Annotated in this window: 38 protein-coding genes and 1 tRNA gene (2 of these 39 cut by a window edge); 19 read left to right on the top strand and 20 right to left on the bottom strand. The window is 40.8% G+C overall.

Translation table 11 applies throughout. The annotated features are described in order from the left end of the window. Both cysK and SFRI_RS12675 read left to right on the top strand, forming a co-directional pair. Positions 1 to 572 carry the 3' portion of a cysteine synthase A gene (cysK, locus tag SFRI_RS12670; protein WP_011637922.1) on the top strand. 394 nt of this gene lie to the left of the window's left edge, so only the last 572 of its 966 coding nucleotides appear in the window; the start codon falls outside the window, past its left edge; it ends in the stop codon at positions 570 to 572. Between the two features lie 314 nt (positions 573 to 886). Further along, on the top strand, positions 887 to 1,780 hold the full coding sequence (locus tag SFRI_RS12675; protein WP_011637923.1) for a LysR substrate-binding domain-containing protein: 894 nt from the start codon (positions 887 to 889) through the stop codon (positions 1,778 to 1,780). A 66-nt stretch (positions 1,781 to 1,846) separates the two neighbouring features. Here SFRI_RS12675 and focA read toward each other — a convergent pair whose 3' ends face one another. Beyond that, positions 1,847 to 3,439, bottom strand: coding sequence for a formate transporter FocA (focA, locus tag SFRI_RS12680; protein WP_081430164.1), 1,593 nt, complete (start codon positions 3,437 to 3,439; stop codon positions 1,847 to 1,849). A 1,540-nt stretch (positions 3,440 to 4,979) separates the two neighbouring features. Between focA and SFRI_RS12690 the strand changes: the two genes are divergently transcribed. From SFRI_RS12690 to pflA, 4 genes are all read left to right on the top strand, one after another. Beyond that, positions 4,980 to 7,853, top strand: a complete 2,874-nt coding sequence (locus tag SFRI_RS12690; protein WP_011637925.1) for a TonB-dependent receptor domain-containing protein — start codon at positions 4,980 to 4,982, stop codon at positions 7,851 to 7,853. Between the two features lie 686 nt (positions 7,854 to 8,539). Then, complete coding sequence (locus SFRI_RS12695) at positions 8,540 to 10,072, top strand: DUF3360 family protein (protein ID WP_011637926.1); 1,533 nt, start codon at positions 8,540 to 8,542, stop codon at positions 10,070 to 10,072. A gap of 405 nt (positions 10,073 to 10,477) precedes the next feature. Then, positions 10,478 to 12,760, top strand: coding sequence for a formate C-acetyltransferase (gene pflB / locus SFRI_RS12700; RefSeq protein ID WP_011637927.1), 2,283 nt, complete (start codon positions 10,478 to 10,480; stop codon positions 12,758 to 12,760). 78 nt (positions 12,761 to 12,838) lie between these two features. Beyond that, complete coding sequence (pflA, locus tag SFRI_RS12705; protein ID WP_011637928.1) at positions 12,839 to 13,576, top strand: pyruvate formate lyase 1-activating protein; 738 nt, start codon at positions 12,839 to 12,841, stop codon at positions 13,574 to 13,576. Positions 13,577 to 13,629: 53 nt separating this feature from the next. Here the strand turns inward: pflA and yfbV are convergent, their stop codons facing one another. Then, positions 13,630 to 14,067 carry a terminus macrodomain insulation protein YfbV gene (gene yfbV / locus SFRI_RS12710; protein ID WP_011637929.1) on the bottom strand — a complete coding sequence of 146 codons (438 nt, stop codon included), beginning with the start codon at positions 14,065 to 14,067 and terminating at the stop codon, positions 13,630 to 13,632. 229 nt (positions 14,068 to 14,296) lie between these two features. On the opposite strand from yfbV, the gene ackA reads away from it, so the two are divergent. Next, on the top strand, positions 14,297 to 15,499 hold the full coding sequence (gene ackA / locus SFRI_RS12715; RefSeq protein WP_011637930.1) for an acetate kinase: 1,203 nt from the start codon (positions 14,297 to 14,299) through the stop codon (positions 15,497 to 15,499). A gap of 62 nt (positions 15,500 to 15,561) precedes the next feature. Further along, positions 15,562 to 17,709: a phosphate acetyltransferase gene (gene pta, locus SFRI_RS12720; RefSeq protein ID WP_011637931.1), complete on the top strand. Its 2,148-nt coding sequence runs from the start codon at positions 15,562 to 15,564 to the stop codon at positions 17,707 to 17,709. Positions 17,710 to 17,995: 286 nt separating this feature from the next. On the opposite strand, the gene topA is transcribed toward pta, so the two are convergent. Beyond that, entirely contained in the window at positions 17,996 to 20,635 is a 2,640-nt protein-coding gene (topA, locus tag SFRI_RS12725) for a type I DNA topoisomerase (protein WP_041413613.1), read from the bottom strand. A 391-nt stretch (positions 20,636 to 21,026) separates the two neighbouring features. On the opposite strand from topA, the gene astB reads away from it, so the two are divergent. Further along, the gene (gene astB / locus SFRI_RS12730; RefSeq protein WP_011637933.1) at positions 21,027 to 22,361 is read left to right on the top strand and encodes an N-succinylarginine dihydrolase; all 1,335 of its coding nucleotides are present in this window, start codon (positions 21,027 to 21,029) and stop codon (positions 22,359 to 22,361) included. A gap of 158 nt (positions 22,362 to 22,519) precedes the next feature. On the opposite strand, the gene SFRI_RS12735 is transcribed toward astB, so the two are convergent. Further along, a complete protein-coding gene (locus tag SFRI_RS12735) occupies positions 22,520 to 24,982 on the bottom strand; it encodes a hypothetical protein (RefSeq protein WP_011637934.1) in 2,463 nt (820 codons plus the stop codon). A gap of 223 nt (positions 24,983 to 25,205) precedes the next feature. On the opposite strand from SFRI_RS12735, the gene SFRI_RS12740 reads away from it, so the two are divergent. Continuing rightward, entirely contained in the window at positions 25,206 to 26,516 is a 1,311-nt protein-coding gene (locus SFRI_RS12740; RefSeq protein ID WP_011637935.1) for a dicarboxylate/amino acid:cation symporter, read from the top strand. 187 nt (positions 26,517 to 26,703) lie between these two features. Then, a complete protein-coding gene (locus SFRI_RS12745) occupies positions 26,704 to 27,378 on the top strand; it encodes a LysE family translocator (RefSeq protein WP_011637936.1) in 675 nt (224 codons plus the stop codon). A gap of 112 nt (positions 27,379 to 27,490) precedes the next feature. On the opposite strand, the gene SFRI_RS12750 is transcribed toward SFRI_RS12745, so the two are convergent. Genes SFRI_RS12750 through SFRI_RS12760 form a run of 3 tightly spaced genes read right to left on the bottom strand, consistent with a single transcriptional unit; the run spans position 27,491 to position 30,597 of the window. Further along, the gene (locus tag SFRI_RS12750) at positions 27,491 to 29,008 is read right to left on the bottom strand and encodes a PhnE/PtxC family ABC transporter permease (RefSeq protein WP_011637937.1); all 1,518 of its coding nucleotides are present in this window, start codon (positions 29,006 to 29,008) and stop codon (positions 27,491 to 27,493) included. 57 nt (positions 29,009 to 29,065) lie between these two features. Further along, complete coding sequence (locus SFRI_RS12755; RefSeq protein ID WP_011637938.1) at positions 29,066 to 29,743, bottom strand: ATP-binding cassette domain-containing protein; 678 nt, start codon at positions 29,741 to 29,743, stop codon at positions 29,066 to 29,068. Continuing rightward, on the bottom strand, positions 29,743 to 30,597 hold the full coding sequence (locus SFRI_RS12760; RefSeq protein WP_011637939.1) for a putative selenate ABC transporter substrate-binding protein: 855 nt from the start codon (positions 30,595 to 30,597) through the stop codon (positions 29,743 to 29,745). The genes SFRI_RS12755 and SFRI_RS12760 overlap by 1 nt, the downstream gene beginning before the upstream one ends. A 239-nt stretch (positions 30,598 to 30,836) precedes the next feature. Here SFRI_RS12760 and SFRI_RS12765 point away from each other — a divergent pair, with 239 nt between their 5' ends. Both SFRI_RS12765 and SFRI_RS12770 read left to right on the top strand, forming a co-directional pair. Further along, the gene (locus SFRI_RS12765; RefSeq protein ID WP_011637940.1) at positions 30,837 to 31,511 is read left to right on the top strand and encodes a response regulator; all 675 of its coding nucleotides are present in this window, start codon (positions 30,837 to 30,839) and stop codon (positions 31,509 to 31,511) included. Further along, positions 31,502 to 32,854, top strand: a complete 1,353-nt coding sequence (locus tag SFRI_RS12770; protein ID WP_011637941.1) for an ATP-binding protein — start codon at positions 31,502 to 31,504, stop codon at positions 32,852 to 32,854. The genes SFRI_RS12765 and SFRI_RS12770 overlap by 10 nt, the downstream gene beginning before the upstream one ends. A 70-nt stretch (positions 32,855 to 32,924) precedes the next feature. Here the strand turns inward: SFRI_RS12770 and SFRI_RS12775 are convergent, their stop codons facing one another. After that, entirely contained in the window at positions 32,925 to 33,620 is a 696-nt protein-coding gene (locus tag SFRI_RS12775) for a 2OG-Fe(II) oxygenase (protein WP_011637942.1), read from the bottom strand. A gap of 115 nt (positions 33,621 to 33,735) precedes the next feature. Here SFRI_RS12775 and SFRI_RS12780 point away from each other — a divergent pair, with 115 nt between their 5' ends. After that, a complete protein-coding gene (locus SFRI_RS12780; RefSeq protein WP_011637943.1) occupies positions 33,736 to 34,986 on the top strand; it encodes a cyclic di-GMP phosphodiesterase in 1,251 nt (416 codons plus the stop codon). A 176-nt stretch (positions 34,987 to 35,162) separates the two neighbouring features. On the opposite strand, the gene corA is transcribed toward SFRI_RS12780, so the two are convergent. Together corA and yejK are read right to left on the bottom strand one after the other, a co-directional pair. Next, complete coding sequence (gene corA, locus SFRI_RS12785; protein ID WP_011637944.1) at positions 35,163 to 36,110, bottom strand: magnesium/cobalt transporter CorA; 948 nt, start codon at positions 36,108 to 36,110, stop codon at positions 35,163 to 35,165. Positions 36,111 to 36,561: 451 nt separating this feature from the next. Beyond that, on the bottom strand, positions 36,562 to 37,590 hold the full coding sequence (gene yejK, locus SFRI_RS12790) for a nucleoid-associated protein YejK (RefSeq protein ID WP_011637945.1): 1,029 nt from the start codon (positions 37,588 to 37,590) through the stop codon (positions 36,562 to 36,564). Positions 37,591 to 37,773: 183 nt separating this feature from the next. Here yejK and SFRI_RS12795 point away from each other — a divergent pair, with 183 nt between their 5' ends. From SFRI_RS12795 to SFRI_RS12805, 3 genes are all read left to right on the top strand, one after another. Beyond that, on the top strand, positions 37,774 to 37,986 hold the full coding sequence (locus SFRI_RS12795; RefSeq protein ID WP_011637946.1) for a YejL family protein: 213 nt from the start codon (positions 37,774 to 37,776) through the stop codon (positions 37,984 to 37,986). An 85-nt stretch (positions 37,987 to 38,071) separates the two neighbouring features. Next, on the top strand, positions 38,072 to 39,862 hold the full coding sequence (locus SFRI_RS12800) for a DUF3413 domain-containing protein (protein WP_011637947.1): 1,791 nt from the start codon (positions 38,072 to 38,074) through the stop codon (positions 39,860 to 39,862). A 281-nt stretch (positions 39,863 to 40,143) separates the two neighbouring features. Then, positions 40,144 to 40,220, top strand: a tRNA-Pro gene (locus tag SFRI_RS12805). Positions 40,221 to 40,592: 372 nt separating this feature from the next. Here SFRI_RS12805 and SFRI_RS12810 read toward each other — a convergent pair. The 7 genes from SFRI_RS12810 to SFRI_RS12840 form a co-directional block, all read right to left on the bottom strand. Further along, entirely contained in the window at positions 40,593 to 41,033 is a 441-nt protein-coding gene (locus SFRI_RS12810) for a hypothetical protein (protein WP_011637948.1), read from the bottom strand. Between the two features lie 114 nt (positions 41,034 to 41,147). After that, positions 41,148 to 41,540 carry a hypothetical protein gene (locus tag SFRI_RS12815; RefSeq protein WP_041413073.1) on the bottom strand — a complete coding sequence of 131 codons (393 nt, stop codon included), beginning with the start codon at positions 41,538 to 41,540 and terminating at the stop codon, positions 41,148 to 41,150. A 347-nt stretch (positions 41,541 to 41,887) separates the two neighbouring features. Beyond that, complete coding sequence (locus SFRI_RS12820) at positions 41,888 to 42,595, bottom strand: hypothetical protein (RefSeq protein ID WP_011637949.1); 708 nt, start codon at positions 42,593 to 42,595, stop codon at positions 41,888 to 41,890. 1,394 nt (positions 42,596 to 43,989) lie between these two features. Continuing rightward, entirely contained in the window at positions 43,990 to 44,919 is a 930-nt protein-coding gene (locus SFRI_RS21030; protein WP_011637950.1) for an HNH endonuclease, read from the bottom strand. A 400-nt stretch (positions 44,920 to 45,319) separates the two neighbouring features. After that, complete coding sequence (locus tag SFRI_RS12830; RefSeq protein ID WP_041413075.1) at positions 45,320 to 45,499, bottom strand: hypothetical protein; 180 nt, start codon at positions 45,497 to 45,499, stop codon at positions 45,320 to 45,322. Between the two features lie 79 nt (positions 45,500 to 45,578). Next, positions 45,579 to 47,018: an ankyrin repeat domain-containing protein gene (locus SFRI_RS21035; RefSeq protein WP_011637951.1), complete on the bottom strand. Its 1,440-nt coding sequence runs from the start codon at positions 47,016 to 47,018 to the stop codon at positions 45,579 to 45,581. A gap of 116 nt (positions 47,019 to 47,134) precedes the next feature. Further along, on the bottom strand, positions 47,135 to 49,213 hold the full coding sequence (locus SFRI_RS12840; RefSeq protein WP_011637952.1) for a hypothetical protein: 2,079 nt from the start codon (positions 49,211 to 49,213) through the stop codon (positions 47,135 to 47,137). Between the two features lie 1,155 nt (positions 49,214 to 50,368). Here SFRI_RS12840 and SFRI_RS12850 point away from each other — a divergent pair. Next, complete coding sequence (locus SFRI_RS12850) at positions 50,369 to 51,025, top strand: glutathione S-transferase (RefSeq protein WP_011637953.1); 657 nt, start codon at positions 50,369 to 50,371, stop codon at positions 51,023 to 51,025. A 152-nt stretch (positions 51,026 to 51,177) separates the two neighbouring features. On the opposite strand, the gene SFRI_RS12855 is transcribed toward SFRI_RS12850, so the two are convergent. From SFRI_RS12855 to SFRI_RS12865, 3 genes are all read right to left on the bottom strand, one after another. Beyond that, positions 51,178 to 51,936 carry a spermine/spermidine synthase domain-containing protein gene (locus SFRI_RS12855; protein ID WP_011637954.1) on the bottom strand — a complete coding sequence of 253 codons (759 nt, stop codon included), beginning with the start codon at positions 51,934 to 51,936 and terminating at the stop codon, positions 51,178 to 51,180. Between the two features lie 460 nt (positions 51,937 to 52,396). Then, entirely contained in the window at positions 52,397 to 53,281 is an 885-nt protein-coding gene (locus SFRI_RS12860) for a DMT family transporter (RefSeq protein ID WP_244262827.1), read from the bottom strand. Between the two features lie 345 nt (positions 53,282 to 53,626). Continuing rightward, complete coding sequence (locus SFRI_RS12865; RefSeq protein WP_011637956.1) at positions 53,627 to 55,333, bottom strand: AMP-binding protein; 1,707 nt, start codon at positions 55,331 to 55,333, stop codon at positions 53,627 to 53,629. Positions 55,334 to 55,892: 559 nt separating this feature from the next. Between SFRI_RS12865 and SFRI_RS12870 the strand changes: the two genes are divergently transcribed. Continuing rightward, positions 55,893 to 57,671 carry the 5' portion of an MHYT domain-containing protein gene (locus SFRI_RS12870; RefSeq protein WP_041413616.1) on the top strand. Its footprint extends 1,554 nt past the window's final position, so only the first 1,779 of its 3,333 coding nucleotides appear in the window; its start codon is at positions 55,893 to 55,895; its stop codon lies off the right edge, out of view.

Here is a 57,671-nt window from a genome sequence, read left to right on the forward strand (position 1 = left end):
TGTCAGCGCCTGAAAAATACCTAATACTAGGTCAATTTGATAACCCTGCTAACCCAGAAATTCACGAAAAAACCACAGGTCCAGAAATCTGGAATGATACTGATGGCGAAGTCGATGTATTCGTTGCTGGTGTAGGTACTGGTGGTACGCTAACAGGTGTAAGCCGCTATCTTAAAGCACAAGGTAAAACCATTACCTCTGTTGCTGTTGAACCAGTTGACTCACCAGTTATTGCACAAGCATTAGCAGGCCAACCGATTCAACCTGGTCCACATAAGATTCAAGGTATTGGTGCTGGTTTTATCCCTGGTAACCTAGACTTGTCGATTATTGACCGTGTTGAAGCTGTTACTAACGAAGAGTCTATTGAAATGGCTCGTCGTTTAATGAAAGAAGAAGGTATTTTAGTCGGTATCTCTTCTGGTGCTGCTGTTGTTGCCGCGAACCGTATTGCTGCATTACCCGAATTTGCAGACAAAACCATTGTGGTGATATTACCTTCAGCTGCTGAGCGTTACTTATCTTCAGTATTATTTGCTGGCGAATTTAGCGACAGCGAAAACGTACAGTAATAAATTGCATGAATAGACTCTACATTTGTCTATTATAAAAACCAGCTTCGGCTGGTTTTTTGTTTCATTTTCATCATAAAGCCTAAATATTGGTCAACTAAAAGCATTATGCTCATCATATATATCGCTATCTACCTGTCTAACTTTCGATAAATTATTGTTTATTTGTAATAAAAACTAAACCTCAGTTGCAAAGTTGCTATAAGTCGCTTGCCTATACAACAGCCTTCCGTTTTACTTATTGAAACAAACACTAGTAAACATCAATTTTATTGATACTTAAATGATTCATAAAACGGAGCTATTACGCTGATATGAAATACTCGCTTAAACAAATTACCGTTTTTGATGCTGTGGCCAGTCTTGAAAGTGTGAGCGCAGCTGCTAGAAAGTTATCGATGACCCAATCAGCGGTGAGTATGTCACTTTCTCAGCTAGAGAATTTACTAGACCGTCCGCTGTTTATTAGACAGGGCAACCGACTAACCCTGAGCCATTGGGGTAATTGGTTAAGACCCAAAGCACGCCAATTACTTCAAGATGCACAACAAATTCAATTTGGTTTACATGAACAACACGTAATTAGTGGTCAATTTAAGTTGTGTTCAAGCCAAACTGCGGCCGAATATTTATTGCCGAACTTAATCAGTAAAATTGATAATGATTTTCCAGAGCTAAGGATTGATCTTGAGGTTGAAAACACCGAACACGTTGTTGAAGGCTTAATAAACTACGACTATGACCTTGGTATTATTGAGGGGCGTAACGACGATAGCCGCTTACATCAAGAGAAGTGGATTGACGACCATCTTGTGGTGGTTGCTGCACCACATCACCCTTATGCCAATGCTGAAAAAATTAGTTTAGCGCAATTGGAACAAGCAAAATGGGTACTTAGAGAGCAAGGTGCTGGTACTAGGCGTATTTTTGAGGGCGCTATCCACGGTGTGCTTGAAAAGCTCAATGTGTGGAAAGAATACGAACATGTACTGCTGTTAAAGGCATTAGTCAGAAATGGGGCTTACTTAAGCTGCCTGCCCCATATTACCGTAGAGCAAGATGTTGCTGAAGGTAAGCTGGTTATTATTGATACACCACAGCTTAACCTACAGCGTCAATTGTCTTTTGTATGGCGTAATGATGCGGGTGATAACCCGCTGCGTGATTGCGTCCTAAATGAAGCAAGACGCATGAGTAAAACGCTTTAATGGTATTTGATAACGCCTTTACTTAACCACTAGATTGCTCGTTAAAGGCGTTATCGATTGAGTTAACTATCCCATCACCGAACAAATTTTAGTGGCTATCTGTTCTCGAGTAATAACCCCAAGCAATAACCCTTCATTCACCACAGGAAAACTACTCGGTTTATTCGCAGAAGCATGTCTTAAGCGTTCTTCATAACTCATAAAGCGGCTTCCGGTATACATTCCACTAGCAGTAACAGGAAACAGCTTCTCTCTGTCGACGACCATTAACTCAACAAGATCAGCAATTTTATCGTTGCCAGATACGGTCATCACTTGCGTCTGCATTAAATCAGCAACATGACTGTTAATGTGTTTGTTATATTCTTCAGACCATAAGCATCTTAATAAATCTTGCTGAGATACAAATCCTAATAAACGATTTTGCTTGTCGACAACTGGTGCACCGCGTTCTTGCGCAGCAGTGAGTTGCATCAGTCCTTCATGAATAGAGAGTTCTGGTGACAATGTAAAAGGTGTGGCTTCCATTAATTCACTGACAGTAAGATTAATAATTGATTTAGGCATAGCAGTTCTCCCATTCGTTTTTAGCGAAGGTGTAAGGTTAGATTCATGGTGGATTTGGGTTAATACTGAATGTGATTTGGAAAAGCCTGTGGCCGATTGACTGACCATTGTTCGACTTGATATTGGTACGTTGGGTATTGGCTTATCTGAATTAGACTGGTTAGAAGCTGACTTATTTGAAATAGCCTGATTTGACATAGCCTGGTTTGAAATATGCGCGTCAATCGCCGGAATACATTCAGCTAATGCCAACGTTGCTAACACCATAGGCGCTGTATGATCAGCGTTAGAGTGCTTTAATCGTTCAATCATTAAATAAGCAAGGCCGACAAATAAAGCACCGCCGACGATGTTGCCTAACGTGACAGGAATAAGATTATTAAACAGAAAATGCGTTATGGTAATATCTGCAAACTGGCTTGCGGGTACACCAATAGCATTAAAGAAATCAGCCGATGCAAATTGCTGCAACATGATCCCCAGCGGCACCATGAACAAGTTAGCAATACTGTGTTCAAAACCACTGCTGACAAACATAGCGACGGGCAGCATAAGTAAGAAGGCTTTGGTTAGTACGTCTTTGCTGGAAAACGTCATCCAGACACCAAGGCACACCAAAACATTACATAAAATGCCTAAAATAAATGCTTGGCTCCAATCATGATGTATTTTGTGTTGCGCAATATTTAATGCATTCAAGCCCCATTGACCACCATTGAGCAGGTGCATTTTAGCCCCTAAAATCAACAACAACATCAACATAGCACCAATGAAATTGCCAACATAGACACGAGTCCAACACATCAATAAATCTTTGGTATTTACCCGTTTTTGAGCCCATGCGACACTACTTAATACCGTACTGGTAAAGAGTTCTCCTCCACAAATAACCACTAGAATTAACCCTAGGCTAAACGCTAAGCCGCCAATAAAGCGCACTTGCCCCCAAGGCCCAATTGTTCCGGTCGTTACCGTAATATAAAAAACAAAAGCCAACGCAATGAAAGCACCGGCAAAAATAGCTAAGCCGAATGACTCTAAGTGCGACTTAATGACTTTAGATTGTCCGTATTGTTCAGCTTGCTGGCACATGTTGATAACTGCACTATTCGCAGCGTCTTGTGTGTAAACACTCTGTATCGGCACCGTTGACGTTTTTGTTGTTAAAGCAGTCATAAACTACATTCCAAATACACTAATGGTTATTCTTTGGCTGCAGCATAAATATTAAAGAAATATACAGATACACATCATCGTTATTTCTAATATTCATGGCAGCCTTCTTGTCAAACATAAGACTACCTTTGAAATAATCAGAATAAAATCTGATAATAATGATGGCGACCATCAATATTATTGATTCACGATTCTGTAATATCAGCATCCATAAAATAGAATGATACCGGTGGTAAAGATGATGAAAGAGTTGATGGATTTATAACTGATGCTGGTACTGATATTGATGTGAATGTTGATGTTACTATTGATGTTATTAGTGATGCGCATTAACGGTTATACGTGGTTTTGTCACAGTGCAATGTAAACCATTATGTTTGCGGCTGCTGAGCCAGTTAACTCATCGTTATCGTGCAAACATGAATACGGCAACCTGTACAACTACTTCCGCATTTCCCCGATAGTATTATCGCTAGTTTTGTCGTTGCACTCTTAAATCTTATGATTATTAACCGAGCTAAAACAGTAACCCATGCAAAGTCTACCCCTACAGTTCACTGTTTAATAAAAAAGTAGATATCTTAATGAGTATTTACTTTGCATCCGCTATTACGACAGAAATTCATATGCCTACATTTGCCAATAAAAAATTGGAATCACCTTCATTTATGTGGCAGCGTTCTATCGACATTAGGCTTTATCATCGGTGTTATTTACAGATTGATTTTGTGATTATAAAAACCTACATCAATAAAACAGGATTTTATTACGCATTATCAATCATGGATCGTAGCCATTATTGATAATTCTTATTGATAATTCTTATTGATAAGGTATCTGCAATGCTTATTACTGGCGTTTTTGTTTAAAAAAATTTAACTAAGGCAATCAAGACTATGTTGCTCCGAATGTTAAACAATCGAATAACAAATTACTTAAACACCATAACTATTCAATTAATGAATGATGTTCTAATATAAAAAAGGTCAATACCAAGATTTATTTAGGTAAAAACCATATTAATTATGTGCATGAAACAAATTTATAAACATGTGAAATGTGTAATTTAACTAAAAAAAACGCTACGTTATATTTTTTCACATAAAAATTAAAAATAATTTATATACATAGCATTAACAAGTTAGGCTAAATTAACTATCCACAAAACAATAAAGCAATGATTTACACCCATGTAATTAACAAATAAACCCACTTAAAATTACACTGTAATGATGAGATTTACATTATTATAACTTTATAATGGTTATGATCTCTAAATGTTAATAAAAATGAGTTTAATTGTATGTGTGTTGCAAGTCATCAACATGATGACCTGATATTGTTTTTTTATTTAGGTGTGCTTATATCAATAGCTGTGTAACTTTGTTTCATTTTTATATTAAAAATGATCTCAATGATTACATCATAATAAAAAAATATTTCAGGGAGTTAAAATATGCAAGCTAATTCACATTTAGCCAAAGCTATTCGCTTTGCGCTAATCAGTGGCGTTGCCGTTTCTGCAGCAACCACATTCAATACTGTTGCAGCAGAAGACGCAGCGAATACTGCACCTGCTGTCGAGAGAATCTCGGTAACGGGCTCACGAATTATTCGTGAAGGTGCTGTTGCACCAACGCCAGTTACAGTAATTACTGGCGACGAGTTATTATCAACTGGTGTAACAAATATTGGTGAAGCGCTAAACCAATTACCTGCACTAGGTAACACCTACTCACTTGCCAACTCAGGCCGCTTTATTGGTACTTCGGGTCTTAACTTACTCGATTTAAGAAGCATGGGTACCGCCAGAACACTCGTGTTAGTGGACGGTAAACGCCATGTATCAAGTTCTGCAGGTACTTCTTCAGTCGACGTCAATACCATTCCAAGTGTATGGATCGATAGAGTTGAAGTAATTACCGGCGGTGCATCTGCAATTTACGGTGCCGATGCGGTAACCGGTGTTGTAAACTTCATTTTAAAGAAAGATATTAATGGCTTAGATGTATCTGCAACCAAAGGTTGGGCTGACGATAGTGGTCACAATAAAGACCGTTTCTCATTATCTTATGGTTCTGATTTTGCCCAGGGTGATGGTAACGTTGCCTTTGCGGTTGAGTACAGCGCTCAAGAGCAATTAAGAGCATTTGATCGCGATCAGACTTCAACTGCTTTTTCGAGCCTAGCAAATAAAAACCGCACTGAAGATAATAATGACCCATCAGATCCAGACAAAATATGGACTCCTAATGCAGGTCACTACACAATTAGTAATGCCGGTACCTTCAATTTAGATGGTTGGAAAAGCTTTAACCCTGATGGCTCATTAAGCGATGTTTATAGCGGTCAAAATGTTGATGGTATTCGTTGTGCAAATTGCGATGTCACTAACTTAAACCAGTTTGTAGAATTACAACCTGAATTCGAACGTTACAATATTAACTTTAAAGCAAACTACCAGCTTAACGATAATCATAACGTTTATTTTGAAGCTAAATACGTTAACAGCCAATCAACAGATGAAGGTCAACCAGCATTTTTCTTTGGTAATCCGGTTAACGATATCAAAATTGATAACGCTTTTATCAATCCTGAACTGGTTGCTTTAATGAAAGCAAACAAGGATAGCGACGGTAATTCAGCGCCATTAGATACACTTAATATTCGTCGTTTTATGACGGACTTGGGTGCGCGCATTGAAGATGATACTCGCGAAACTCAACGTTATGTTATCGGTCTTGAAGGTATAGTATTCCAAGATTGGGATTACGATGCCTATGCTATTTATGGTCAAACTGATTTAGAGCGCGTTAATAAAAATAACTTAATCTATGACAATTACACCAACGCCCTTGATTCTGTATTAGAAAACGGGATTGCGGTTTGTCGTGATCAGTCAGCTAGAGATGCAGGCTGTGTGCCAGTCAACATTTTTGGTTTTGGCGCACCAAGTCAAGATGCGATTAATTATATTAATACCGCTTCAACTGGTACATCGATTATTAAGCAAACCGTATTAGGTGGCTCACTAACTAACTCTAGTTTATTTGAATTACCTGCCGGTTATGCAGGCTTCTCTACTGGTGTTGAATACCGTAAAGAAGAAAGTGAGATATTTGAACCTTCAAATGCAGCAGGTACTTTCTTCAATGCATTAGGCGAAGATAAAGGCGATTTTGATGTAAGCGAAATCTTTGCTGAAATCACGCTTCCTTTGTTAGCCGATTTACCAATGGTACGTCAGCTAGACTTAGATCTTGCAATACGCTTTGCTGATTACAGCACCATTGGTAATGCTACAACATGGAAAACGGGTTTAAGCTGGGAAGTTGATGATCAGATCCGCGTTCGTACTACATACTCAGAAGCTATTCGTGCACCTAACATCAGTGAGCTTTATGGTGCTGCAAGCCAAACATTCTTCTCTGTAGATGACTCTTGTCGTGCTAAAAACTTAAATGATCTGGCTGATCCAACTCAACGCCAAGCTAACTGTGCGGCGTTAGGGATCCCTGCTGGTTTTGACGCTGACTACGACGATAAAACGCTTGAAGGATTAAGTGGTGGTAATCGCGAGCTACAAGCAGAAGAATCGAAAAGTTTCACGTTAGGGATTGTTTATCAACCTGATTTTATTGATGGTTTATCGATCACTACCGATTATTGGAATATTGAGATCGAAAATGCCATCAGTGCTGTTGGCGCCCAAGATATTATCGATCGTTGTGTTGATTCTAAATCTGGTGTGAATAATGAATACTGTAGTTTGATTACTCGTGATTCAACTAGCCACGAAATCACTCAAATTAGACAGTTCTCGTTGAACATTGCGTCGCTTGAAGCTGCTGGTATTGACTTTGATATTGGTTATAACTTTGAAGCCTTTAGTGGTGACGTACGCACTAACCTTATTGCGACTCGTCTACTAAAACGTAAAGACTTTTCATTCCAGGATGAACCAGATACCTTTGAAGAACTTGCAGGCACGGCTGGCTATGCTGAATGGCAAGCAAACTGGAGCCTAAGTTACTCAATCGATAGCTGGGATGTTAGCTGGAGAACGCGCTATGTCGAGGGTGTAAGCCTTTATACTGATAAGGAATTAGCCTTAAACGCGAATCCTAATAGCAACATGGAATTTGGCGATTACTTTATCAACGATATGGCAGTTGCATACAACTTCGATTCAGGTATTAGATTGAAGTTTGGTATCGACAACGTGTTTAACCGTGAATTACCTTACGGCTACACAGGTACTGATACTGATAGTTCAGCTTACGATAACGTTGGCCGTTTCTTCCATACTACGGCTACTTACAAGTTCTAAACTATTCGTTATAAGCGATAGGTTTATTTGTAATAACGGCATCTTCGGATGCCGTTTTTTTATGTCTATAAAATTATTTTAAATATCGCCTAGCAATAAAGTTTCCCCCAGTCTCAGTATCAACACCATAGCGAAAAACAACCACAGAGTCATACTCACAGTATTATGAGCGTTACCGCATTAGCTGATTAAGCACATCACTTTAATGTTGATGTCGTCAAACATTACCAGCCAAGTCGCACCTTTAAATAACGTCTGCAAGCCTTAAGTAAAACTTTTAATTTATGATACTCTATATCAATTATATTGATGCTGAGTATTAATTTGTCATCTGCATAACAATCAAACTTCAAATCTAGGCTAATTTACGGATCTGATTTTGCAATCAACTTGTTATCCAGCTCTCACTTCTAGCAAACAAAACATCAACTTTCTTGATACCAAGTGATGCGATCGCATCGCTATGCTAAAATCCACAAGGTAAATTGGTCTTACCAAGAAAGATCATAATAAGGACATCACTGTAATGCTTCCCTAATTAAAGGCATCGCAGCTGAGCAAAGTGATAAGAGCCATTGCGGCTCACCGGCAAGCTGCTCTTATGGACATAGCCATCACTTCAATGGAACACACTTAAACTTCATCATTTGATGGATTAACCTGTTCTTTTCGGAGAATGAGAAATTATGTCAGACACAGTCAGTAATTCAGATACACAAGCTCATGAAGCAAGCTATAGCGAGCTTCACCGCCCTGCTAGCGAGTTTGAAACTCGCGATGCCTATCTAGAAAATGAACTCAAGATAATGAAGCCAAAACGCTGGGGACTCAATCTTCCTGGGCGTGATTTTCGTTTTGAATGGGAAGACTTAGTCCCAGCAATAGCAGGAACCATTGGTATTACTGTTATGTATTCTGCAGTAATGGCTGCTTGGGCTGCAGGCTTAAGTGAAAAATGGGACCACGTCAATCTTGGGGCAGAATTTGCTATCCAAATTGTCCGCGTAGAAATGCTCATCCCTGCTTTACTCTTCTGCATTATTAGCTCCGGTTTTATTAACCCAAGAGCAAACCTTGGTGGCAACCATGGACCAATGATCCCGTTGATTGGTACCATCGCGCTTGCTGGTGCTCATCCGTTAGCGTTAGCAATCCTCATTGGTATATTTGGCTTAATTTTAAGTTATTTCAAAGGGGGATCGAAACTGGTTAACCTCACCAGTAGCGGTGTGGCCGGCGGTTTATTAGTGTTCTTAGGATTTATGGGGGCTAAAAGTCAGATAGGTTCTTTGTTTGACTGGGCTGGAGGACTGCAAGCCAAACATAGTCTTGACTATTCACTCGGTTATGTTGCATTTACCATCTTGTTAATCAATGTCATTATTTATGCTGCATTAGCCAAATATGGCAAGCGTTGGTTGGCTATTCCGCTGTGCTCTATCGCGGCTGTTGCTCTGGCATTTGGTCTTGGCGCAGGTTTGGATCTACAATTTACTACCGCTCCAGGCATCCCAAATCTCAATCCTGTTTATTGGTGGGGTTCAACTGAACATGGTTGGCAGTTAGGCTTACCAAATGCTGCTCATTTTATTGCATCATTACCGTTCGCCATTCTTGCTGTTGCCATGTGGTCACCAGACTTTCTTGGCCATCGTATTTTCCAAGAGTTAAATTATCCAAAAGGTGCTGAAAAAGTACTGATGGATGTTGATGATACGATGACAACCTGTTCAGTAAGGCAGATCGTTGGTACGGCAGTAGGTGGCGGTAATATTACCTCATCATGGGGCACTTACATGATCCCCGCAGCCATTGCCAAACGCCCTATTCCTGCTGGCGCGATCCTACTCGGTAGCTTATGTATTATTGTGGCTATCATTGGTTATCCTATGGATATCACCGTGTGGCGTCCTGTTATGTCGATTGCGCTTTTAGTCGGTGTATTCCTACCGTTATTAGAAGCGGGTTTACAGATGGTTAAAGACACAACTAGCAGCCAGGCCGCAGGTATCTGTATTTTCGCTGCATTCGTTGCTAACCCAGTATTAGCTTGGGCTTTGACCATGTTACTTGATAACAATGGCTTGATTGGTGATAAAGAACGTCCTAAAACCTTGTCGTTTGCAGACCGTATTGTTATCCCAAGCCTAGCCTTTGTGATTTGTTTGGCGGCGATGTTAGCAGTAGGCATGATCGAAGGGATTCCAGCGTTGCTATAATCCAGTTATGCTCGGTAATACCATCAATAAAAAGCGAGATCGGCAACGATCTCGCTTTTTATTTGTCAAAAATTGCCGCGTGCTACTCCAACTTCTAAACAGATTTGTTAGCCAGTTAACACTTTTGATATTCCGTTAGCGAAAGCAGCCGATATCGTCATCGCGCTGTGCTATTATCAAGCCATGGATAATTGGTCTTACCATTTAGTTCATTAACCGAAACAATATCGATTAGCGTCATTACACAAGCCAGGCGGAACATTTCTGCCATCAATGTCGCAGAAGATGTAAACGGCTCAGTCTAGCGAATCAACCTAGACTACAGAATGTAAGTACTCAACGGATAACAACACTTAGTGTTAATTGTGATGATATCCGTAGAAAATCAACCAGAGGGTTAAGTAAATGACAGATAAAACCGAACTATTTGCCAACGCGTGGGAAGGTTTCGTAGCTGGCGATTGGAAAACTGAAGTTAACGTACGTGACTTTATCCAACAAAATTACACACCATATGAGGGTGATGAATCATTCTTAGCAGGTGCAACAGATGCAACATTAACTTTGTGGGACAAAGTAATGGAAGGCATCAAGCAAGAAAACCAAACTCATGCTCCTGTCGATTTCGACACAGAAATGGTTTCTACCATTACCTCTCATGATGCTGGTTATATCAATAAAGACCTTGAAACTATCGTTGGTTTGCAAACTGAAGCGCCATTAAAGCGTGCCATGCTGCCTAATGGTGGTATTCGTATGGTTGAAGGTTCATGCAAAGCTTATGGCCGTGAACTGAACAGCGATGTAAATTACGTTTACTCTGAATTACGTAAAACCCATAACCAAGGCGTGTTTGATGTCTATACTCCTGAAATTATGGCTTGCCGTAAGTCAGGTATATTAACGGGTTTACCTGATGCTTATGGTCGTGGTCGTATTATTGGTGACTACCGTCGTATTGCTTTGTACGGTATTAATTATCTAATGAAAGATAAGTTTGCCCAATTCAGTTCACTGCAAGCGCAGTTTGAAGCAGGCGAAGACTTATCAAGTGTGATCCAATTACGTGAAGAAATTGCTGAGCAACATCGTGCTTTAGGCCAAATGAAAGTGATGGCAGCTAAATACGGTTGTGATATTTCTGTCCCAGCCCAAAATGCTAAAGAAGCCATTCAATGGACCTACTTTGGTTACCTTGCTGCAGTAAAAAGCCAAAATGGCGCAGCAATGTCACTTGGTCGTACTTCAACATTCATTGATGCTTATATTGAACGTGACATTAAAAATGGTGTTCTTACTGAGCAGCAAGCACAAGAAATGGTTGACCATTTCGTAATGAAGTTACGTATGGTTCGTTTCCTTCGCACACCTGAATACGACGAACTATTCTCAGGCGATCCAATTTGGGCAACTGAATCTATCGCAGGTATGGGTCTTGATGGTCGCACATTAGTAACTAAATCAAGCTTCCGTTTCTTACATACCTTGTACAACATGGGTCCAAGCCCAGAGCCAAACATTACTGTATTGTGGTCAACAAAATTGCCACAAGGTTTTAAAAGTTACTGTGCCAAAGTATCAATTGACACTAGTTCAATTCAATACGAAAACGATGACTTAATGCGCCCAGACTTTGAGTCAGACGATTACGCCATTGCTTGTTGTGTTAGCCCAATGATTTTGGGTAAACATATGCAGTTCTTCGGTGCTCGCGCTAACTTAGCCAAAACCATGTTATACGCCATTAACGGTGGTGTTGACGAAAAGCTTAAAACCCAAATTGCACCAAAAGCTGATCCAATCACTGCTGATGTTCTTGAGTTTGATGATGTTATGTCACGTCTTGATGGTTTAATGGACTGGCTTGCAACGCAGTATGTGTCTGCACTTAACGCTATTCACTTTATGCATGACAAATACTCTTACGAGTCTGCGTTAATGGCATTACATGACCGTGATGTCCGCCGTACAATGGCGTGTGGTATTGCTGGTTTATCAATTGCCGCCGATTCATTGTCAGCGATTAAGTTTGCTCAAGTTAAGCCTATTCGTGATGAAAATGGTATTGCGGTTGATTTTGACATTCAAGGTGATTATCCAAAATTTGGTAACAATGATGCTCGCGTCGATGACATTGCTTGCGATTTAGTTGAACGTTTTATGGCGAAAATTCGCACTAAAAAAATGTATCGTAATGCCATTCCAACACAATCAATCTTAACCATCACTTCAAACGTAGTTTATGGTAAGAAAACCGGTAACACTCCTGATGGTCGTCGTTCAGGCGCACCGTTTGCGCCTGGTGCAAACCCAATGCATGGCCGTGATGAAAATGGCGCAATTGCTTCATTAACATCAGTGGCTAAACTACCATTTGCCCACGCACAAGATGGTGTTTCTTATACTTTCTCTATCGTGCCGAATGCATTAGGTAAAGATGATACGGGTCGTCGTACTAACCTAGCGTCACTGATGGATGGCTACTTCTTAAGCAAGCCTAACCGTGAAGGTGGTCAACACTTAAACGTTAACGTGATGAACCGTGAAATGTTAGAGGATGCAATTGTTAATCCGGATAAATATCCACAATTAACTATTCGTGTATCGGGTTATGCCGTTCGCTTTAATGCGCTCACCCCTGAGCAGCAGCAAGACGTGATTACTCGTACATTTACTAAAAGTATGTAGTCTCTGCTAAAATTGGCTGTATCGATGTGTAACATCTTATCGATACAGCCTTTTTTATATTCATTTTAAGGAACAACAATGACGTTAGGTCGCATACATTCAGTGGAATCATTCGGAACCGTTGACGGTCCAGGAATTCGCTACATCGCTTTTATGCAAGGCTGTCTTATGCGCTGCCAATATTGTCATAATCGTGATACATGGGATCTAGATGGCGGCAAGGAAGTTTCTGTTGATGAAATAATGAGCCAAGTCATTTCTTATCAACCCTTTTTAGAAGCCAGCGGTGGTGGTATTACAGCCAGTGGTGGTGAAGCAATTTTACAAGCTCAATTTGTCAGCGAGTTGTTTAAAGCCTGCAAAAGCCAGGGGGTACACACCTGTTTAGACACCAACGGTTTTGTGCGTAAATACGAACCGGTGATAGATGAATTGCTCGACAATACCGACTTAGTGTTACTTGATATCAAACAAATGGACGATGCCAAGCACATCGAACTGACGAAAGTCAGCAACCATCGAACACTACAATTTGCACAATATCTTGCCACACGAAATATAAAAACCTGGATCCGTTATGTGGTTGTCGCAGGATTTACTGAAGATGTCGAATCAGCCATCGCACTCGCTGAGTTCATTAAACCGATGAGCAATGTTGAAAAAGTTGAATTACTGCCTTATCACCCGTTAGGGGAACATAAATGGCAAGCTTTTGGCGAAACGTATACTTTGGCGGATATTTCACCGCCAAGTACAGAGATTATGCAGAGAATTCAGCAAGTGTTTGTCGACCGAGGTATTAACGCTACATTTTAGTCACAAAAACGATAAACAGATGTAAATTAGCACTGACTTATACATAAGATGAATTACAATTCATCCCAGTAACTTTGGTCTAAACGTTCAAAAGCCAGTTTCAAAATGGTAGCCATATCAGAATAACAGGCTCTTGCGCCCAAAGGTTGGCAATGGATACCCATCTTAGTCAATGCAGAGGTGAGTTGGTTGCCCCAATCAAATAATGATAACGGTAACGGATGGCTCGCTCGCCAACCTAGCCATAATAAGCCTTGTAATGGCAGGCTAATAAAAAACAGCAACATAGTTAATGCTTGCGGTAAATAATCCCAGCCAAATACGTATAGCTGGCTAGACGCAACGACTAATGCCAACACAGGCATAGCAATAATCGCTAATTGAGTCGCTTTAACGACGCGGTACTCTGGGAAATAAAACCCAAGTTGCCTAACCATTGGCCAGGTCTTCATATAACGTTGACCATCGCCAAGTAATTTAACCAAATTCATGTTCAATATACGGCTACCTTTACTGCTTAGGACATGAGTATAACGATAACATAATACAGTGTCATGCCCCAAATGCACTGGCTGATTTGCATCTATACTGATTTAACTTTCAGTCGTAAATCACGGTAAGAACAACGAAGTGTGGCGTTTATGAAAGAATCATCATAAACCTTAATCAAAATGGAATTTTACTATTTTATTTAGTTTCATTGACTTAAAAGGCGTTAACATGTCAGACAAATTAGTACTCGTGCTCAACTGCGGTAGCTCATCATTAAAATTTGCCATCATTGATGCTCAATCAGGCGATGATAAAGTTTCTGGATTAGCTGAATGTTTTGGTTTAGAAGATTCGCGCATTAAGTGGAAATTTGATGGCGGCAAGAATGAAGCCAAATTAGGTGCTTTTACTGCGCATCGCGAAGCGGTAGAATTTATCGTTAATAACATCTTGGCAGAACACCCAGAACTTGCGGCACAAATTAAAGCCGTTGGTCATCGTATCGTCCATGGTGGCGAAAAGTTTACTCGCTCGGTTATTGTGACTCCTGAAGTCATTCAGGGTATTGAAGATTGTGCGTCATTAGCACCTCTGCATAATCCTGCGCATTTAATTGGTATTCGTGCCGCACTTGCCTCATTCCCAGCGTTGCCACAAGTTGCAGTATTTGACACCGCATTCCATCAAACCATGCCCGAAAAGGCATATATTTATGCCCTTCCTTACAAATTGTATCGTGAACATAGCATTCGTCGTTATGGCATGCATGGTACTAGCAATATCTATATTTGTCGTGAAGCAGCCAAAGTCTTAGGCAAAGAGACTAAAGACACCAATATTATTTGTGCTCATTTAGGCAATGGCGCATCAGTAACCGCGATTAAAGATGGTAAAAGTGTCGACACTTCAATGGGCTTAACCCCGCTTGAAGGTTTAGTCATGGGTACACGTTGCGGCGATTTAGACCCATCAATTATTTTCCATTTAGTTAAACAACTTGGCTATACCCTTGATGAAGTCAATAACCTATTGAATAAGCAAAGTGGTTTACTGGGCATTTCAGAGCTCACCAACGATTGTCGTGGTATTGAAGAAGGTTATCAAGACGGTCACAAAGGTGCCACATTAGCCTTAGATATCTTCTGCTATCGTTTAGCCAAATATATCGCCTCTTACACTGTGCCATTAGGGCGTTTAGACGCCATTATCTTTACTGGCGGTATTGGCGAAAACTCAGACCTTATTCGTGAGAAAGTGCTTAATTTATTAGCAATATTTAACTTCAAAGTCGATGATAACTTGAATAAAGCGGCTCGCTTTGGCCAGCAAGGCATCATTACTCAAGTAGGTAGCCCAATTGCTATGGTCATACCGACAAATGAAGAGTGGGTTATTGCCGAAGATGCCATTAAGCTAATCACAGCCAAATAAGCAACCTATTCGGTCTTATATTCGGTTAATTAATATGAACAATACGCACACAAGAGGTCGTTATGTCTCGTAATATTATGCTTATTCCAATCGGTATTGGAGTGGGATTAACATCACTAAGCTTAGGTATGGTTCGTGCGCTTGAACGCAAAGGCGTTAAAGTCCAATTTTTTAAACCTATTGCTCAAATTCGATCTGGTGATACTGGTCCAGAACGTTCAACCACTATTTTAAGTACTTCTCCAACCGTCAATCCGTTGGAACCTTATTCAATGGTCCATGCTGAAGCGTTAATCCGTTCAGAGCAAACTGATGTCCTACTGGAACAGATTATTGCCCGCGCAGCAGAATGCGCCAGTAATACTGAAATCCTAGTGGTTGAAGGCTTAGTACCAACACGTAGCCATCCATTTGCTGATGACATTAACTATGAAATTGCCAAAGCATTAGACGCCGATGTTATTTTCATCGCAACCCCTGGTAACGATACGCCTAATGGATTAATGAATCGATTAGAAATCGCCTTTAACTCTTGGGGTGGACAGAAAAACAAACGTTTAATTGGCGCTATCATCAATAAAATTGGTGCTCCAGTTGACAATGAAGGTCGCACTCGTCCTGATTTATCTGAAGTATTTGATGATAAAAATATGAATGCCGTTGATAGCTCGGGAATGTTCCAACTTCCGGGTAAAAGTCCGCTGCGTATATTAGGTAGTGTGCCATACAATTTAGAGCTAATTGCCCCGCGTGCATCTGATTTGGCCAAGCACTTAAATGCCAAAATCATTAATGCCGGTGAAATGCATACTCGTCGTATGCGCCGTGTAACATTTTGTGCTCGTAGCCTGCCTAACATGGTTACTCACATCAAAACAAATTCATTGTTAGTAACTTCTGGCGATCGCTCCGACGTGATAGTGTCTGCATGTTTAGCAGCGATGAACGGCGTTAAAATTGGCGCGTTGTTGCTTACTGGGGGCTACCCGCCTGAACCAGAAATAATGAAATTATGTGAACAAGCTTTTGAAACAGGCTTGCCAGTATTTTTAATTGATTCAAATACATGGCAGACCTCGCTCAATATTCAACGCTTTGATCATGAAGTGCCTGTGGATGATGCGGTGCGCGTTGAAAAAGTGCAAGAATACGTGGCCAGTCATATTGACCAAACCTGGATTGAAAGTGTTACCCAGGATTCTCCACGTGAACACCGTCTATCTCCTCCGGCATTCCGTTACAAGTTAACCGAGCTAGCCCGTGCTGCCCGTAAAACTATCGTGCTTCCTGAAGGTGAAGAGCCAAGAACCGTAAAAGCAGCATCTATCTGTGCTGAACGGGGTATTGCTCGTTGCGTGTTAATCGGTAATCGCGAAGAGATTTTACGCGTTGCATCGCAACAAGATGTTATTTTAGGTGAAGGCATCGAAATCATTGAGCCAGAAAGCGTGCGTGAAAAGTACGTTGAGCCTATGCTCGAATTACGTCGTAGCAAAGGGTTAACAGAAGTTGTTGCCCGTGAGCAACTTGAAGACAACATGGTACTTGGTACCATGATGCTGGCACAAGATGAAGTAGATGGAATTGTATCCGGTGCTATTCATACCACGGCACATACTATTCGCCCACCATTGCAGTTGATCAAAACGGCACCGGGTTCTAGCTTAGTGTCGTCGATTTTCTTCATGCTGATGCCTGATCAAGTCCTAGTGTATGGCGATTGCGCGATTAACCCAGATCCAAATCCTGAGCAGCTAGCCGATATTGCGATTCAGTCAGCTGAATCAGCTAAAGCCTTTGGTATTGAGCCTCGCGTTGCGATGATCAGTTACTCAACGGGTACTTCTGGCACCGGTTCTGATGTTGATAAAGTACGTGAAGCCACACGAATCGCGAAAGAAAAACGTCCGGACTTGATTATCGATGGTCCATTGCAATACGATGCAGCAGTCATGCCTAACGTAGCGCTCTCTAAAGCACCTGACAGCCCTGTCGCAGGTAAAGCAACCGTATTTGTGTTCCCAGATTTAAACACGGGTAACACCACATACAAGGCGGTACAGCGTAGTGCTGATTTAATCAGCATCGGTCCAATGCTTCAAGGTATGCGTAAACCGGTTAACGATTTATCACGCGGCGCATTAGTCGATGATATTGTCTACACCATTGCGTTAACGGCCATTCAAGCTGCTCAAAATAGTGCCAAATAATTTGCTCTATTTCGGCTTAACATCGATGTAGATTGGTAATGTTTTGTCACTAAAAAAGCACTGATAATAATCAGTGCTTTTTTGTATCTGTCATCTTTGTTTTTATATCGAAAGTTCTTATATATCGAGTGTTCTTGCTTATCGAGAGTTAAAACAGGTTTGCTCACTAACCCTATTATCTTTACTAAAACGGATTACGGTCTATACCCATTTGTGACACAAACAAAAACGCTACCCGTATGGGTAGCGTTAATGAACAGGGTTATGTTGCAACCAAAGCTAAAAGTTATTTCTTCGCTTTTTTCTTAGTTGATTCACTAACCCATTTACCGCCGATAAACTTAGAAGACCAACCGGTAGCTTTACCGTCAACTTCAGTAGCAACATACTGCTCTTTCGTTTTACGACTAAATTTAACCGAGGCTTTATTGCCTTCATCATCTTCGACTGGCGCATCAGCAAGATACGCATATTTAGGCCATAACAAATCACGATACTGAACTAACTCTTCCACTAACGGCGCACGTGTTTCACGCGATTTAGGGAAAGTACTGGCAGCTAAAAATATGCCCGCAGCACCATCACGAAGCACAAAGTGAGCATCCGATTTAGTACATTTCAATTCAGGTAAGAAGATAGGATCTTCTTTTGGTGGCGCCGCTTCGCCGCTTCTCAGCAACTTACGGGTGTTTTTACACTCGCTATTGGTGCAACCAAAATACTTACCAAATCTACCATTTTTAAGTTCCATATTATTGCCGCAACGATCGCACTCAATAATTGGACCTTCATAACCTTTAATCTTAAATTGTCCGGCTTCAACTTCGTAACCATCACATGACGGGTTATTACCACAAACATGCAATTTACGCGTCTCGTCAATGAGATAACTATCCATCGCCGTACCACACTTACCACAACGATGTTTAGCACGTAACGCTTCCGTTTCGCCATCTTCATTGTCGCTTACAGCTTCTTCACCTGGGGTTAAGTTAAGCGTGGTCTTACAACGTTCTTTAGGTGGTAACGCATAACCAGAACAACCTAAGAAAACCCCTGTTGAACCAGTGCGAATACCCATTGGACGGCAACAGGTTGGACACTTAATGTCGTCTGTTAATACCATCTCATTAGGGCGCATACCACCTTCATCAGGATCTAACTCGGCCAACAATAACTGCTTGGTAAAGTCGCCATAAAAACCGTCTAATACTTTTTTCCAGTCCAGCTTACCTTGAGCAACATCATCTAATGTTTGCTCCATGCTGGCGGTAAAGTCGTAGCTCATTAATTCTTTAAAACTGCCGACTAAGCGTTCGCTGACAATCTCACCCATTTTTTCAGCAAAGAAACGGCGGTTATCAACTTTAACGTAACCACGATCCTGAATGGTTGAAATAATCGTCGCATACGTTGAAGGACGACCAATACCACGCTTCTCAAGCTCTTTAACTAAAGATGCTTCGCTGTAACGCGGCGCAGGCTTGGTAAAGTGTTGTTTTGGCGACAACGTTTCAAGCACTAATTTGTCGCCTTTTGCAACGACTGGCAGTGTCTTATCTTCTTCGTTTTTCTTACTCACTTGTGGCTGAACACGAGTCCAACCATCAAAACGTAAGGTACGGCCACTGGCTTTTAATTCGTAATCACCCGCGGTTACCGTTAAACGTGTTGCATCATATTGAGCAGGTGTCATTTGACAGGACACAAATTGACGCCAGATAAGCTCATACAAGCGCTGAGCGTCTCTTTCCATATCGGTTAACGAAGCGGACTGCACAGCCACGTTTGACGGTCTAATAGCTTCATGCGCCTCTTGAGCGCCCTCTTTGCTGCCATAACGAATAGGTTCTGCCGGTAAATACTTGTCACCGAACTCGGCAGCAATCATTTCGCGTAAGTTTTCAACCGCTTCTTTACTCAAATTGGTTGAATCGGTACGCATGTACGTAATGTGACCAGCTTCATACAAACGCTGCGCCATCATCATGGTTTTCTTAACACCAAAACTAAGACGAGTACTGGCAGCTTGCTGTAACGTCGACGTAATATAAGGTGCCGAAGGTTTGCTTGAGGTTGCTTTATCTTCACGCGCAGTGACAACATACGTTGCATCACGCAACGCATCGACAGCAACTTTAGCTTGTGCTTCATTAATCGGTTCAAATGCAGCAGATTGATATTTCATCACCTGCATTTTCAAGCTAGCGGCGGTAGGTGTATTTAATTCAGCATGGATATCCCAAAACTCTTCTGGAACAAACGCTTTAATTTCACTTTCACGCTCTACAACTAAGCGAACTGCTACCGACTGAACACGCCCAGCAGATAAACCACGAGCGACTTTTTTCCATAATAATGGTGACACCATAAAGCCAACAACGCGGTCTAAAAAACGACGAGCTTGCTGGGCATTAACCATATTGGTATCAAGTACCGACGGTTTACTAAACGCATCTTGAATCGCAGTTTTAGTAATTTCGTTGAACACAACTCGCTGATACCGTGAAGGATCACCACCAATAATTTCCTGTAAATGCCAGGCAATGGCTTCCCCTTCACGGTCCAAATCCGTTGCGAGATATATTTGGTCAGCAGTTTCTGCTAACGCTTTCAATTCTTTAACAACTTTTTCTTTACCAGGCAGGATTTGATACTTGGCTGCCCAGCCTTTATCTGGGTTAACACCCATACGCGCCACAAGCGCTTGTTTGTCTCTGATTAGCTTGTATTTAGCTTTTTCTTCAGGAGATAATTTCTTAACTTCTGCTGCGGTTTTAGTCACAGTTGTACCGTCAGAAGTAGACGAAGTTGGTAAGTCACGTATATGACCTACACTCGACTTCACAATGAAGTCTTTACCAAGATATTTATTAATTGTCTTGGCTTTGGCCGGCGATTCGACAATAACTAGCGATTTACCCATAGTTTTATTTGCGCCAAAAAGTCTCGAAAAAAAGAAAATTGATTCCATATATAGAGGGTTGAGACAATAGTTTCAAGTTAATCCCTCTTTTACATGGCTAGTAAGTCATTTTTTAATCAGAATTGAATCAAAAATAAAAAATGTAAAAAATAATATGCGTTTTTTAAACGTAATTTTTCACTTAATGATACTTGCGAGCACCTTCAGTGCATTTTTAGTCATTTATAAACATTTGTACAAATTAACCACACCTTGTTAACCCTTATAGCTTCAGTATACTGGGGTTAAATTAGCGTTAACTGACATGAACAATCACGTTCCTTTTTTATAAGTAACACAAATAAGTGCAACTACAATAATAATTATTCACTAAAATTCTCAAGGATCACGAATGAAGCATTTTGAAGCTAACTTTGATGGCTTGGTTGGACCAACCCATAATTATGCCGGATTATCATTTGGTAATGTGGCCTCATTTAGTAATGCGGCCCAAACCTCAAATCCTAAAGCGGCAGCGAAACAAGGTTTGCAAAAAGCCAAGTCATTAGCAGATTTAGGTATGGTACAAGGTGTATTAGCCCCACAAGAGCGCCCAGACCTTTATACATTGCGTCGAATTGGTTTTTCTGGGTCTGACGCTGAGGTTTTACAAAAAGCCGCTCAGCAGGCTCCTGCGTTACTTAATGCTTGTTGCAGCGCATCAAGTATGTGGACAGCTAATGCGGCTACAGTTTCACCCAGTGCTGACACTCGTGACGGAAAAGTTCACTTCACCCCTGCTAATTTAGTTGATAAATTACATCGCAGTATTGAACCTGTCACCACGGGCAATATTTTGCAGGCAACATTTAACAATGATCGCTATTTTAAACATCATCAACATTTACCAGAACACGCAAGCTTTGGTGATGAAGGCGCCGCTAATCACACACGTTTATGTTCTGAATACGGTCATGCTGGCGTTGAGCTATTTGTTTATGGCCAAACAGCCACTAATCCTGACGCCCCTAAACCAACAAAATATCCAGCACGTCAAACTTTGGAAGCATCTCAAGCTGTAGCACGCTTACATCAACTTGAAGATGAAAGCTGCGTGTTTATGCAGCAAAATCCAAATGTAATTGACCAGGGTGTATTCCACAATGACGTCATTTCAGTGGGTAATAAAAATGTGCTGTTTTATCACGAACAAGCGTTTTTAGATACCGAAACAAAGTTTGATGAAATTCGTCGAAAAATGAACTCTGACATGTATTTTGTCAAAGTAACCACAGAGCAAGTATCCATTGATGATGCAGTTCGTAGTTACTTGTTTAATACACAAATTATTACTTTACCTTCTGGTGAAATGGCTATTATTGCGCCCACAAATTGCCAAGAAAACCCTGCAGTATTTGCTTACTTAAATGAACTCGTTACTTTAGGCACACCAATCAAACAAGTGCGTTATTACGATGTTAAGCAAAGTATGCAAAACGGTGGCGGTCCAGCATGTTTACGCTTACGAGTCGCGATGAACGAACAAGAAGTCGCTGCAGTTAATCAAAACACATTAATGGATGACGGTTTATTTACGCGCTTAAATACCTGGGTTGATAGACATTATCGTGATCAACTCACGGTAAGCGATCTAGCCGACCCACAATTAATTATTGAATCACGCACCGCATTAGATGAACTCACACAAATATTAAAATTAGGTAGCGTATATCTGTTCCAAAGATAGTCTGAACTGACCGAATAAATAATTGAGTAACATATTTGTAAAAGCCAACAGTATTAGCTGTTGGCTTTTTTGTTTACATTCTAAAATCGAACCAATAAAAAAGACGCTAAATGCGCCTTTTAATCAATTTAAACTAACAAGCTAGCTACCAACATCAATTATAGAATTGTTACACCAATGGATACCACTGGAGTGACTAAACCATTTGGTGATTCTACTTCTACAAGGAAGACACCAGAGTTCGGCTCATCTTCGCCTTTAATAGTTGTTGTAAACTGACGACCACCATTGTAGTTGGTACTTGGCCATGTATATTCGCTTGAACTCACCACCGAGCCCGCTGACGTGGTAAATCTTACGATCGAACCTGCTGGCATTTGTTGATTATGCAAATCTGAAATCGTAAATGTTGCAGTTGCAGAGCCTTTACCCACAATAACCATACTGCTTGCACCAGAATGAATGCCAGTGCTATCGTCAACTACAATATCAGCGGGAGCAGTAGCATACGCAGTACTTCCAGACATCACTAATGTTAAGCTTCTGCGAACAAATAATGACTTTGAATCACTTACGCCATCAGCACATGCACTGTGCACAGGGTCAGAACAAAGCACACCATTATATTTACCGTCTTTTACATCAAATATACCATTGGAGTTAAAATCGATTAACTCTTCTAATGTGCCACCAGCTTGACCACCGGTTTGTTGCGGATTAAAGAGGCCATCTTCATTATAGTCATTATATGCATCATTTAAATCAAATGACTGACCAGTCACATCTGTCCCCGTAAGAAACGTATTTGCTTCTGATGCATCAAAACGACCATTACCATTTAAATCTGGAAAAGACTCTTCACCAATTGCAGTGGCTGTAACGGTTGCACGTCCACCGTATTTTTGGCCATAGATATTTCCATAAAGATCTAAAGTGGCATCATAAGCTAATGCAGCATTAGGATTACGATACATCTGACCGGCGCCATTCAGAATTATCTGACCTTCTGGTCTTGGTAGTTGACTCGTCCACACTACAGAACATGCACCATTAAGTGTTTGACAGGCATCTTCAATAGACCCCCCCTCAGTGGTAAAAGATACCGTTGTCCCATCGGGTACAGGGTTGTTAAATGCATCAGCCATACGTGCAGTAACCGTCACTTCTGTACCGTCAACATTCCAGCCTTCTGGATTTAATATCGTTGCAGCTAATGAGAAACTATCTTGATCTGGAATACCCGTAGACACAATTAGCTGGCTAGACTGACTCGATATTGTCGGAATTGCACCATTGTCTACCGTTGCAGTCACACGTAAAGAAGTCGCTACTGTACCTGTGGTTACTACCGTTTGCACAATACCACTATTATCTGTAGTAGCTTGCAGGGGATCAATTTTAACCCCACCTACAGTAGTATTTAGTGCAAATTTAACATTTTGGTTAGCTACCACATTGCCATTTTTATCCAAAACTTTAAATTTAACTACAGATGACTCAGTGCCGCCAGTCCCTAAAATACTGATGTTCTCTGGTACTGCTGAAACAAACACAATACTGCCAACGTCAGCCTGAAGTATATTGATGGTACCTACTGCAGATAAACTGATGCCACCAGCATTGGCAGTCACATTAATTTGGTCTTCACCCACACAACCTTCAGCACGATACGTTGAGGTTGCGACACCATTACTTGACGATACTGGTGAGCTTATCACTGCTTGCGCAGGAATTTTAGTAGCACAAGTAGATGAAAAATTTACGTCCACAGGTTGTGTAAAAGCATTACCTAAATCATCTTGAATCGACACGGTTACAGTCGCTGTTCCACCCGCGGATAAATCAGTAGCACTAATAGCAGCGACACCTTCAACAAATGGTGTACCACTGCCCATCACAACGTTGGTAGCTCCGACAACAACAATAGTTGAACCGGTTTCATTGGTTGATAATGTCGCTGTTGCTTCACCGGCACCTAGCGAGCTACCTGCATAAATATCAACGGTAGCTTTACCTTGTGCATTAGTTACTGCAGTTTTAACGGGTAAATCACCGATAGGGCTTTCAAATGTAACAATAGAGGACCTAGTAATACCTGTAACTGTTGCAGTTAATTTACCTGGTGATAAAGTGCTAATCGATTGAATAGCGTTTCCAGCTGCATCAGTTAATACCAATGACACTTGAGCACCACCGCCTGCAACACCGCCATCACCCGTCATAGTGACAAATAATGCTGCACTTTCACCTGACGTGGTAGTCGCGGTTACTGTTGCTCCAGTATTAATTTCTGCGGTATTGAGTTGGATAGTAGCAACACCGCTTGAATTGGTGACAACTTCACCGGTACTTGGTGAAAATGTACCGTAATCATCATTATTAAGCGTAAATGAAACAAGCGTGCTGACAGCTGCACCCGTTGAGTCTTTCACTGTTGCAGTAATAACTGCAGGTTCAGCAACAGAAACTTGATCGTTGTCGATACTTAATGAAATAGATATGGTTGGGTCTGGTGTAGTCCCACCTCCGGTTCCATCATCGGTTATACTGCCACCGCCGCCACATGCGACGAGAAAAAAAGAACATAAAAGCGCGAAATAAACTTTATATGCTGACCTCATTGTCAGGCTCCCTGTTACATTAAAATAAACTTAAGAATTATTATAGTTACTTATACATTAACAATACGCAAACATCTTATAACTTTAGCATAACTCTACTATTTTCTTCGCTATTTATTGGCGAAAACTTTCACTTTTAGGCCATTTCCTAAGTTGTCGATTCCTGCTAGTCTTTAGCGCATTCAATAAAGACATAAAATAATATGATGAGAAGGAACACTCTGTGAGTAAACAACGCAAGCTCGGGCTCACGAGCAAAATTTTAATTGGTATGGCTGCAGGCATAATTTTAGGCCTGTTGTTAAGGAATGTGTTCCCAGACAGTCTATTCATTAAAGAATATATTACTGAAGGTTTCCTTCATGTCATCGGTACTATCTTTATTTCAAGCTTAAAAATGCTCGTTGTACCATTGGTATTCATTTCACTGGTGTGCGACACAAGCTCGTTAAGTGACCCGTCTAAATTAGGTCGCCTAGGTGGTAAAACGATTGCTTTCTATTTATTTACCACTGCAATAGCACTCACTATCGCGATTTTAGCCGCTGTACTTATCCACCCAGGAAATGCCAGCCTTGCAGGCAATGCTTTAGAATATACCGTTAAAGATGCACCAAGTTTGTCCGAGGTTCTTATTAATATAGTACCGACAAATCCGATGCAAGCCATGAGTGAAGGCAATATGCTGCAGATCATTATTTTTGCGGTAATTTTTGGATTTGCCATTTCTCATATTGGTGAACGAGGTACTCGTGTTGCCTCATTCTTTAATGATTTGAATGATGTGATCATGCGAGTGGTGACGTTAATTATGCAACTGGCACCTTATGGTGTGTTCGCATTAATGGCTAAGCTGAGTTTAACGTTGGGATTAGAAACATTTGGTAGTGTCGTCAAATACTTCTTCCTCGTGGTTGCCGTTTTATTTATCCAAGGCTTAGTGGTTTACCCGACTTTATTAAAAATGTTCTCGGGTCTCAGCCCGTTAATGTTTTTACGTAAAATCCGCGACGTACAGCTGTTTGCTTTTAGTACCGCAAGTTCTAATGCAACATTGCCGGTTACCATTGAAACGGCTGAGCACAGAATGGGCGTTGACAACAAAATAGCCTCATTCACCTTACCACTCGGTGCCACACTCAACATGGATGGCACTGCCATTATGCAGGGTGTTGCTACGGTATTTATTGCTCAAGTATTTGGTATTGAACTGAGCATCATGGATTACGCTACTGTTGTGGTAACGGCCACGCTGGCATCTATCGGTACTGCGGGTGTGCCTGGTGTAGGCCTTATTATGCTGGCAATGGTATTAAACCAAGTAGGTTTACCTGTTGAAGGTATTGCCTTGATTATTGGTGTAGACAGAATGCTAGATATGATCCGCACAGCGGTGAACGTCACTGGTGATGCGGTAGCCACAGTGATCATTGCCAAATCTGAAGGCGAATTTAATGAAGAAGTATTCAACGATTCGCAAGCAGGTAAAGCCGCCAAAAGTTTTGAAGAGCAAGTGCTTAATGCCAAAAAATAATAATTAAGCTTAACCTATATAAAAAAGCGCTAATTTAGCGCTTTTTTATTATCTTTTTGCTGCATAAATGTGCCATTATCATCAACTTACATTGAAGTAAGCTCTCATAGACATCAACAAATTGATATGAACAAATAGATATCAACAAAAATCTCACCAGCTTGAATTTATAAAAAACGGAATATATATGGACATGACTTTATTGGCTGGTTTAGCGGTTATTCACATTGTGGCATTAATGAGCCCAGGACCTGACTTTGCCATTATCGTTAAAATGGCCACACAGCAAACACGCTTAACTGCGCTTTATTGTGCCTTAGGCATTGCTGTCGCTATCTTAATTCACACCTTTTTGTCGTTGATGGGCATCAGTGTGATGATCCAACAGTCTCATGTTGCCTTTATGGCCGTGCAACTGATTGGCAGTAGCTATTTAGCATGGATGGGATATGGGGCGCTCAAATCAGCGATCACCAGTATTATCAGCAAACGCCGTAATTCAGACATGCCATCAATGCAGCAGAATGTGGCAAAAGCGGCACTGATATCATCATTAAAGGGATTTAAAATTGGACTATATACCAACCTACTGAATCCTAAAGCATTGATATTTTTTATTACTTTATTTTCTGTATTAATTACACCGCAAGTCAATTACCAAACAAAAATTGCCGCCACGGTATTATTATTTGTGTTGTCATTGGCGTGGTTTAGCTTACTCGCACTGATCCTATCAAAACCTCGAGTACAGCAAAAATTGCTCGCGGCCAATACCATTATAGATCTACTCGTTGGGGTTATTTTTATTGCCGTTGCAGTCACGATTGCTAATAATATAATTCATCAAATTATCTCTCAGTGATAAACATGATTGAATTCGAGTAAATAAAAAGATGAGTAAACTGACTATTTTGCTCAAACAGTTACCTGCTTGTGCAATGACGCTACCTTCTATCGCTCTAAACCAAGATACTTTAGCAAGCCTGTAAACGGTTGCGAGGGTAATGCAATAATCGTCGCGCTAAATAATCCACCACCACATTCAAACCCGCAGTGAACACCAGCAGCAATAATGCCCCACTAAAACGAATTTCAGAAAAATTACTGTCGACATAAAAGCCTAATGTCATTACCCCAAGCATGCCCAAGATGGCCGTTTCACGGATAATCACTTCAAATCGATAAAACAACAGTCCCATAAAATGAGGGTATATAGCTGGCAGCACCAAATAACTGTACTGATCAATCCGCGGTCGATACGTCAGCGGCACGCTAACACTGTCGGCTTGACGTGACATTAAAAAGACCATCAGGCCACTATTGTGCAGCGCTAACGCGATAATCGCTGGCAACATCGATGGCCCTAATAGCATCATAAACACAAAAGCCAATAAATACTCAGGCAATGAACGTAATATTAAATTCACCGCCCTCATGATTAAAATAACCACTTTTGGCATCATCAAACGAGTATTAAAAGGCAATAATACCAGCGTTAGCACATGGGTTAATCCCAAGGCACAAAAAGCCAGAACTAAGGTCGCGACCATCCCGGGAAACACTTGCTGGCTGATTAATGTATAACTCCAGTTAACGATCTGCGACAGTTTATCTGTGTCAAACCAGCTCAAAAATGGTTGTCCTTGAAGCATAGGCGGTAAAACATCGACACTGACAAAGCGCCAAATGAGTTGTGAATCGATAACAGGAATGGGGGGTAAGAAGTACACTGCAAGCGGTAAATACAGCCAAAGCATTATCGGTTTAGCCCAAAAACGTATACTACCAATTAACAACACAAATAAGATTAATAGTGCACCACCTTGCTGATAATGCCCCTGACGAAAAGCGGATTCTAAATAAAACCCTAATGTTGGCATACCAATAAAGCCTAACACTGCACTGCTTCGAAGCGCGCACTCAAAACGGTAACGAATATAATCGACAATCTGCGGATACATGTGCATCCATCGACCATATATAAATGCAGACAGTTTATCGGTGCCTTTAGGCAGTGAAAATAAGGTATGCATTGGTGCCTGCTGTAAAATATCTGCAAACACACGAGCAAAAGTAGCAGCATAAGGAAGCGCTATTGCTAAAATACCGGTAATGGCTGAAAGACCAAATATCTGTAAGAATATCAATGCCCAAAATATCTCATGTATAGCACGGATAAATGCACACATTGCCGCAACCAAAGGATGTTGATACCACAATGCGAGTGGAAAACCCAATAGCAACCCAATCGTAATCCCAAGCAATGCAAAACTAATGGTTTGCCACAGCGCATCAAGTAAATACTCTGTCGCGAAAAAGTCAGGATGCACGAAGCCTTGCCACATGCGGCCAAGCTCAGACCAAGGATCGAGTGCTATCACCTCGGTATCGGCAAAAAACCAACACACGGAGACCATAAGTAAAAGCAACAGAGTGATTTTCTGCCAATGCCCTACAAAATAGTAACGACTGTAAGCAATCATTTTAGGCATTATAAAAACGGGGATAGAATGAAGATAAATAGTTTAGCAGCATCGACATATTCATATTTATGCCACTGCATGCTTTGGTGAATCAGCTAAAGCATAATGCTGTGATAAATGAGCCAGAGATAATTGGCCCGCTTTGTCATCTAGTACTACTTTGCCATCACTAATGACAATAATACGATCAAAGTTTGCTAACGCTAGCTCGGCATCATGTAGCACACAAATAACACTCTGATGCGTTTGCTTAATCAAGTTTAGTAATCGTAAGCCCATTAGCGGATCTAATGCAGAAAAGGGCTCGTCGCCCATAAACACTGATTGCTGTTGAAATAACGCTCTGGCCAATGCCACACGTTGACGCTGACCACCGGACAATTCACTGACTTTCTGTTGCAAAGGCACGGTGAGTTCTAGTTGCTGGCAAATAGCGGCAATTTGTTGTTGCGGCTTATTAAATGGCAACAACAAATTAGCTAAATTATACCAACGGGAATAACGCGCTAACCCACCAATAAACACATTGTGATATATCGACAGGTTATCAACTAACCCTTGTGCTTGAGAGCACAAGCAGGTTTGTTCGGCCAATTGTTGATATAGGTGATGCAACAGCGTAGTTTTACCCACGCCTGAAGGGCCTAAAATAGCCACATGCTCATTTTCCTTAAATGACAAATTCACTTTAGGTAAAATAATTTGCTGGTTATAACCTAAATCAACATCAACCAACGACAACATTAATCGAGCATTCCAATTGTTTTTGCCACGCGCTCAATCGGTTCATAATCGCTATTTTTGGCAGGTACAAACGACTCACGCGGAAAACTGGCTAACAAATCTTTATCCGTCATACCAATTAACGTTTTAGTCAGCTTTTCTTTAAAGCCTGCACCAAATTTTTCATCAACACCAGAATGTACAGTCCATTGATAATCTGGGTAAGTAGGGCTTTCCCAAATCACTTTCACTTTACTGGTATCAACGTCACCGTTTTCAACTGCTGTATCCCATACTTTATAGTTAACTGCGCCGACTTGATAAACACCTGCTTCAATTTGGCTAATAGTACGGCTATGGTCACCAGAAAAACCAATGCGTTTAAAAATTTTTTCAATTGGCTTACCGGTATTTTTTTCAATAAAATACTGTGGCATTAAACGCCCTGAAGTTGAGTCTTTAGAACCAAAGGTAAAGGTATAATCGTTCAATAATGGGAAATTAGTTGAAGCAGCCATTTCAGTAGATTTATGAGCAATCAAATAACTCTTGAAAAACTGATCTTCAAAACCTTGGGCAATAGCATCAGAACCGGGCACTAAACGACGCGCTTGCACACCAGATAAACCACCAAACCAAGCAAGTTGTACTTGGTTATTACGAAATGCTGTTACCGCTGCAGAATATGACTTTACCGGAATATATTTTACTTCCACGCCCAGCTGCTCGGTTAAATAATCAGCCACTTTATCAAAGCGAGTCCGAAGCTGACTTTCATCTTCATCAGGGATAGCCGTAAAGGTAAACGTTGCACTTAATGCAACTGTCGAAAATAAACTTAAAAAGCTAGCCGATAATAAATGTGTTAGTTTCATCTCAATCTTAAAAGTTAGTCGGTCAATGACGCTATTCTAACTTACCTGATACTTGATTACATCGACTAAGCCCTTTCAGGGCAAAAATGTTAGCAAAATAATTATCACTAGCACCATGATGGTATTCAGTTTGAATATGGTTATCATAAAAGTCTGTTTAATATTTAACCTTCTAGATTTGTAAGGTAATATTGGTCAAGCACATTTCACATATAATGACGGCTTAACAAGGATGAATTATGCGCATATTGGTTATTGAAGACGACCCTCTTTTATCACACCATCTACAGGTGCAATTATCTGCTCAAGGTAATCAAGTGCAAGTGGCATTAACCGCAAAAGAAGGGTTTTATCAAGCCACTAATTATCCTATTGATGCTGCCATTATTGACTTGGGTTTGCCCGATCAAGATGGAATAAGTCTCATCAAAATGCTGCGTAATGCAGATGTTAAAGCGCCTATTCTAATTTTAACCGCTCGACTAACGTGGCAAGATAAAGTCGAAGGGCTCAATGCAGGTGCAGACGACTACTTAGTTAAACCATTTCAAAAAGAAGAACTCATCGCCAGACTTGACGCTATAGTGCGCCGCAGCAGTGGTTTTGTTCGCCCAACCATCACCAGCGGTGCACTGCAAATAGATGTTGCAGCAAAACAAGTAACACTAAATCAAACACCATTAGAGATCACTGCCTTTGAATACCTAATTCTGGAATACTTGATGCGTCATTGCCATGAGGTTGTCGCTAAACAGCGTTTACTGGATGTGGTCTATGCCGACAAAGAAGGCGACCCCAACACCATTGAAGTGATGGTCAGCCGATTAAGAAAGAAACTAGCTCAAGGTGGAATAGAACAGTCCATCATTACCCTTCGCGGCCAAGGATATAAATTTAATCACCCATGCGACTAATTTTACAACCTAAAAAACGCCTGCTTACAAGGATGTTCTTAACGTCCTTGAGTATTATCGCGTTAGTGGGATTTGGTCTGGCGTGGTTAATTACCCTACTTCATGCCCAAAACCGCTATAACCAAACCACCAGCGCTTTAATCGCCCAATTACCCATCATTGCCGCAGAGTTTCGCGAAAACAATTTAATCCCTATCACCCAAGCCCGTGAAGGTGATGACGTCGACACGCAATACATTATGGCTACCTGCAATAGTAGCTATAACACCTTATGGCGATCTGACTACGCAATCAGCTTAAACTTGAATAACATCTGTGAACAATATCTTGATATAAAAGATGATTTACCGCCTTTCTACCTCAACTTTAATGGCCAACAAAGCTACTTTGCTTACTTGCTCAGCATTGACGTTGAAACCGAAATGTATCATTTATTGATTTTGAAAGATGCCACTGCACTGAAAGCTGAACTCAATCAATTTAATCGACTTACTTATTTTAGATTGGCAATGGTAATGGCTATTGCACTACTGCTTTTAGTGAGTGCAGCTTACTGGGGAATGCGGCCGTTAACTCAGCTAAAACAAGAGTTATTGCAGCTACAACAAGGACGTAAAAAAAGCCTATCACAAGATTACCCCGTCGAATTACAAGGCATCACCACAGCGTTAAATCAACTTATGGACCAAACAGACCAACGTCAAACTCGCTATCAAAATGCCATGAACGACCTTGCTCACAGCTTAAAAACGCGTCTCGCCGCCAGTATTGCCATCATTGATGATGACTCATTAGATCGTCAGCAACAGCATCAAAAAATACTTGAACAAATAAACGACATGGATCATTTAGTACAATATCAACTTAAACGCGCCATGTTAGGCCAACAAGGTTTACGTCAGCAACAAACTGTTATCGCGCCGATTGCGCAACAACTTGCGCAAATGCTCGATAAAATCTATCGAGACAAACATGTCATATTCACCCTAAACATATCACCTTCATTGCAACTACCACTCAGCAAAGGCGATGTTATGGAGCTATTGGGTAATCTGCTGGAAAATGCATTTCGCTTATGTGGCAATAACGTCATGATCAGCGCCGCTAGCCTCGATAACAATCTCATCCAACTCAGTGTTGAAGATGACGGCCCGGGCGTAGACAACGCCATTAAACAAAATATAATCCAGCGCGGTACGAGAGCCGACACTCAATCATCTGGGCAAGGAATTGGTCTAGCAGTATGCCATGAGCTCGTTAGCAGTTATGGCGGCACAATGACTATTGGTACTAGCGAGCTTGGCGGAGCAGCTTTTGTCATTCAGCTCCCCGCAACGGCATAAGCACGCAGCAACAAAGTCATCAATCAAATAAGCATATAAAGCCACAACTGGTTTTGCTCAACAGTAATCACTAACTTAGTGGCGCATAAAGTTGCTCGGCACGATTAAACATCGCCCAAGAAGTCGCAATATATTTATCGTTACTAATGGGCACATTGCCACGATGGCTATGAGTAAAACCCGCTGGAGCAATCACCATAGTGCCTTTTTTAGGGCTTATTTTACGTTGTTGATAATAAAACTCCGTTTCACCGCCCTCTTCAACGTCATTCAGGTAAAACATGTATAACACCACCCGATGAAGCGCCTCATTATGGCCATTCTGTGGATACTGCTCTGAATGCCAATGCGGATATCCACCCACACCTTGCTGATAATGCTGCACATTAATCGTACCACTGCGGTACAAATACTTGGTTAATGCCGCCGCCCTTGGCCGACCTAACGCATCAAAATTATCAGGCGTTAACGTTTGTGGTTGACCATTTTCATCTGCTACTTGTACAGAAACAGCCCCCATTAACGTTAATGAGTATTGAGTAAAATAATCGCTAATATGGGTAAATGTCGACGCTAAGAGTTCATTTTTTAATTCGGCTAAATCATCAAAAGCATCTAGCATTAAATCACGACTGCGCTTTTTCTCGGTATCTACACCAAAACCCGTATGACCAGGACCCACACTCGGATGCGTTTCAAATGCCGCAATTAAACGATCACATAAGTCATTACTTATCGCATTGGGATATACTTCAATAAAATCCATAGGGAGTAACTATTGTTAATAAATTTATAGTAGTATGCTGCCACGCAATTAAAGTGCCTGTAAAGGGCAATGCATAACATAGCTAATTGTTCTTCAAAGTAACTATCGATTGAATATGAAAAAAAACCAAAAAATCTCTGTAGAACAGTTAGAAGTGGGCACCTTTATCCGCTTGCCAATTTCCTGGAAAGACCACCCTTTCCTGTTTAGCAGTTTTAAAATTAAAGACGCTGCACAAATAGAACTCATCAAAGGCTTAGGCCTAAAAGATGTTTTTTTTGATCCCGAAAAAAGTGATGTTGAACCTGTAACGTCCGAGAATGCCAGCACCCAAAAACCCGACGAGCAGGCCCTCAACGCGCTAAAAGAACAAATGATTAGCCAGAAGTCGGCTAAAATCGATGAGCAACAAAAGCTCAAACGAGATTTAAAGAAAACTGAACAACAATTTAATCGTTCTGTGTCGATGATGCGTTCAATGGTGTCTAAAATCAGTAGCCGACCACTCAATGCGGTCAGTGAAGCGAAAGACCTCATCAGCAACATGACCACCATGTTACTCAATAGTGATAATTTAGCCTTACATTTAATGGGCGATGCTAAAAATGATGAGCATATTTATCACCATTCACTTAACGTCGCTATGTTATGTATGTTAATGGCAAAAGAGCTAGGTTGGAGCCGCGAAGAAGTTGAAACGATTGGTATTGGTGGGTTATTTCACGATATAGGTAAACTCAAAGTTCCAAGCAACATTCTCAACAAGCGAGTGCCGCTTACCACGCCAGAAGAAAACTTTATTAAACAGCACCCATTGATGAGCATTAACTTTCTTAAACTCGCTGACAGCTTTCCAGATGAAGCCAAACCGTTAATTGCTAATCATCACGAATATCTAGATGGCAGTGGCTACCCACAAGGGCTCAAAGCCGACAAATTAGACAAGCTGTCGCAGTTGATTGCCGTGGTTAACGAATACGACAATTTGTGTAATGGCACCAACCAAGCTAAAGGGAAACCACCCAGTATCGCCTTGGGGTTGCTGTATAAAAACTATAAAAACAAACTCAATGTTGAATATATTAGCAAGTTAATCAAAATGTTAGGTATTTATCCGCCTGGCAGTATTATTGAATTATCCAGTGGCCAATTTGCTATGGTTATGTCGGTAAACTTACAGAAGCTATTGTGCCCTAATATTGTGGTTTACGATCAACTGGTACCCAAAGATTTAGCCCCCATCATTAGTTTACAAGATGAAGGCTTGAGCATTGTACGCAGTCTACCCGCCGCAGCATTGCCAGAAAAAATCCATAAATACCTCAATCCTAGAGAACAAATCAGCTTAGGAATTGGTCAAAACTAGTGTTGTGCAGGAGATGAATTAATCAATATTGAATAGTCTATTTCATCCCTTTAAATAGTGGCTTACATAACAGTTTTCAGTCGACTTATTTCCGCCTAACTCAAGTATTTGAGGTATAAAAAAAGCCATCAATCGGCAACAATTGATGGCTTTATTTTGTGTAAAATAAGTTACTGCTATAACCAACCTTTCCGTTTAAAGAAAAAGTAGGTTCCTGCTGCACTGGCTAGCATTAATGCCACTGCCATTGGGTAGCCAAAGCGCCAATCGAGTTCTGGCATAATATGAAAGTTCATCCCATAACTGCTGGCAATTAGCGTAGGGGGTAAAAATACTACCGCCGATACCGAAAATATCTTAATGATTTTGTTTTGTTGCAAGCCACTGAATCCCATCGCCGCATCCAGTAAAAATTGTAACTTGTCGAAAATAAACTGGCTGTGTGGCATCAATGATTCGATATCCGATAACATCTCACGAATATCTTTCAAGTTTTCATCCGACAATCGGTCACGATAATAACGTTGCATATAACGTAATGAACGCTGAGTATCCAATAGACTTAATCGAATTTTACCGTTCGAATCTTCTTGTAAGGTAATCAGTTTAAAAACGCCATCAAGCTCTTCGTCATTAAATACTTGCTCGCCAACATTTTCTAAAATACTATAAATATCTTCAATTAAGTCAGATAGATAATCAACTTTCAAAGTAAAGAGCTCTAACAACAAGCCTTGTGGAGTGGTAATATCCAAGCGCCCTAAACGTAGGTAATTACGCAGTAAACGAATAAGGCCGACATCTTCTTCACGCATTGTTAGCAAAAAACGTTCTCGCAAATTAAACGACACGTTCACTGCGCGTACATCTGAACTCACACGCTGAGGAAACAACGAGTTAATGTGTAACCCGTCTTGGTTTTGATAAAAACGCGCCGAAGCCTCAATTTCTTTAATATCTTCTTCGTCAGGAACTTCTTCAGCAGAGAATAGCCTCAACCATTGACGCTCTGCATCATCGGGTTTTAATAAATCTAACCACAAGGTTGATTCAGGGACTTTATCGCCCACATTCAATTCGGTGGTGATTAATTCTCTATTTTGATAGGCGTATGCAGTGATCATCGCTCCCCCAAAGTCCGTTAGGCTATTACAAGCATAACAAACAAAAACACTCAAAAAGTGGCGCTAGTTTACTCAACTACAAATGAATGAAAAGTAAAATATTCAACTGCGCCAAAAATCGTACCAGTTAGATAATTTGTTCGGTAATTTGCTAAATAAGCCATGAGCTAAGCCGTTAGATAAATCCAAACAAAACGTTGCAAAGTTCACCGCCACTGACAATTTTTAAGCATCAGTATATTGAGATAAAAAATCTGCGTAAGTTAATGTCACTTTGCACGCTATTGAATCCAAAAATCACACGCAATACTAGATGCTACAACATGTTAGCTCGCTTTACTTACTAACTCACCAAAGCATAGCACGCGTTAAACCTAGACTCGCTATTATCTTCGTTCATAAAAAAGCGCCCAAATAGGACGCTGTTGTAACAACACCAATTAAGCTTACGTTATTCGCCTTTTAAGCGACGATCTAATTGGTCTTTCAAATTGGCTGGCACGCCTTTAATCAAAATAGTGTCAGATATCGGATCATAAATAACCCGTTCACCTAAATGGCCGCCATCAAAGCTCAAGGTAACTCCACCGCCGGTACCCGAGAACTTCTTCAAGCTGCGTAAACTGGCTTTATCAGCTGGAAACTCTTCATCTAACTCATAGCTTCCGCCACAAGCAAAATCGTAAAATGAATCCATACCAGAATCCGCTAACTCATCAGCTAAGTCTTTAACCTCAATCACTTCACCCGCGTCAGCGCGCTCAGAACAATATTCAAATACCTTGTTACGGCAATCTTGGCGTTCATCTTTGGTTAATTCACTGCCCGCGACAAAATCTTCAACCGCATGGATCAAGGTTTTGTTTTGCGCCTTAGTGTTCACCCCTTCGACACAACCCATAAAGTCTAAAAAGAAATCGGCAACTTTACGGCCAGCACGGCCACGAATAAACGAAATATACTTACGTGAGCTTTTATCTGCCTGCCACTCGGTTAAATCTATACGCGCCGCTAACTGAATATTATTTAAATCTAAATGGTTGTTTTGCGACAATTCCATGTCATCTAATACTGTCATCGACGACTTAGCGCTTAATAACGCCACAAATAAATAGTCGCTTGTCATGCTGGTGTAGCAAGACATCAACAAAAAACCGCCTTGGCTAAAATCGTACTTGGCAAGTTCTTGTTGCAATAGTTGGCTCGCTTGACCACTAAACTCAACAAAACCTAAATCGCCTTTACGATAACCGGTCAGTGCATCAGAAAATTCACTGTTGGCTTCGCCATCATCGCCATGGGTTCCAAAAAAGCCAAATCCCTTGCCCGCTTTACCCGAATAGGTTTGATGCAACTCTTCTAACATGGTTTCAACGGCGTGAGTATTCAACAACGGTTGCGGACGTAAACGACAACGCATTTGTCCCTGACTGTCTTGAGAAATTTCGTGAATAATTGCTTGCTCAATACTAATGCTCATAAGCCTTGTTAATCCTAGTCTGTCGCAGATGTTATTTTAAAAAAGAATGATATCAGACCAACCGTATAAATCGAACAAGGGTTTACAATATTCCTCACATACAGCGAATAAAACTTGAGGCGAGCGCCGGCTAAATCCGTTATTATGTGCAGCTAATTCATTATTTATTGAAGTTTTCTGACTATGGCAATTCAATCTAAATACACAAACACTCAAGTTGAAGCACTTATCAGCGAGCTGCTTGCTGTACTAGCTAAGCATCAAGCACCTACCGATTTAAGCCTAATGGTATTGGGCAATTGCGTGACCCATTTACTAGACAAAAAAGTCCCAGGTGAATCACGTCAAAAAGTTGCCGAGCAATTTGCTAAAGCCTTAACACAGTCGGTTAAGTAACCGACTAAATAAAATTTATCATCAATGCTAACAATCAGTTACACTGAAAATAGTCTGTGATAATAACGTAGGAATACGAGTTAACATGATCGAGCGCAAAAAGCAGCAAATGACGCGTGATAAAGTGTCACGCTTAGTTAATTGGGGTCACTGGTTTGCCTTCTTTAATGGCATATTAGCGATGTTAATTGGCGCTCGATATATTGGCAGTGTCGGCTACCCAGAAACCATTATTGGTTGGGCTTACCTGTCAATCAGCACCATTGGTCATTTTACCTTTTTGGCCTTTATCGGTTACTTAATTTTTATATTCCCGATTACCTTATTATTACCTTACTCCAAAATTTTACGTGGTTTTGCTGCATTTATCGCCTCTCTTGGTTTATATGCCCTACTGTATGACACCATTATTTATGACGACTACGGTATCCATTTAAGTCCTTTTGCGTTCGACTTAGCCTGGCAAGATCTCAACGCGCTATTACACAGCACTTCATACATAGTGACACCTATCGTCATTGTGATTGTAGAGCTTACCGCGGCCAATTATTTGTGGAAACGCATCGACAAAATTCAGAAAAAACAATGGGGCAACAAAGTAGTGCTGTTTGTCGGTATCTGTTTTGTCAGTAGCCATTTATTTCATATTTGGGCCGACGCGACCAATATGACTGAAGTCACCCGTTTTGACGACGCCTATCCAGTGTCATACCCTGCGACAGCACGCTCGTTTATGGAAAATCACGGCATTGACAGCAGCATGCAGTCAACAGAGTCTCGCAACACTAAATCACGTAAGTTGAGCTATCCCATCAGTCCGATGCAATGTACTGCAGACAGCCAACCCAATGTTATGGTTATCAGCATAGACAGCCTACGCGCAGACATGGTCGACAGTGTCACCATGCCGTTTTTAAGCCAGTATCGTATTCAAAATCAACGTTTTATGAATCACTATAGTGGTGGTACGGACTTTGAAACCAGCATGTTTACCCTCATGTATGGCTTACAAGGCAATTATAGCGATCGCAAAGAGTTTGATAGCACCAGCCCAATATTGACCAACACTCTGTCACAACAAGGCTATCAATTAGCCATGTTTGCGCCTGAAAATGATCAATACGCTGCTAATAGCGCAATGTTCAGCGGTATAAGCATTCATATCAGCGAAGGCGATAATGGCAGCGCAGATGCCGATATCAACACCATTAATGCGGTGAATGCTTGGCAGCCAAAACAAACACAACCGTGGTTTGCCTTAGTGAATCTTACCGCACCAAAAGATTACGATACCCCAGTCGGATTTTTAGGCGTACAAACCATCAAACCGCATATGGCATTAAAGCCTGCGCAAAAGGTGCTGTTTAATCAATATCGTCAATCACTTAACTTTATAGACCAACAACTGGCAAGCTTACTCAATAACGTTAGTGATGATACCATTGTGCTCATCACTGGCACTTACGGCCAGGTCTTTACCAGTAATACCAGCGACGCCCGCAGCGATTTATCGCCAGGTAATGTTAAAGTGCCGCTGATCATCCATTGGCCCGACAGCCATGGTAATAAAGTGAATTACCGCACCAGCCATTACGGCATAGCGCCAACCTTGCTAAGCCATGTGTTAGGCTGCACTAATCCAAGCACCGATTACAGTTCGGGTCGCAGCTTGTTAGAACCTAATAATGAAACCTGGGTTTACATAGGCGACAGCCGCCGCTTTGCCATTTATCAAAAAGCTGAAATAACAGTATTGGATAGTTTCGGTAAATACCGCATTTACGATTTAGACTATAAAAAACGTTTAGATAAGAAAATGAGCGCACCAGAATTGATCCAGGTAATGCGTGAAGGTCGTAGACTTTATAATCAATAAGATATTTTATTACTAATAACATATTTAGATTAAAATATTGTAAAAGAGCGAGCTATTCATCAGCTTAATCATGCTTGCTTATGTATAGGTAAGGTCGAGCGTTTTATTGAATGGATAGTTTATAATCAATCGATAACCGACTGATAACTAACTACTTGCGTAAACAAATCGCAATTGATACAGTAATTACTCACTTAGTAACCCCGAGGCTCACAGCCGTACTAAGTGGTTGACATGTATGATGATATTTTCATTATATCTAAAGTCAAACGAAGTCATTTCGGTATGTAGCGCAGCCCGGTAGCGCACTGTCATGGGGTGTCAGGGGTCGGAGGTTCGAATCCTCTCATACCGACCAAATTAAAAATAAAAAATCCTGTACGCATCAACTGCTTACAGGATTTTTTGTGTCTAAAGATAATACGTGAATTTTATTAATCCGGTCAAACTCCGGTCAAACCCTCTGCTCTACAATTACAACTTACGTTATTTCTGTCATAACTTTTTTTAATGTCTAAATGTAGCGGGTCGCGAGGTTTGAGAAATGAAAACGGGTGGTTTGAGACCGGCAATATCGTATATTTCTCAAACTGAGTGACGTCACTTGGTTTGAGACAAATCAAAAATACATCAATTGAATAACGTTTAAACCTACCTTAAATCGATTGTAACCAACGAAGTTTAACCGTCCCAACACGGCAGGTGTGAACACCAACTTTTTGTTAGGCCGCTATTTAAGAGCAGCTTCGATTTTTTCGGTATCTAAGTACTTCTCAAATACACCCAAACTTTGAGAGACGGATGATTCTGTCATTAACTCTTGCATTGCCACTTTCCCTACAATACTGAATGCAGACTCAAATGCTGCTGAATTTTCTTCCATAGCCTTATTGGATATTTCTTTGCAATCTTTAGTTATTAATCTAGTTATAAGCTCTCCAACATATTTATTCATTTGATCTAAGTTAGCATCTGAGACATTTGAATAAGGTTTTATAGTGCTATGCTGGGACATACCAAAGTAGATCCATTTAGCTAAATTCTTCCTTTCTTTTCCATTCATTGAATCTGTTAAACAGACACCTAACTGCTGCGTTGCAGAGACTGTGCTTGCTGATGTATGCGGGCTCATTACAGCTGCTATTAAAATAATAGTGGAGATTAACTTCATAATGCTTTCCTTATTGATTGCCTAACGCCCCTCTAATAAGTGAACCGAGTGCTGGCGGGCGATTTGCTCAGTAAATGGCATGACACCCTTGGTGAATCTGAATTTAGAAGCTTGTTATACGCAACTTTCAGCTTTAGGTCTAAAGTAGTTTTTTGAGGCTGGTAATATCAAAAAAATCATTGCGAATAAGGGGATGATATGTATTCCCAATACCGGATAAATTCTAAATGCCTCAAACAGAGAAAGATCGTAAAAATACTGGTCATAAGCCTTCCAAAGCCAAAAAAGAGGTAATCCACCAGTCCCTATTAAACCAATAATCAAAGATTTTTCATCTCGCTTTTTCAAAGCAGAAGCAACCAAAAAAAAGGCTGCTCCAGCAATTAACTGTGAAACTGCAGTTGATGGCCTAGCATCTACGACGAACATCATCCATGCAGCAAGAGTAATGCTGACTCCTGAACTCAAGTAAAGCAACATTAAAGTCATTTTGGCGGAAAAAGGCATTTACAAACTCCTTGTGTATAACGCTTTAGTATTTTATCCGTTACGGCGCTGTTTGCATGGCACTAACCGTTTGTTTGACCTGGCTGATGCCGAGTCCAGGTTAATTGGCATGCCTCATGCTATAGGAATGTTGTTTTTTTGATGCTAGCTCTGGGCTACAGAGTAGTTTTGAGTCAATTGACATCGAGTAGTAGGTAAGTTTTTCATTGAAATTCCTTTTCATAGTATCTTTCTATCATACATCTTTAAGCTTGGCTGACAATGAGGTTAATATACTCAATTGAATCAGCACTTGGCTCCTCGCAGCGGCTTTGTTCAACGCCTCTTAATGACTTGTATGGCATTAATTACTCTACTGCCTGACCTTTAATAATTTTAACTGTATTATCTGATTCAGAAAGTGACACAGGAATTTTTTGACCCGTATTTGTCGCTATATATGGTTCTGAGGCAGCCATTAAAACTGGAAATACTCGTCTAAGATCACCACTAGAACCAGTGCTACTAACAGTGGTTGTCCATATTTGAACTTCTTTTTCCGACTGTTTAAATTCGGTGTAATCGTAGCCAGTAATTAATACGTATCTAAAAAATGTAGTTCGAGTTCCTGTATGATTAGTAGAGCCTGTAACTCCGTATGTTGGAGTATAAGTTGTTGTTGTATTAACCGAGGTTGTATTTCCATATGTTGTAGCTGTGCCATATGTATTAGCAGAAGAAACGCCTGTTTTACCCCATGTAGGCAAAGAATATGAATACTGTTGTTTTTGAGGATCTCCGATGCCATAAGATAGAACGATTGCTAAATCAGCATCTTCTTCTGAGCTTGCTGCTATATAACCTCTGCCGTTAAGTACACGCTTGAGGTAGTTTTCATACTCTTGGAACTGTAAATCGTTATGAGAAACACCTTTGTTACCAGGGATTAATAAATATGTTTTTTTAGTTGCCGCAATCGGAGAAGCTAGAGAATCAACGGATACAGAGAAAGATGGTTGCGTAGCTGCACAACCAACTAATAGAGTGATAAAAATAATTACGATGAGATTGCGCATAAACTTTCCTTAGTGCTTTAACGTTTTAGTATTTATGCGCTATTTTCCGCGCATAAACCGCTTGTTGGACTTGGCCGATGCCTAGTCCATATTAATTGGCATGCTTCATGCTATAGGAATTTGCTTTTTTTGTTACTGGCTATGGGCTACAGAGCAGTTTTGAGTCAATTGGTATCGAGTAGTGGGTAAGTTTTTCATTGAAATTCCTTTTCATCGTATCTTTCTATCATACATCTTTAAGCTTGGCTGATTCAATGAGGGTTATACACTCAATTGAAGCCTCTGTTGGCTCCGCGCAGTGGCTTAGTTCAACAGCGTATTAGCGAGAATTCCGATAAACATTCAGAGAATGCCAATCAAAACCCAGCGTCTATATCACTTTAATTATTAATATTTTTAGTAACTTACCAGCTTAAATATCTCGAATCAATCACTCTTTAGTCTAGCCGAAAGCGAGAATGTAGATAACCGCGAAGAACATGGCTCGTTATGTAAATGATTTATCAATAAAATTAATTTTATTCAATTAGATAGAGTTATCCTCGGTCTACAATAGAGACTCTTAAATAGCAGCTTAATATTGCCATTATTTTTGCTTGGCCATTAAAACGCATACGCTTTACTTTAGGCAGCAGAAAACCGTGTGATCAAAGGTTCTAGATTACACAATGTTAGCTTTATAAAATGGCTGAATGGTTATCGATAACTCACTTAACTGATAACTCATAAGTAAAATTGACCGCATTCTAATCGATGCTCCAAGTGAATTTACGTCAGCGCATTTTTGCGCTGACGTGCAAAATCAACAGGTTGGCACGAGTCAACGTGATTTGAAGTGTTAACAACTGACCAAAGACGGTTTTATGTTTCTAGTCATGGGGTTTACGGGTGCCAAAGCTGCCGCACTCAACACCCGTTTGAGCAGCAGCGCATGTTGTTTACATTGGAAGACGGCAAAATAGTGAGCTCTCAACCTATACATGATGACCAGTTTGTCATCAGCCGCGATAAATTAGTGCAGTACATGCGCGAACACGCTTTTTATCACTTGAGCAATTGCTAGAAATTAGTGAGGCAGCAAACCAACAGATTACGACATTAGCAAGATTGGCAGATAAACACGCCCGTTTACGATAAAAACCACAGTGAAACGCCCATAAAAATGGCTACATCAAGTAGCCATTTTCTGTTCGTAGCCAATCATCGTGAGCAATTTTCTGGTTTTTAAAACGTCTTTTTTGAAAATAATCGTGACTGACCATGTTTCGTTAAAAGCACGATGATTTAACAGTTAAATGACAGACGAAGTAGATGAATTTGTTGATTGATTTTAATTGGACTGCACAGTCACATAAGTTAGGCTCGCATATTGACTGGCGGGAGGCTCACATGTGTTAGTGCGATTTTAAGATAACTACTGCGGATTTTAATTTTTTAATATCTTTAGCGTCATTTATGTTATGCATTTTTCTATGACAATTAGGACATAATCCAACAACATTCTCGGGCATATCGAGACCTCCTTTAGAAAGCCAATCTATATGATGAACCTCCAAAAAATTTCTACCTGATTTTGTCGCAAAAGGACCGGCATTATTACAAAGCTGGCATTTTCCATTTGCATGCCTTAATGCATACTCTTTTACAAATTCACTTCTTTCATATCCTACTGTTTCTGTTGTCGTTTTCTTTGGGGATTTTCGTTTAGGGTTTTCAGTACAAATACGCTCCCAAAGTTCATCATCAGAAATAAATGTAGCTTCATTTATTTCTCCAGTTGTAGCTAATTGCTTAAAGTTTGCAATATTAATTAAAAAGTCATGTAACTTAACGGTAAAGTCATCACTTTCAATTAAGCCAACTAGTATGGCGCTTTCTTTTGCACTATTGGTTGATACTGAAGTTAATTCATAGGAAGACCAGCTGAGAAATGCTTGCTTACCTATACCTTTCCGCCCACCACCTAAGCCACCACGGTGAAACAGCCCAATTTCACCACTTTCATTTTTTGCATAAAAACCTGCAACTTTTCTATTAATCCCATTAGTAGGGATATTAATCTCAACAACAATGTTGTTTGATTTATTACTACTAAGTTCTTGTACTAAACCAAAGCCATTCCAGAAACGTGGTGATTTTTCTTCACCACCAATTTCATGATGTAAGAACCAAATGTCCTCATTATATTGGATAGTTTCAGTCCAACTTCCACCTGGAAAACCAATATTAAATTTCCCAGAAAGGTAAAGGTTATTTTTTAAATTTTCGAGTAGTAATGACTGACACTTGTTTATTTCACCTATTTCGATAACCGTTTTAAACATACAAACTCCATTTTGACACTGATAGCATTAACATTTTAGTATTTGTGCGTTGCGAAAATTGCATGGCACAAAAAAGCTTCTTGGACTTGGCCAATGCCGAGTCCAGTTTAATGGGTACGCTTCATGCTAAAGGAATTTGCTTTTTTTGATGCGAGCTCTGGGCTGTAGAGCTATTTTGAACTGATAATATGGCTTGGTTTGTACATCTTTCATTAAATTCCCTTGTCATTCTGGTGTTCCATCACATCTGTTTTAAGTCTAGCTGATTCAATGAGGTTAATACACTCGATTGAATCAGCATTTGGCTCCGCGAAGCGGCTTAGTTCGACGCCTGAATAACAGGCTACAAATTGTGGGCTATAATTGAACGAAGCGAAAAACCCCGCTGTTGATTTGCCTGTCAGGCTGAATGTACCTCATTATTTAGATATTTATCAACTGCCTTATCTAATTCAGATAGCTCAATAGGTTTTATGGTATAACCGATTCTTTCTGCAACTGCCAACATAGATACACCACCTACGATTCCAAGCTTTTTACCTATTTCACTAAGGCTGACTGGTTGGTTTTTATTATTCATTTTCAATCTCCAAAATTAAATTATAGCACTGCCATGGGGGAAAGAGATTCAAACACCAAACTCGATATTATTTTCAATCTCAACATCCATCGGCGTTATATTTAGCTCCCTTTGTGCATAATAACGCTACAACGTTTGCATGCACTTGCTGCTTGGCGCGCATTAAAACGGTTCTGCCTTTATTATCGCGTAAATTGACATCGGCACCTTGGGCTAATAACAACTGCATGATGCCGATGTGTTGCTTGTCGGCAGCGTAGAACAATGGCGCAAAATGCTTATCATCATATCGATTGACCTCAGCACCATTGGAGAGGAGTGTTTGCACTATCTTGAGCTGACCTTGCTCTGCCGCGGCCATTAATGGCGAAAAATCATCACTGTTTGTGCCATTAACATCTGCTCCGTTATCTAATAAAAGGCTAATCGATTCAATATCGTTATGCTCAATGGCCAGTAATAGTGGCGTCATCTTACTTTCAGCGCTTTGTAACTCAGTTTCAGCGCCATGTGAAAGCAATAAACTCACCATTGCCACATTGCTAGTGGCAACCGCATATAACAAAGGAGAGGTGCCGCCATTATCTTTGATATTAATATCAGCGCCATGGTTGAGTAATAACGTGACTATGTTTAGGTGCGATCGATTTGCCGCCCAGTTAAGTGCGGTATGGCCTGTTCTATCTTTTAAATCCACACTGGCACCTTGTTTAAGCAGTGTATTAACCACGTTTTCATGACCACTCAATGCCGCTAGCATTAATGCTGTTCGCCCTATTCTGTCTTTTGCTCTGGCATTTGGGCTTGCTCCTTGCTTGAGTAATGCTTTTACCGCTGGCTCGTCGCCAAATGCGGCTGCATGAAGTATTCCTTTGCGCTGTTGGTTAATGATCGCACGTGTTTTGACGTTATTTACTGGTGCATCAACCGATGGTTCATTACTCTGTACATCACTATTTTGTTCGGTTGGTTTAGTCTGTACTGGTGAAGTATCAGCTGGAGTAGTCTCTATTGATTCAGCCGGAAAGCGTGGCGGATTTTGATACTGTTGATGTTGTGGGTAAGCCGAGTCTCCCTCGCCGCGGTAGCCAGGAAAACCTACATCTGCACCACTTTTGCGCTGGTTATCTATGATTGATGGCTCTTTTGGTTGACTCTCTGGATTGTTGATTATGGGTTGAGCATCAGATACAACCTCCTTCCCACCACGATAATTGGGATCACCTTTGCCAAGCTTGGGCATATTTTTTTGGTAATCGTGACCCATTGCCGGTTTTTTCGCACTTTGTTTAGGCGCTGGCGGGGTTACTGCAGGGTTTGCTATAACTGGCGTTACTGGTGCAGCCGACGTTACTGCCGGAGTTGTGATAGCAGGCGTGACTGGCTCCGGCGTGGTTGCAGTAGCCGGTGGAATGGTAGTTGCTGGTTTGGTTGGATCGCTGTTTTCTTCAGCGAATAACGAGGTAATCGCCGAGGATAAAATAATGGCCGAGACAAAGATTATTCGTATGATGCGCATTTGCTATTCCTATCTTCTAAGTCCGTAAAGACCGTTAATAACAATATCAATTAGGTTAAGTTAAAAGGAGAGAAACAAAAGTTCTCCCCTTTGATTCACCTGCTAATCCTTAATTATCATCTACGGATTTTTGTTGTTGCGGTGCGAGTATCGTTATCACTATTAAGATCGCCTTCAGCTGTCACCGTCGCCGTCCAGCTAACAGCGGACGTTCTGATGATGTTGGCTGTCCAACTTGCATTTAATGAAATCGTATCTCCTTCAGCCAAGTCGCTGAAAGCCATCGGTGGTAGTTCAATAACCACGCCTTGGTTAGTGACTCCAGTAATGGTTACCTCACCACTGACACTGCTGGGTTTAAGATTGCTCACATCAACAACCATTGCAACCGTTTGATTAAAGGACACTGTAGCTGATGCTGCAAAAGCAGTCAGCGCAACATCGACATCAGTATTCACCACAGGAACTTCGCCTTCATATTCGATAATGAGCTGTGCGTTATATAAGGCTGTTGATTTACTATCACCCTTAATGTAAACCGCAAGGTCAAAATCTGACGTCATCGGTAAACCATTGCTGGTAACCGCCGGTTCGCCGTCCTCAGTGACAATTGTGACATACTCATTTGCAGTCACATCAACCCAACCTCTACTGGTTGCCAGCGGAGATATTTCTCCCTCTTCCCAGTCAAGTAAATTGATCACTGTCGTTGTTGGCGTACCTACTTCATACTTAATATTTTCTTTGGCAAAAGGCGGCGCGCTACATTCAATCAACGGGATCTCTAGCCCAGGCAAGTCTTGACCAAACTTATTAGGTTTAAGTCTCCAACGGGGGCCTGAGACAAGCTCACCGAGTGAAGCATTTGGCAGTGCACTACCGATGAAATCCTGAACTTTTGGATCAGGATTGGCATCATAAGACCATTCAAATGGGTCACGATTGATGGTGGTATAGTAAGCATTAGAATAGCCACCAGCGAGATCTGATGAGAAAGCATAAGGGGGCTCTGCAGCGCTTTCACCTGGTGTAGCCAAAGGATCCAGTGCTTTAGGGGTATTTTTTAATATTGTACCGACACCGATAAAGGATGGATCGAAAGCGCCACTTTCAGTATCGATTATATCGCTGTCGCCTTCATAACATGGGACCGTACTTTTCCATACGGCTGCATCACCATCACCTTCAATTCTATAGGAAGGCTTACGCCCTGTTGCAGCTTCGTTTTCCAAGTCTTCTGGACGAAGTTGGTCATTAGGGTTATTGGTGATCCAGTGGTTAACCACAAGCTCAGCACGTGTAACGACAAAGTTTTCTGTGGATGTTTTCCATTCTTCAGGGAGTGCCAACTGGGCATACATGCGGATATCGTTCGGCCGTTTATGTATTCCGCCCCAACCATAAAGTGGCTTACCATCATCTTTAAGCTGCACGGAATAATCACTGCTTAAGGCGATGTTATCAAGCATGTTGGTCTTGTCGTTAGGAAACATTTGGCACCCTTCAGGCTGACCATCTGTTTCACAGGGTATCGCATTGGTTAGGCGATGATTTGGCTGTCCACCCACTAATACCTGGACATTATCATCTAGTGGCGCGTTAGCACAGTCATACGATAGAGTGCCGTCTGGGGTTGATATCGTTGCTTGTGTACCATCTGAGCTGGCAAAAAAGTATGGGATAGTCTCATAACAACTGAGCGCATGCTCCATAACGGTATAATGCTCTGTTTCACATTTTACCGAGGTGCCACCAAGCCCTTGACACCATGTTCCCAATGGTGGTTTTACCTTGTATTTTTCGGTGGCAGCATTCGCAACTTGAATACCAATCACCCCTCCGCCTTCGTCAATATTACCAACGAATCCTTCTAGGTAATCGCCATTACGCGCTTTGGGCTGCGCGCCTAGAAAATCAACCACATAAAAGCCAAACTCGCTATCCACTGGATATAACATCACCCCCGACTTGTCGAGAAGCGCTGGATTATCATCAGGACAACTCACTGGGCCAAGACCACAAATGATCGTTTGATCGTCTGCGAAGGTCACTCCATTCAACCCTCCCAGTACGTCATTAACAGAAAACACATGCACTGGCGATTCATAAGCCACCGCATTTCCTATTGAAGCCAGCAATGCTAAAGAGATAGCAAGGGCAATTGGCCTTTTATTAAAGTATTTAACAAATAACATAACAACCTCCTGTAATTATTGTTGGGGTTAAACTAGTTAGACATAACGACCTCCTGGATTTATTTTTAACCTAAACACGTTAACTCTGCTTCAACACCTACACGCACTGCAAATTGACAACAAATATCGTCACTCAATAAAAAACTGACGGCAAGTAAGCAATAAGTAGTACATTATTTTTGTAACCACACGATGCTATATCTTACTTTTACAGCACTCGAGATATTTACTTTTGCACCTGTTATTAACCATAGAAAAACCATGGTTAAATTCAAGAGGCAAAAAACCATAAAAGTAGCGTTAAACACGTTTTTGGCGAGGGAAATCCTTCAACATCAACCTATTAAAATAATACGGGGTCAGATCAATAAAAAGTCATATTTTCACCTATATTACTCAATAGCTTAGCGTCATCATCCTTTAGAATGACGCCTAAATAAAAATTGAGAAATCAGCCCGAATAGGCTGTATTGGCTAGTAACATAGAAATGAATCAGGCGATGATGTAATGGAGACAAAAACCACGTTTTAGATACTACCAAAAGGTAATATTGATGAAAAAACAGAGTAATTCGAACGAATAAATCAGACTAAATAATTATTCTTTTTTATAATTTATAATAATTTTTACCTACAAAGTGATACTAATGCACCATAAAATATGGCACGCATTGTTAATGCTCAAACACTCACTTTAGATGGCAAAAATCATGACTATTTTGCTGTTTGAAACATTGAACAAAAGAGCAAGCTTAGTCATCTACAATGGTTGATTGGGTAAAAAGATGCCATTAGTACTTCCCCATATAAAATAAATGCATCCAACATTTAAAGCCTAATAGGCCAAGTAAAAGCACACCAGGGAGAAATAAACTGTCAACGATGGCAGTGCATTTAAGATCCAACACTTAATCAGCACAGCAAATTATTCCCTTGCTGATTAACATAAAACGCCTACTACAGATTTATACCGATACTATTGCTGATTCTAATTAGGTAGACCGCTATCTAGTCAGAAATGAGCTTCAAACGATACCGTTGAATCTTCATAAAAGGCTACCGTAATCAATATTTAAAGGGTGATGTAATTAGTGATAAAATGAAGAGAATTATTTTGTTAACTGCATTACTGACTGAGAGATAATAAACAACATCATGGTATTACCTGTACTCTATTCGTTGAGAAATTGTCCTTACGCAATGCGCGCTAGACTGGCCATTTATGCATCTAATCAGCAAATAAACCTGCGCGACTTAGTGCTAAGTAACAAACCTGTCGAAATGCTTACGGTGTCGCCCAAAGGTACAGTGCCCGTTTTAGTCACCGCAGATAATGAAGTCATCGATGAAAGTTTATCAATCATGCTATGGGCTTTTTCACAAACAGACCCTGACGATTACATTAGTCAAGCAACACCAAACGCGTTAGCTGAAATGTTAGCGGTTATTGCAATATTTGATAATGAATTCAAAGGACATTTAGAGAAATATCGCTGCTCCAAACGTTACCATGAACCGTCGCTTGTAGAAGATAGACAACAATGTGAGCGTTATCTTGCGGATCTCGAATCAAGGCTTTGCCAGCACTCATATTTAATGTCTGACCAACCAAGTTTGACTGATTTAGCATTAATGCCGTTTATTCGTCAGTTTGCCAGAGTTGAGCGACAATGGTATTTACAATCCCCCTACCCCAAATTACGACAATGGCTTAATCACTATTTACAGAGCCGAATGTTCAGCAAGGTGATGGTACAAAACCCAATGTGGTTAGACTCAAAACAAGAAGTTGTTTTTGGGGCTAATGTATAAGGCTGGCTTGATGAGCCAGTCATAAAAAATTGCGGCGACAACATTAAAATATTTCGCCTCAGAATATGAACTAACAACCGTCTAAAATAAAAATCATCTAAGTTAAACGTCACCTAAGATAAACGTCATCTAAGATAATAATCGGTGGTCTATTAAGCTTGTGCATCGCAGAGTAAGTTGGCGTAACGTTCCATTGGAATACTCATTTGCGCTTGTAACGCTTTGCCTTTCGCCAGTAGCTCGTGTCTTTTTATCGCAGGAATATCGTTTTTGAATGCAAGCACGATTGTATTGCCGCTTTCGACGTCAAAACTGAGTAATCGATTTTCAAATTCGAGCGCGAGTAATTCATCTAACTCTTGGCGTAATTCAGCTGACGTATGCCAGATATTGAGCACCAAAACCCCTTGCTGATTGAGTGCATTTTTACAATCGTGTAAGTAGGATGATTGTACTTGTTTCGGCTCCATACCTTGTGAGTTGTATAGATCTGAAAAGATAATATCGCTTTTAATGTCGGTGTTTTTTATGTAATTCACCGCATCGTCTATATGAATAGCAAGACGTTCAGTTTCTGGTAAGTAAAAAAACTCTTTCGCAGCCTTCGCGACTGCTTCACGGTATTCAACCGCGTGCACCTTCAAATCGACGAAACTACTGAGTAATATTTTAGCCATTGAACCTGCACCCAGCCCCATGATTGTGGCTGTTGTTACTGCGGGAATAAAAAATAAACCGGCCATCATGGCTTGGGTGTAACCTAGATGTAATCCATTAATATCATTGATTTTCATGCAGCTTTGATAGATTTTTCCATCAAAGCTGAGAATGCGGCTGTTTCTTGTTTGATAAACATAAATGGGGCCGTGCTCATCTGCTGTAGATGAAATGCAGGTTCCTTTGATATCCATGGTATTTTTGATACCTCTTAAATAAGGGTATGTAGCGGGTAAGGCAGTATAACGGAAAATAAGCTCAGGTCTTTGTTATTGATTTTTATCGTTTAATAAATGAAAGTATTTAGTAAGTAGCCACTTTTATTTGCTATCGTTATCACGCAACAAAGTATGACACTTCATGCTACAGAGTATGAGTTTTAGATCAAAAATATCTGGTTTACAAAAATGAATCTTCCACCGTTAATTTAACATTAGTCGCTTTTTATCCGTCATCAAGCTTATGCGAAACATTTTCTCTATCATTAATGTCTATCGCTAATATCTAACCTAGTAATGTCTAACCTAGTAATGTCTAACCTAGTAATGTCTAACCTAGTAATGTCTAACCTAATAACCTCTAACCTAGTAATGTCTAACCTTGCAGTGTTTAACCTTGTTATACCTTACAGCAGGCTGAATCGACTCCCACGGCTCATGCGCGACTCTTTATCAAACTTGCTGTGACTGTTTTACGCGTTTGAATTAAGGTATATCCGCCACTTAATACCACCAACAGGCTTCCAAGAAGAGTCGCTAAATCTGGTGACTCTCCAAATATAAATATCCCCAAACCTAAGGCAAATAATAAACGCGTATAACGAAAAGGAGAAATAACCGATACATCGCCAGCACGCATAGCAATTGTGAGGGCATTATACGCCATCACCCCAAACACAATTGCACCGATAATTTGCACTGCGGCGGTAGAACTAAGTTGTAATGGCTCGTGTTGGTATAACTGTATTGCAATGCCAGCTGGGATTAACACAAAAAATCCATATACCCCAAGTTGCATATTAGACAACACCGTTGAAGCTGCGCGAGTGGCTAAATCGCGGCCCGCAAAACCTAAGGTCGCCACGACGGCAAATAAAGATGTTGCTTCAAAGCCATCAAGGCCGGGGCGAATGATCATCAGCACACCACAAAAACCAACCAATACAGCAATCCAGCGTTTAAAACCCACTTGTTCACCAAACAATAAGGCTGCACCTATCATTGCGATTAATGGCGTGGCTTGCAAAATGGCCGATGCACTCGATAAAGGCGTTAGCGTAATAGCCAATGCAAAACAGAATCGACCCACGACTTCGCAAACTGCACGTATGAGTATTGGCTTGGACATCAGTGCTGGGTGTAAAATTGTTTGCCCTTTACGCCAAGTCAGCAGCATAAAAATCAACATTCCGCCTAATCCAAATAACGCTAAAATCAGACCAATAGAAGTTGTTTCGGCAGCCGATTTAATCAACATGTCTTCAATAGAAAATGCCGCCATAGCAGCAACCATAAAAAGGCTACCTTTAGTATTATTCAAAATAACTCCAACAATGGGTCGATTGTATCCAGCTGAAAAAGCGGAAAAGCTGACGTACTCAGCCGATAAAAATATAAGCCGGCAATGGTATCACTCACCATATGCTATCGAGAAAACATCATTTGTTTACAACTGTGTCTAACTTGAACTTGAACTCAACTTTACACTTGAAGCGCTTGTCGCAAATAAGACTATTTCAACTACGCCAGTACTTATGACTCAGCTATTTATTGATTCACTCGTTGTCGCGTGTTGTCTCTACTTCACTTTTAAGTAGATAGCCCATCAATATTAAAGCCCAGTGCGATAACTCAACACTGGGCTTTAATGATTACACGCAAAATATCAGTTTATGGCTTCATGTAACTCTTGATACATCAACTCACGCATCTTAAATTTTTGAATTTTACCCGTTACTGTCATTGGGTATTGGTCAACAAACTTGATGTAGCGCGGCACTTTAAAATAGGCAAATTTTTCGGTTAAAAAGTGGCGAATATCGTCTTCGGTGATATCGGCATTGGCGCGGACTTTAATCCATGCGCATACCTCCTCGCCGTATTTGTCACTCTGTACTCCAAATACTGCCGCGTCTTGCACGTCTTTGTGGCTATAAAGTTTTTCTTCTATTTCTCGTGGATATATATTTTCACCGCCGCGAATAATCATGTCTTTAATGCGGCCAACAATTTGCACGTAGCCTAACTCGTCCATTTGGCCAATATCGCCCGAATGTAACCAGCCTGCGCTGTCGATGGTTGCAGCTGTTTTGACTGCATCATTCCAATAACTTTGCATGATGCAGTAACCTCGGCTGCACACTTCTCCGGGCTGACCAATAGCAACCACGTCGCCAAACTCATTGATGATTTTCACTTCAGTATGCGGCAATGCTCGACCCACGGTGAGCACTTGTTTTTCGATTGGGGAGTCAATTTCAGTGATGTGATTTAATGGGCTGCACTCGGTTTGTCCGTAACCAATTAGTACTTCTTTCATGTACATTAACTCTTGCACTCGGCGCATCACTTCTTCGGGGCATGTGGCGCCCGCCATAATGCCTGTGCGCAATGAGCTAAGATCAAACTGGTTAAATTGTGGATGTTCTAACTCGGCAATAAACATAGTCGGTACGCCATGTAGAGCAGTACAACGCTCTTGTGCGACCACTTGTAAAGTGGTGAGTGGGTCAAAGGACTCACCAGGATATACCGCCGCCGATGCATGAATAATACTGGATAAACTGCCTAACACCATGCCAAAACAATGGTATAGCGGTACAGGGATGCATAACTTGTCGGCTTGAGTAAAGCCCATAGCATCTGCGACTAAATAAGCATTATTTAAAATATTATGATGCGATAACGTCGCGCCTTTGGGGCTGCCTGTGGTACCTGATGTAAATTGAATATTAATCGAATCATGAGTATCGAGAGAGTCAGCAATGGTGGCCAACACATGTTGAGCTTCGTCGTTAACCTCCAGCAGCAAATCATTAAAATTGAGCATACCGGGAGTACGGTCGGTGCCCATTCGAATAACAAACTCAAGCTGAGGCAGTGCGAGTGTGGTGAGCTTACCTGCTGTGCTGGTGCTTAACTCTGGCAGTAACTCATTTAACATCTGTAAGTAATCACTGGACTTAAATTTATCTGCGCAAATGACTGCTCGGCAGCCCACATTACTTAAGGAGTATTCTAGCTCTTCAGGCCGATAAGCCGGATTAATACACACCATAATGGCGCCAATTTTAGCCGTAGCAAATTGGATTAAGCACCACTCAATATTGTTAGGAGACCAAATTCCGACTCGATCCCCTGGTTGAATACCTAGCGCTAACAAACCAGTGGCAAGCGCATCAACCTTTGCTTGATACTCACGGTAATTCCAACGGATTTGTTGATGATGAACGACTACCGCAAGATTGTCTGGGTAAGCATTGGCAATATCATCAAAATATTGACCAATGGTTTTATCAGTAAGCGTCGTTGAGGTGACACCATGATATTCACTTTGGGTAAGCGGTAGTTGTGCTTGATGTTGTTTGACCATTAAAGCCTCCTTGCATGTGTTTCGTCATGCTCAAGCTAACCAATTAACGGCCTGACTCACAAGTAAAAAAGCACTGCATTAGACTAAAGAGGCATGGTGAGTAATGTTTACAGCAAAGGCTAATATTAACAGTAACGCATTCATTTTTATCAATAACGGTTTAATGATGGCATTTGAGCAATCTTATTAGTGCCAATTTATTAGCGCCAATTTATTAGCGCCGCTAAAAACAATACACAAAAGTGAACAACACGCTGGAGTGATAACCAAAAGAATAATTGGAGCGATAGCCGATATTGTAAAAATTAATCATAGTTAAAACTAAAACACCCAAACACTCAAACACCACAACCGATTAGCATTATTACAACAACACCCTGTAAGTTAACTACAGAATGGGAGTAAAAAACACAAAACCATTAACCATAACTCGCGAAAAATCATTTAAACATTGATCTAGCGCAGTCTTTAGTTAAAAATCGAACAAATACTGATGTTATTTAATTCCAAGCCGATAGCTTCCTTATACTTATCTAAAAGTGACATTCATCTAATTATTATGCTTGATACAATCCGCACACTCTTTACTGTTACAGATGAAAGCCTATTAATCGTTGGTGATTTTCAACTTATAGTTGTTTGCATATCCATAGCTATCGCAATATTTGCCTCGTTTATGGCATTACAAGTCGCATCGCAAGCAGCATTAACACTCAATAAATTTAAACGACACTTACTCACCAGCTGTGGCAGCATCGCGCTTGGTGGCGGTGTGTGGTCAATGCATTTTATTGGCATGTTAGCATTCAGCTTATGTACTCCGGTGAGCTATGATTTCGGCTTAACCGCGTTATCTTTTATTCCCAGCATTGCAGCATCCTGGGTAGCCTTAAATGTCATATCCACAACCAAACCAAAGCTAAGCCAATTTGTGGTGGGTGGTATATTGACTGGCGCAGGTATTGGCACCATGCATTATGTCGGCATGGCCGCCATGGAAATGGCTCCCCTACTTCGTTACAACTTATTCTATTTTGGTTTATCAATAATCATTGCCATTATTTTGGCCATTCTCGCGCTGTGGATACGTTTTAGCTTGAACCATCTAGGTCGTTTTGCATTAAGTGATTTACATAAAAATGCGATTGCAGCGATGGTGATGGGCTGCGCAATTTCCGGTATGCATTACATCGGTATGGCTGCGGCTCGTTTTGTCCGCCCACCCGGATTTGAATTTTCTGCACAAACCAAAATGATGTCACTGTATTTAGGCATTGCAGTTGCCACGATTACTGTGGTGATTATTTTATTGGTATTAGCCGTCAACATGTTGATGAAATACCAAGCCTCGTTACACCTAGCCAAATTAACTGAAGCACGTTATCGCGCGACCATTAGTACCGCCGTTGACGGTATCATTACCTTTAACGCTAAAGGGCGTATTGAAAGCGGCAACCAAGCGGTAGAATTACTTCTTGGCTGGCGACTTGAAGATGTATGTCATCAAAATATTCGTGACTTTATCCCGAGTCCATTTATCGATGAGTTTAACGCCCGTTTAGACAGTTTTAGCAACAACATAGGGCAACAAAAAAGTACTGGCCGCGATGTAGAAGCGCTACATGTTAACGGTACGACCATTCCAGTTAGAGTGTCAATTGGCCATGCGTGTATTGAAGGTAAAAGCCTGTTTGTGATGTACATAAGTGACTTACGTCACCGTATTGAAATGCAGCGCGCGTTGATTAAAAGCGAAGCTCAGTTTCGCTCACTTATCACCAATATTCCCGGTATCGCTTATCGCTGTTTAAATGTTGAAAACTGGCCGATGGTATTCATTAGCGATGCGGTTGAAAATATTACCGGTTATCCAGCAAGTGACTATATAGGCGCAACACCAAAACGTCATTTTTACCAACACGTACATCCAGATGACCTTGAGCAAATAGGCAATCAAGTCGTCACAGACCAAGTGTTTAAGCTGGAATACCGTATCTATAATGCCAACGGTGATATTCGCTGGCTGCTCGGTTATGGTGCTCATGTTGACGGGATAGATGTACAAGATAAATGGCTCGACGGCTTTATTATGGACATCACCGATCGCAAAGAAATGGAGCAATCTTTATTAATTGCCAAAGACAAAGCGGAACAAGCAGCATCGGCTCGCTCGGCATTCCTAGCGAACATGAGCCACGAAATTCGCACCCCAATGAACGCCATCATTGGTTTTAGCGACATTTTACTCGACGATTCGCTACCCGCTGAGCAGCAAAAACATTTACGTACTATTAATCAGTCTGCTAAGTCTTTATTGCACCTACTAAACGATGTTCTC

The organism is Shewanella frigidimarina NCIMB 400 (genome assembly GCF_000014705.1).
Classification (GTDB): domain Bacteria; phylum Pseudomonadota; class Gammaproteobacteria; order Enterobacterales; family Shewanellaceae; genus Shewanella; species Shewanella frigidimarina.

Coding starts and splice junctions, on each gene's coding strand:
- SFRI_RS12675 (WP_011637923.1), top strand. CDS start 887: ATGAAATACTCGCTTAAACAAATTACCGTTTTTGATGCTGTGGCCAGT.
- focA (WP_081430164.1), bottom strand. CDS start 3,439: ATGTGCCAGCAAGCTGAACAATACGGACAATCTAAAGTCATTAAGTCG.
- SFRI_RS12690 (WP_011637925.1), top strand. CDS start 4,980: ATGCAAGCTAATTCACATTTAGCCAAAGCTATTCGCTTTGCGCTAATC.
- SFRI_RS12695 (WP_011637926.1), top strand. CDS start 8,540: ATGTCAGACACAGTCAGTAATTCAGATACACAAGCTCATGAAGCAAGC.
- pflB (WP_011637927.1), top strand. CDS start 10,478: ATGACAGATAAAACCGAACTATTTGCCAACGCGTGGGAAGGTTTCGTA.
- pflA (WP_011637928.1), top strand. CDS start 12,839: ATGACGTTAGGTCGCATACATTCAGTGGAATCATTCGGAACCGTTGAC.
- yfbV (WP_011637929.1), bottom strand. CDS start 14,067: ATGAATTTGGTTAAATTACTTGGCGATGGTCAACGTTATATGAAGACC.
- ackA (WP_011637930.1), top strand. CDS start 14,297: ATGTCAGACAAATTAGTACTCGTGCTCAACTGCGGTAGCTCATCATTA.
- pta (WP_011637931.1), top strand. CDS start 15,562: ATGTCTCGTAATATTATGCTTATTCCAATCGGTATTGGAGTGGGATTA.
- topA (WP_041413613.1), bottom strand. CDS start 20,635: ATGGGTAAATCGCTAGTTATTGTCGAATCGCCGGCCAAAGCCAAGACA.
- astB (WP_011637933.1), top strand. CDS start 21,027: ATGAAGCATTTTGAAGCTAACTTTGATGGCTTGGTTGGACCAACCCAT.
- SFRI_RS12735 (WP_011637934.1), bottom strand. CDS start 24,982: ATGAGGTCAGCATATAAAGTTTATTTCGCGCTTTTATGTTCTTTTTTT.
- SFRI_RS12745 (WP_011637936.1), top strand. CDS start 26,704: ATGGACATGACTTTATTGGCTGGTTTAGCGGTTATTCACATTGTGGCA.
- SFRI_RS12750 (WP_011637937.1), bottom strand. CDS start 29,008: ATGCCTAAAATGATTGCTTACAGTCGTTACTATTTTGTAGGGCATTGG.
- SFRI_RS12755 (WP_011637938.1), bottom strand. CDS start 29,743: ATGTTGTCGTTGGTTGATGTTGATTTAGGTTATAACCAGCAAATTATT.
- SFRI_RS12760 (WP_011637939.1), bottom strand. CDS start 30,597: ATGAAACTAACACATTTATTATCGGCTAGCTTTTTAAGTTTATTTTCG.
- SFRI_RS12765 (WP_011637940.1), top strand. CDS start 30,837: ATGCGCATATTGGTTATTGAAGACGACCCTCTTTTATCACACCATCTA.
- SFRI_RS12770 (WP_011637941.1), top strand. CDS start 31,502: ATGCGACTAATTTTACAACCTAAAAAACGCCTGCTTACAAGGATGTTC.
- SFRI_RS12775 (WP_011637942.1), bottom strand. CDS start 33,620: ATGGATTTTATTGAAGTATATCCCAATGCGATAAGTAATGACTTATGT.
- SFRI_RS12780 (WP_011637943.1), top strand. CDS start 33,736: ATGAAAAAAAACCAAAAAATCTCTGTAGAACAGTTAGAAGTGGGCACC.
- corA (WP_011637944.1), bottom strand. CDS start 36,110: ATGATCACTGCATACGCCTATCAAAATAGAGAATTAATCACCACCGAA.
- yejK (WP_011637945.1), bottom strand. CDS start 37,590: ATGAGCATTAGTATTGAGCAAGCAATTATTCACGAAATTTCTCAAGAC.
- SFRI_RS12795 (WP_011637946.1), top strand. CDS start 37,774: ATGGCAATTCAATCTAAATACACAAACACTCAAGTTGAAGCACTTATC.
- SFRI_RS12800 (WP_011637947.1), top strand. CDS start 38,072: ATGATCGAGCGCAAAAAGCAGCAAATGACGCGTGATAAAGTGTCACGC.
- SFRI_RS12810 (WP_011637948.1), bottom strand. CDS start 41,033: ATGAAGTTAATCTCCACTATTATTTTAATAGCAGCTGTAATGAGCCCG.
- SFRI_RS12815 (WP_041413073.1), bottom strand. CDS start 41,540: ATGCCTTTTTCCGCCAAAATGACTTTAATGTTGCTTTACTTGAGTTCA.
- SFRI_RS12820 (WP_011637949.1), bottom strand. CDS start 42,595: ATGCGCAATCTCATCGTAATTATTTTTATCACTCTATTAGTTGGTTGT.
- SFRI_RS21030 (WP_011637950.1), bottom strand. CDS start 44,919: ATGTTTAAAACGGTTATCGAAATAGGTGAAATAAACAAGTGTCAGTCA.
- SFRI_RS12830 (WP_041413075.1), bottom strand. CDS start 45,499: ATGAATAATAAAAACCAACCAGTCAGCCTTAGTGAAATAGGTAAAAAG.
- SFRI_RS21035 (WP_011637951.1), bottom strand. CDS start 47,018: ATGCGCATCATACGAATAATCTTTGTCTCGGCCATTATTTTATCCTCG.
- SFRI_RS12840 (WP_011637952.1), bottom strand. CDS start 49,213: ATGTTATTTGTTAAATACTTTAATAAAAGGCCAATTGCCCTTGCTATC.
- SFRI_RS12850 (WP_011637953.1), top strand. CDS start 50,369: ATGGTATTACCTGTACTCTATTCGTTGAGAAATTGTCCTTACGCAATG.
- SFRI_RS12855 (WP_011637954.1), bottom strand. CDS start 51,936: ATGGATATCAAAGGAACCTGCATTTCATCTACAGCAGATGAGCACGGC.
- SFRI_RS12865 (WP_011637956.1), bottom strand. CDS start 55,333: ATGGTCAAACAACATCAAGCACAACTACCGCTTACCCAAAGTGAATAT.